At 53.8% G+C, this 57,671-nt stretch carries 47 protein-coding genes, 1 riboswitch and 1 other annotated feature (1 of these 49 running past the window's edge); of the genes, 39 read left to right on the top strand and 8 right to left on the bottom strand.

Annotation, left to right across the window (positions count from 1 at the left end; all coding sequences use genetic code 11):
- Positions 1-670, top strand: the 3' portion of a protein-coding gene (locus ACTHPM_RS25560; RefSeq protein WP_440398029.1) for a hypothetical protein. It extends 401 nt beyond the left edge of the window; 670 of the gene's 1,071 nt are visible here — the last part of the coding sequence; the start codon falls outside the window, past its left edge; the stop codon is at positions 668-670.
- 18 nt (positions 671-688) lie between these two features.
- Positions 689-1,660 (top strand): hypothetical protein, encoded by a 972-nt coding sequence (locus ACTHPM_RS25555; protein WP_440398030.1) that lies wholly within the window; start codon positions 689-691, stop codon positions 1,658-1,660.
- Positions 1,661-1,739: 79 nt separating this feature from the next.
- Here the strand turns inward: ACTHPM_RS25555 and acnA are convergent, their stop codons facing one another.
- A complete protein-coding gene (gene acnA, locus ACTHPM_RS25550) occupies positions 1,740-4,460 on the bottom strand; it encodes an aconitate hydratase AcnA (protein WP_440398031.1) in 2,721 nt (906 codons plus the stop codon).
- A gap of 462 nt (positions 4,461-4,922) precedes the next feature.
- On the opposite strand from acnA, the gene ACTHPM_RS25545 reads away from it, so the two are divergent.
- The 13 genes from ACTHPM_RS25545 to ACTHPM_RS25485 all read left to right on the top strand — a co-directional run bounded on the left by ACTHPM_RS25545 (position 4,923) and on the right by ACTHPM_RS25485 (position 19,769).
- Positions 4,923-5,942, top strand: coding sequence for an amidase domain-containing protein (locus tag ACTHPM_RS25545; protein WP_440398032.1), 1,020 nt, complete (start codon positions 4,923-4,925; stop codon positions 5,940-5,942).
- A 70-nt stretch (positions 5,943-6,012) separates the two neighbouring features.
- Complete coding sequence (locus ACTHPM_RS25540; RefSeq protein ID WP_440398033.1) at positions 6,013-7,107, top strand: D-alanine--D-alanine ligase; 1,095 nt, start codon at positions 6,013-6,015, stop codon at positions 7,105-7,107.
- A 92-nt stretch (positions 7,108-7,199) separates the two neighbouring features.
- Positions 7,200-7,520 (top strand): hypothetical protein, encoded by a 321-nt coding sequence (locus ACTHPM_RS25535; RefSeq protein ID WP_440398034.1) that lies wholly within the window; start codon positions 7,200-7,202, stop codon positions 7,518-7,520.
- A 37-nt stretch (positions 7,521-7,557) separates the two neighbouring features.
- The gene (gene uvsE, locus ACTHPM_RS25530) at positions 7,558-8,559 is read left to right on the top strand and encodes a UV DNA damage repair endonuclease UvsE (RefSeq protein WP_440398035.1); all 1,002 of its coding nucleotides are present in this window, start codon (positions 7,558-7,560) and stop codon (positions 8,557-8,559) included.
- A 123-nt stretch (positions 8,560-8,682) separates the two neighbouring features.
- Positions 8,683-9,555: an inositol monophosphatase family protein gene (locus ACTHPM_RS25525; protein WP_440398036.1), complete on the top strand. Its 873-nt coding sequence runs from the start codon at positions 8,683-8,685 to the stop codon at positions 9,553-9,555.
- An 88-nt stretch (positions 9,556-9,643) separates the two neighbouring features.
- Positions 9,644-9,907, top strand: a complete 264-nt coding sequence (locus ACTHPM_RS25520; RefSeq protein ID WP_440398037.1) for a hypothetical protein — start codon at positions 9,644-9,646, stop codon at positions 9,905-9,907.
- 180 nt (positions 9,908-10,087) lie between these two features.
- Positions 10,088-11,440, top strand: coding sequence for an ABC transporter substrate-binding protein (locus ACTHPM_RS25515; RefSeq protein ID WP_440398038.1), 1,353 nt, complete (start codon positions 10,088-10,090; stop codon positions 11,438-11,440).
- A gap of 306 nt (positions 11,441-11,746) precedes the next feature.
- On the top strand, positions 11,747-12,703 hold the full coding sequence (locus ACTHPM_RS25510; RefSeq protein ID WP_440398039.1) for a carbohydrate ABC transporter permease: 957 nt from the start codon (positions 11,747-11,749) through the stop codon (positions 12,701-12,703).
- Positions 12,700-13,566 (top strand): carbohydrate ABC transporter permease, encoded by an 867-nt coding sequence (locus ACTHPM_RS25505; protein ID WP_440398040.1) that lies wholly within the window; start codon positions 12,700-12,702, stop codon positions 13,564-13,566. Before ACTHPM_RS25510 ends, ACTHPM_RS25505 begins: the two co-directional genes overlap by 4 nt.
- A 135-nt stretch (positions 13,567-13,701) precedes the next feature.
- Positions 13,702-15,426 (top strand): cache domain-containing sensor histidine kinase, encoded by a 1,725-nt coding sequence (locus ACTHPM_RS25500; RefSeq protein WP_440398041.1) that lies wholly within the window; start codon positions 13,702-13,704, stop codon positions 15,424-15,426.
- Positions 15,427-15,474: 48 nt separating this feature from the next.
- Positions 15,475-16,821: an ABC transporter substrate-binding protein gene (locus ACTHPM_RS25495; protein WP_440398042.1), complete on the top strand. Its 1,347-nt coding sequence runs from the start codon at positions 15,475-15,477 to the stop codon at positions 16,819-16,821.
- 13 nt (positions 16,822-16,834) lie between these two features.
- The gene (locus ACTHPM_RS25490) at positions 16,835-18,427 is read left to right on the top strand and encodes a response regulator (protein ID WP_440398043.1); all 1,593 of its coding nucleotides are present in this window, start codon (positions 16,835-16,837) and stop codon (positions 18,425-18,427) included.
- Positions 18,428-18,509: 82 nt separating this feature from the next.
- Positions 18,510-19,769 (top strand): stalk domain-containing protein, encoded by a 1,260-nt coding sequence (locus ACTHPM_RS25485; protein ID WP_440398044.1) that lies wholly within the window; start codon positions 18,510-18,512, stop codon positions 19,767-19,769.
- A gap of 50 nt (positions 19,770-19,819) precedes the next feature.
- Here the strand turns inward: ACTHPM_RS25485 and trpS are convergent, their stop codons facing one another.
- Positions 19,820-20,836 carry a tryptophan--tRNA ligase gene (trpS, locus tag ACTHPM_RS25480; protein ID WP_440398045.1) on the bottom strand — a complete coding sequence of 339 codons (1,017 nt, stop codon included), beginning with the start codon at positions 20,834-20,836 and terminating at the stop codon, positions 19,820-19,822.
- A gap of 155 nt (positions 20,837-20,991) precedes the next feature.
- Positions 20,992-21,298, bottom strand: a binding site (T-box leader).
- Between the two features lie 144 nt (positions 21,299-21,442).
- Between trpS and ACTHPM_RS25475 the strand changes: the two genes are divergently transcribed.
- Positions 21,443-22,072, top strand: coding sequence for a VanZ family protein (locus tag ACTHPM_RS25475; RefSeq protein WP_440398046.1), 630 nt, complete (start codon positions 21,443-21,445; stop codon positions 22,070-22,072).
- Between the two features lie 106 nt (positions 22,073-22,178).
- Here ACTHPM_RS25475 and ACTHPM_RS25470 read toward each other — a convergent pair whose 3' ends face one another.
- Positions 22,179-23,195 (bottom strand): LacI family DNA-binding transcriptional regulator, encoded by a 1,017-nt coding sequence (locus ACTHPM_RS25470; RefSeq protein ID WP_440398047.1) that lies wholly within the window; start codon positions 23,193-23,195, stop codon positions 22,179-22,181.
- A 405-nt stretch (positions 23,196-23,600) separates the two neighbouring features.
- Here ACTHPM_RS25470 and ACTHPM_RS25465 point away from each other — a divergent pair, with 405 nt between their 5' ends.
- The 11 genes from ACTHPM_RS25465 (at position 23,601) to ACTHPM_RS25415 (ending at position 37,477) form a co-directional block, all read left to right on the top strand.
- On the top strand, positions 23,601-24,737 hold the full coding sequence (locus ACTHPM_RS25465) for an ABC transporter substrate-binding protein (protein WP_440398048.1): 1,137 nt from the start codon (positions 23,601-23,603) through the stop codon (positions 24,735-24,737).
- A 181-nt stretch (positions 24,738-24,918) separates the two neighbouring features.
- Positions 24,919-25,695, top strand: a complete 777-nt coding sequence (locus tag ACTHPM_RS25460) for a carbohydrate ABC transporter permease (RefSeq protein WP_440421726.1) — start codon at positions 24,919-24,921, stop codon at positions 25,693-25,695.
- Between the two features lie 15 nt (positions 25,696-25,710).
- Positions 25,711-26,535: a carbohydrate ABC transporter permease gene (locus ACTHPM_RS25455; RefSeq protein ID WP_440398050.1), complete on the top strand. Its 825-nt coding sequence runs from the start codon at positions 25,711-25,713 to the stop codon at positions 26,533-26,535.
- 33 nt (positions 26,536-26,568) lie between these two features.
- The gene (gene melA, locus ACTHPM_RS25450; RefSeq protein ID WP_440398051.1) at positions 26,569-27,870 is read left to right on the top strand and encodes an alpha-galactosidase; all 1,302 of its coding nucleotides are present in this window, start codon (positions 26,569-26,571) and stop codon (positions 27,868-27,870) included.
- Positions 27,871-27,875: 5 nt separating this feature from the next.
- Positions 27,876-28,820, top strand: coding sequence for a carbohydrate kinase family protein (locus ACTHPM_RS25445; protein ID WP_440421724.1), 945 nt, complete (start codon positions 27,876-27,878; stop codon positions 28,818-28,820).
- A gap of 126 nt (positions 28,821-28,946) precedes the next feature.
- Positions 28,947-30,485, top strand: a complete 1,539-nt coding sequence (locus ACTHPM_RS25440; RefSeq protein ID WP_440398053.1) for a choice-of-anchor Q domain-containing protein — start codon at positions 28,947-28,949, stop codon at positions 30,483-30,485.
- A 366-nt stretch (positions 30,486-30,851) separates the two neighbouring features.
- Complete coding sequence (locus ACTHPM_RS25435; protein WP_440398054.1) at positions 30,852-32,651, top strand: sensor histidine kinase; 1,800 nt, start codon at positions 30,852-30,854, stop codon at positions 32,649-32,651.
- Between the two features lie 17 nt (positions 32,652-32,668).
- Positions 32,669-34,000 carry a response regulator transcription factor gene (locus ACTHPM_RS25430; RefSeq protein ID WP_440398055.1) on the top strand — a complete coding sequence of 444 codons (1,332 nt, stop codon included), beginning with the start codon at positions 32,669-32,671 and terminating at the stop codon, positions 33,998-34,000.
- Between the two features lie 107 nt (positions 34,001-34,107).
- Positions 34,108-35,025 carry a carbohydrate ABC transporter permease gene (locus tag ACTHPM_RS25425; RefSeq protein WP_440398056.1) on the top strand — a complete coding sequence of 306 codons (918 nt, stop codon included), beginning with the start codon at positions 34,108-34,110 and terminating at the stop codon, positions 35,023-35,025.
- A 1-nt stretch (position 35,026) separates the two neighbouring features.
- Entirely contained in the window at positions 35,027-35,902 is an 876-nt protein-coding gene (locus ACTHPM_RS25420) for a carbohydrate ABC transporter permease (protein WP_440398057.1), read from the top strand.
- A gap of 117 nt (positions 35,903-36,019) precedes the next feature.
- Entirely contained in the window at positions 36,020-37,477 is a 1,458-nt protein-coding gene (locus ACTHPM_RS25415; RefSeq protein WP_440398058.1) for an ABC transporter substrate-binding protein, read from the top strand.
- 268 nt (positions 37,478-37,745) lie between these two features.
- On the opposite strand, the gene ACTHPM_RS25410 is transcribed toward ACTHPM_RS25415, so the two are convergent.
- Both ACTHPM_RS25410 and ACTHPM_RS25405 read right to left on the bottom strand, forming a co-directional pair.
- Positions 37,746-39,065, bottom strand: a complete 1,320-nt coding sequence (locus tag ACTHPM_RS25410; protein WP_440398059.1) for a glutamate-1-semialdehyde 2,1-aminomutase — start codon at positions 39,063-39,065, stop codon at positions 37,746-37,748.
- Positions 39,066-39,109: 44 nt separating this feature from the next.
- On the bottom strand, positions 39,110-40,171 hold the full coding sequence (locus ACTHPM_RS25405; RefSeq protein WP_440398060.1) for an LCP family protein: 1,062 nt from the start codon (positions 40,169-40,171) through the stop codon (positions 39,110-39,112).
- A 269-nt stretch (positions 40,172-40,440) separates the two neighbouring features.
- Between ACTHPM_RS25405 and bcp the strand changes: the two genes are divergently transcribed.
- The 3 genes from bcp to ACTHPM_RS25390 all read left to right on the top strand — a co-directional run bounded on the left by bcp (position 40,441) and on the right by ACTHPM_RS25390 (position 43,205).
- Positions 40,441-40,908, top strand: a complete 468-nt coding sequence (bcp, locus tag ACTHPM_RS25400; RefSeq protein ID WP_440398061.1) for a thioredoxin-dependent thiol peroxidase — start codon at positions 40,441-40,443, stop codon at positions 40,906-40,908.
- Positions 40,909-41,220: 312 nt separating this feature from the next.
- Positions 41,221-41,694 (top strand): MarR family winged helix-turn-helix transcriptional regulator, encoded by a 474-nt coding sequence (locus ACTHPM_RS25395; RefSeq protein ID WP_440398062.1) that lies wholly within the window; start codon positions 41,221-41,223, stop codon positions 41,692-41,694.
- The gene (locus ACTHPM_RS25390; RefSeq protein ID WP_440398063.1) at positions 41,691-43,205 is read left to right on the top strand and encodes a DHA2 family efflux MFS transporter permease subunit; all 1,515 of its coding nucleotides are present in this window, start codon (positions 41,691-41,693) and stop codon (positions 43,203-43,205) included. Before ACTHPM_RS25395 ends, ACTHPM_RS25390 begins: the two co-directional genes overlap by 4 nt.
- Before the next feature lie 105 nt (positions 43,206-43,310).
- On the opposite strand, the gene ACTHPM_RS25385 is transcribed toward ACTHPM_RS25390, so the two are convergent.
- On the bottom strand, positions 43,311-43,958 hold the full coding sequence (locus ACTHPM_RS25385) for a DedA family protein (protein WP_440398064.1): 648 nt from the start codon (positions 43,956-43,958) through the stop codon (positions 43,311-43,313).
- 134 nt (positions 43,959-44,092) lie between these two features.
- Between ACTHPM_RS25385 and ACTHPM_RS25380 the strand changes: the two genes are divergently transcribed.
- The 5 genes from ACTHPM_RS25380 to guaA all read left to right on the top strand — a co-directional run bounded on the left by ACTHPM_RS25380 (position 44,093) and on the right by guaA (position 51,613).
- Positions 44,093-45,379, top strand: a complete 1,287-nt coding sequence (locus tag ACTHPM_RS25380) for a polysaccharide deacetylase (protein ID WP_440398065.1) — start codon at positions 44,093-44,095, stop codon at positions 45,377-45,379.
- A 115-nt stretch (positions 45,380-45,494) separates the two neighbouring features.
- Positions 45,495-46,484 (top strand): AAA family ATPase, encoded by a 990-nt coding sequence (locus ACTHPM_RS25375; RefSeq protein WP_440398066.1) that lies wholly within the window; start codon positions 45,495-45,497, stop codon positions 46,482-46,484.
- Positions 46,481-47,794, top strand: coding sequence for a DUF58 domain-containing protein (locus ACTHPM_RS25370; protein ID WP_440398067.1), 1,314 nt, complete (start codon positions 46,481-46,483; stop codon positions 47,792-47,794). Before ACTHPM_RS25375 ends, ACTHPM_RS25370 begins: the two co-directional genes overlap by 4 nt.
- Positions 47,795-49,996: a transglutaminase-like domain-containing protein gene (locus ACTHPM_RS25365; protein WP_440398068.1), complete on the top strand. Its 2,202-nt coding sequence runs from the start codon at positions 47,795-47,797 to the stop codon at positions 49,994-49,996. It abuts the gene before it with no gap.
- Between the two features lie 78 nt (positions 49,997-50,074).
- Positions 50,075-51,613 carry a glutamine-hydrolyzing GMP synthase gene (gene guaA, locus ACTHPM_RS25360; RefSeq protein WP_440398069.1) on the top strand — a complete coding sequence of 513 codons (1,539 nt, stop codon included), beginning with the start codon at positions 50,075-50,077 and terminating at the stop codon, positions 51,611-51,613.
- 170 nt (positions 51,614-51,783) lie between these two features.
- Here the strand turns inward: guaA and ACTHPM_RS25355 are convergent, their stop codons facing one another.
- Complete coding sequence (locus ACTHPM_RS25355) at positions 51,784-52,047, bottom strand: hypothetical protein (protein ID WP_440398070.1); 264 nt, start codon at positions 52,045-52,047, stop codon at positions 51,784-51,786.
- Between the two features lie 135 nt (positions 52,048-52,182).
- On the opposite strand from ACTHPM_RS25355, the gene ACTHPM_RS25350 reads away from it, so the two are divergent.
- The 4 genes from ACTHPM_RS25350 to ACTHPM_RS25335 all read left to right on the top strand — a co-directional run bounded on the left by ACTHPM_RS25350 (position 52,183) and on the right by ACTHPM_RS25335 (position 57,163).
- Positions 52,183-53,286: an alanine racemase gene (locus ACTHPM_RS25350; protein WP_440398071.1), complete on the top strand. Its 1,104-nt coding sequence runs from the start codon at positions 52,183-52,185 to the stop codon at positions 53,284-53,286.
- A gap of 19 nt (positions 53,287-53,305) precedes the next feature.
- Positions 53,306-54,913: an N-acyl-D-amino-acid deacylase family protein gene (locus ACTHPM_RS25345; protein ID WP_440398072.1), complete on the top strand. Its 1,608-nt coding sequence runs from the start codon at positions 53,306-53,308 to the stop codon at positions 54,911-54,913.
- A gap of 46 nt (positions 54,914-54,959) precedes the next feature.
- The gene (locus tag ACTHPM_RS25340) at positions 54,960-55,421 is read left to right on the top strand and encodes a RidA family protein (protein WP_160499152.1); all 462 of its coding nucleotides are present in this window, start codon (positions 54,960-54,962) and stop codon (positions 55,419-55,421) included.
- A 111-nt stretch (positions 55,422-55,532) separates the two neighbouring features.
- Positions 55,533-55,632, top strand: a riboswitch (purine riboswitch).
- Positions 55,633-55,792: 160 nt separating this feature from the next.
- Positions 55,793-57,163, top strand: a complete 1,371-nt coding sequence (locus ACTHPM_RS25335; protein WP_440398073.1) for an NCS2 family permease — start codon at positions 55,793-55,795, stop codon at positions 57,161-57,163.
- 285 nt (positions 57,164-57,448) lie between these two features.
- Here ACTHPM_RS25335 and ACTHPM_RS25330 read toward each other — a convergent pair.
- On the bottom strand, positions 57,449-57,671 hold a 223-nt coding region (locus ACTHPM_RS25330), incomplete at its 5' end, for a hypothetical protein (protein WP_440421722.1).

Raw genomic sequence — 57,671 nt, 5'->3', positions numbered from 1 at the left:
GGGGATCGGGGTGGTCTATTGGATTCCGGAGTTCGGCGTGATTTACGGTTATGATGACGAGGACCGGGTTTTTTATGTGCAGGACGGCATTTCGAATGAAAACCGGCTGGTGCTGTACGATAACTTAGGCCTGAATTTTACACCCTTCTGGCATGCGCAAGCTTTTGGGGACAGCATAGAGATCCATCCCGAACAAAGGGTGCTTGAGGCACTCCGGATGGCGATTGACGATTGGAACACGGCATATCCGGTCCAGCCGGATGAAAGTATCGCTTCAGGCCGGATGGCTTATTCGTATTTGATTCGGGCTCTGATGCAGGGAGAGTACGACGAAGCTGGGGCGGTTTATATTCTGGAGTCGTATCAGCAATCCAGGCATGAGATCATGCTGTTTTTGAAGGAGGCCGAGCAATGGTTTCCCGAGCTGAAAAAAGCCTCCGACCTGTATGAACAAACAGTATCCCTGTTCAAGCTGTCGGAATGGATATCTACTAGGAATGCGAAGCACAAATCCATTAACTCCTACGCGATGACTTCCTTAATAGGAGCGCTTGAGGAGGCCTGCCGCTTGGAGGATGAAGCGGTGAACGTATTCAGGGGCATTTCGGGCCGGTATCCCGATTTGAAGCGATTCACGGTTCCGCGCTGGGGTCTGCATATAGCAAGATAGCAAGATGGGAGGATGGGAATGGGAGCGAAAATACTTGATGGATTACGCATGATGGTCGCATCCAGGTCATACATTGATGCCATGCATGCCGTGCTCGCTCACGCCGGGTGGACGTCATATCCGAAGCCCGTGTTATCAGGGGTGACGGTAACGGGCTTCCGATTTGTGGTGGAACGCAGGCTAAGCTCCGAATCGGCAACGGCATACAACTGGATCGCGGAGAATTTTCTTGCCGCGGATTTTGTTGGCGTGACATCTAATCAGGCTGCGGGCTTTACGTTCGAGCCCACCTTCCCGCTGTATCAGCGTCAGGCTGTATCGGATTTGAAGGCAGCCATCGATCGGGGCAGGGGAGCGGTATTCTGGAGGGACCGCTTTGTCGTCGCCGCAGGCTATGACGATGAAGCGGGGGTATTATGGTATTCGGATGGAGATGGCTCCGAACTCTGCCAACTTCCTTACCAAGAGTTCGGTAGGAATGTGTCGCCGTATTGGCATTATCAAATCCTTGACGATCCGGTGGAACTGGATCCGATCGAGGTCTATAAAGAGTCGTTGGTACAAGCGGTATACAAATGGGAAACGCATGACATCATGCTGCCGAAAGAAGATTACGCATGCGGCCGGGAAGCGTATGGCGCGATCCGGGAGGCACTCGAAACGAAGCGCTATGACCCGGCTCAAGCAGCTGAGGTTTTCCGGTGTTATGCCGCATCCAAACGGGACGTTAGCCTGTATATGGATACGCTGACGTCCCTATGGCCAGAGCTAATCGATGCGGCGGAAGCCTACCGGGTAGTGGCGGCTTCTTTCCAGGAGGCTTTAACCCTCATGGAGGGGCTGGAACGCATTACGGAAGAAGAATCCGAAAGCAGCCTGGTCCAGCGGATGGAAGAATGCCAGCAGTCGGAGCAGAAAGCCATTGATGAAATCAAAAGTTTCATGCGCGAACGGATCGGCAACAGGTTTGACCATGTTGGCCAACGATAGAATCAGCACAAAAAAAGGCGCCCCCTTGAGCCATATCGACTCGGGGACGCCTTTTTTCTATTGCAATCCGAAACTCGGACTATTGCTTCTGATTCGCGATCATTTGGCGAAGCACGGTTTGCAGAATGCCGCCGTTATGGTAGTAATCCACGTCCACCATGCTGTCCAAACGCGCCGTAACCGGGAATTCGAACTTCGTGCCGTCTTCGCGGATGGCCATGACGCTCAAGCTTTCGCCTGGCTTCACATCATTGCTGAGTCCGACAATATCGAAGGTTTCTCTGCCGGTCAGACCGAGGCTCTTCCAGCCATGGCCTTCCTGGAATTGCAGCGGGAGCACGCCCATGCCAACCAGGTTGCTGCGGTGGATCCGTTCGAAGCTCTCAGCGATGACCGCTTTGACGCCCAGGAGGAAGGTACCTTTTGCCGCCCAGTCACGGGAGCTGCCTGTACCGTATTCCTTGCCTGCGATAACCACGAGGTTGCGGTCGCCGTTCTGATACTTCATGGAAGCATCGTAAATGGACATGACTTCGTCCGTCGGCAGGTATGTCGTTACGCCGCCTTCCGTTCCAGGTGCCACCTGGTTGCGGATCCGGATGTTGGCGAAGGTGCCGCGCATCATGACTTCATGGTTACCGCGGCGGGAGCCGTAGGAGTTGAAGTCTTTGCGCTCTACGCCATGCTCTTTCAGGTAAAGACCTGCAGGGCTTGTAGGCGAGATGTTGCCGGCTGGGGAAATGTGGTCCGTTGTGACGGAATCACCCAGAAGGGCAAGCACGTTGGCGTCTTTAATGTCCTTGATATCGTTCAGCTCGGTGCCCAGGTTCTCGAAGAACGGAGGGTTCTGGATGTAAGTGGAGTTTTCGTCCCACTCGTACAGTTCGCCTTCCGGTACCGGAATCGCGTTCCAGCGCTCGTTCGCGGTAAATACGTTCGCGTATTTCTGACGGAACATTTCCGCATTGACGGACAGGCTGATCGCTTCTTTGATTTCTTCGGAAGATGGCCAGATATCCTTCAGATATACAGGCTCGCCCTGTTGGTCGTGGCCGATCGGATCATTGAGCAGATCGATGTTAACCGTTCCTGCCAGCGCGTATGCAACCACGAGCGGAGGCGATGCCAGGTAGTTGGCTTTGACCTGCGCATGGACGCGGCCTTCGAAGTTACGGTTACCGGACAGGACAGCACCAACGGTCATGTCGTTATCGGCAATCGCTTGGCTGACTTCGTCCGGAAGCGGACCGGAGTTACCAATGCATGTCGCACAGCCGTAACCCGCTACGTAGAAGCCGAGAGCTTCGAGGGATTTCAGCAGGTCAGCCTTTTTCAGGTACTCGGTTACGACGAGGGAACCCGGAGTCAAGCTGGTTTTAACATAGCCGGGAACGGTCAGGCCGCGTTCAACCGCCTTTTTGGCGAGAAGGCCTGCGCCCAGCATAACGCTTGGGTTGGACGTGTTGGTACAGCTTGTGATCGCCGCGATCACGACTGCGCCTGTTCCCATTTCGCTGGTGGAGCCGTCTTTATGCTGTACAGTCACTTTTTCTTCGATTTTGGCATCGCTCAGGCCATATCCGCCTTTTTCGATCGGCGTACGAACGATGTCATTAAAGGCTTGCTTCATGTTCGTCAGCTCGATGCGGTCCTGCGGACGCTTCGGTCCGGCAAGGCTCGGTACGACGGAAGCCAGATCGAGTTCGATGACGTCCGTGAACTCAGGATCTTCCGTATTAGCGGTGCGGAACATGTTTTGCGCTTTGTAGTAAGCTTCAACAAGCTCAATTTGCTCGTCGGAGCGGCCTGTGTTGCGCAGGTAAGCCAGCGTCTCGCTGTCAACCGGGAAGAAGCCGATCGTGGCGCCGTATTCCGGTGCCATATTCGCTACAGTTGCACGGTCTGCCAAGCTGATGTTGGAGAGGCCTGGTCCGAAGAACTCCACGAATTTGCCGACAACGCCTTTTTTGCGCAGCAATTCCGTAACCGTAAGCGCAAGGTCAGTTGCCGTAGCGCCTTCCGTCAGGCTGCCTGTCAGCTTGAAGCCGATAACGTCAGGCGTGACGAAGTACAGCGGTTGTCCGAGCATGCCGGCTTCTGCTTCGATGCCGCCGACGCCCCAGCCCACGACGCCAAGACCGTTGATCATGGTCGTATGGGAGTCCGTGCCTACGAGGGAGTCCGGATAAACGACCGTTTCGCCGTCGATGGTTTTGGTTGCTGCAACAGACGCGAGATATTCAAGGTTAACCTGGTGAACGATACCCGTAGCTGGCGGAACCGCACGGAAGTTGTTGAATGCGGTTTGTGCCCAGCGAAGGAAGCGGTAACGCTCCTCGTTACGCTCGAATTCCACTTCCATGTTATAGTTCAGTGCTTCGCCATTGCCGAACGCATCGACCATAACGGAGTGGTCAATAACGAGATCGACCGGTACGAGCGGGTTGATGCTCTTCGGATCCCCGCCGGCTTTCTTCACGGTATCGCGCATGGCTGCAAGGTCAACGACGACCGGTACGCCGGTAAAGTCCTGGAGAACGATACGTGCAGGGATGAAAGGGATCTCCTTATTGTGGTCAAGCCCTTCATTCCATTTGGCCAGTTGGTTTACATGTTCCTCGGTAATGGCGCGTCCGTCGAATTGGCGGATGGCAGCTTCCAAAAGCACTTTAATGGAGAACGGGAGCTTGGAAATGCTGCCGATTCCCTGTTCTTCGAGCGCCTGCAGGCTGTTGTAGCGGTATGTTTTGCCGCCGACTTCCAGGCTGCGGACGGTGTTGAACTGATCCTTTGCTGTCATACATGTACCTCCTTAAAAATGTGTTCGTGTCCTACGTCAATGAACATATCGGGTGGGATGGCTTGGGTGATGAGCGATAAGGGCAATCACTTTGCCGTTCCTAGTTTCACTAGATGAAACATAATTTCAAAATAGTGAGGTTTGCTTTTAGTATACCGTTTACAAGCTTGGGAGTAAAGAACTTTTTGCGTCTATTTATATGAAACGAAAGGATCAATTTCCGCACGGGGCCGAAAGCTTCTATAGCCTCCAAAACCTTGCTTTGCCAATGGTTCCGAAATGCTGCACCGCTGGGCGGCATTCGCCGTATGTGACTTTCATGGAACCCTGAAGCGAACTGCAGTTCATAGCGGCTCGGTTCGTCTCATATACGTAAGTAAGAAGCCGTTTTATGAAGGCTCATGGACCGTACGGCACAAGCGGCGGCTGCAAAGTAACGGTAAGGAGAGGGGAATAGAGCGGATGGATAAGGAATGGAAACAGACACTCTACACCTATGTGAATCAATATAACCAGCATCAAATCGACTATAGGTCGAGCCATGTGCAGCAGGTCGTCACCGATCCGGCTTATCTGATGGCCAGAGCCGAGCGTTCTTCCCGGCTTTCACGGTGGTATGCCGAGCGGGGAGCCCGGCCGCTGCGCAGCGAAACAAGGGCCAAGCTGCTGCGGACGATTCAGGATGCGCCGGACCAGGCTGTCATCGACGTGCAGCTGTACGTGCAGCTGTTTTATGAAAAAGGCGGCGTGAACCATATGGAGGAGATGATCCAACGGGAGCGACTTACGCTCATCCGCGACGGGGATGATTGGGTCATTGTGTCCGTAGAGCATCTGACGCCTGAAAAGCATCCGGTTCCCCAAGGCGCGGGCGTACCGGGTGGAGTGCAGGATTACGCCTACACGGCGCATGGAAGCAGTCCGCAGCCGTATCTGAATTCCTACGTTCTTCAAGGGGGAGGCGTCGGGCGCAAGTCGGTCCGGTACCGCCGCGAGGAAGCGGCAGCTTATGCCGACAAATGGTGGAATTCCAATAATCCGGAGTTTGCCGAATTCGACGTCGACTGCACCAATTACATCTCGCAATGTCTCTTTGCAGGGGATGCGCCAATCAACTATACTGGTAAAAGAGAAGCGGGCTGGTGGTACAAAGGATATGTCAGCGGCAAGGAATGGTGGAGCTACAGCTGGGCTGTCTCCAACGCATTGTCCAGATATCTTGCGGGCAGTACGTCGGGGATTCGAGGTGAAATCGTCGAGCGTCCCGAGCAGCTGATGCTGGGCGACGTCATTTTTTATGACTGGGACGGCGACGGCTCCTTCCAGCATTCGACAATCGTAACGGCTTTCGATGCGGGCGGGCAGCCTCTCGTGAATGCCCATACGGTCAGCAGCAAACACCGGTACTGGGACTATAAGGATTCCTATGCATGGACCGATAATACCGCATACCGTTTTTTGCATATCCCGGACTACTTCTAGAGCGTTATAATGGTTATGAGTACGACAGCAGGAGCAGCCTGCAATACAGTGGAAAAGAGAGAGGTTAGGCATGGGGAACAACAAAACTACCGTAGGCCTGGTATACGGCGGCAAATCAGGCGAGCACGAGGTGTCGCTGCAGACGGCTTTTGCGGTCATGAACGCCTTTGATTACGATAAATACGAGCTGATTCCGTTCTACATTACGAAGCAAGGCGAGTGGAAGAAGGGAAGCACGCTTTCCGCGCCGCTCGACAAGCTGGAGAAGCTGAAGCTGGAGCATGACAGCGAAGGAACCGAAGGAGCGCTCAGCGCCATTTTCAGCCGGTTGTACGGCGGAGAAGCGGCTGTTGATCTGATGTTTCCGCTGCTGCACGGGACTTACGGCGAAGACGGAACCATTCAGGGCCTGTTCGAAATGGCCAACGTCCCGTATGTAGGGGCAGGCGTACTGGCATCCGCAGCCGGCATGGATAAGGTTGTGATGAAAAAGCTGTTCGCGCAGGCGGGTCTTCCCCAGTGCGGGTTCTGCTACTTCACCAAGCCTCAATGGGAACAAAGCAGCTTTAATCTGATCATGGGCGTAGAGGACGATCTGGGGTACCCATGTTTCGTGAAACCTGCCAATCTTGGATCAAGTGTAGGCATTTCCAAAGCAAGAAACCGCGAGGAGCTGGAGCGTGCGGTAGAGCTGGCATTCCGCTATGACGTAAAGGTCATCGTCGAGGAATTCGTGGACGCGCGTGAAGTCGAAGTGGCCGTCCTGGGCAATCAGGAGCCGATGGCCTCCGTGCCCGGCGAGATCGTATCCTCTGCGGACTATTACGATTATGCGGCCAAGTATACCGACGGACAATCCGAGATGGTCATTCCGGCCGCCGTGGATCCGGAAGTGGCGGACCGTCTTCGCGAAGCCGCACTGATCGCCTTCCAGGCGATCGAGGGCAGCGGCATTACGCGGGCCGATTTCTTCCTCCGGAAGTCCGACGGAGCGATTCTGATTAACGAAGTGAATACGATGCCCGGCTTTACGCCATTCAGCATGTATCCGCTGCTGTGGCGAGAGACCGGACTTGGCTATCAGGCGCTGCTGGACCGGATGATCGAGCTCGCCCTTGAGCGCTACGAAAGCAAACAATCGCTCATCTACACGAATGAAGCGTAATCCAGAATAAGCAGTTTTTCGAGGTGTCCGGCCGGCGCAGCAAGAGGCCGGGCACTTTTTCCATATCCGAAGAGAGGGCAGGTGCTACGAAGATGGGATTTCAAACCGAATTCAACTCCGTGTGCAAATTCAAAAGCGAGCAGGAGCTTTACGAACTGATGGAGTACGGGCGCGGCAAAATGGTCAAGCAGGGCTTCCGCGTATTTCCGACGGGACAAAAGGTCATCGCCTATACGCCGGATAACGTCGCGGTGGCCATCGTCAAAATCGTGGGCTGCATCGCCGAAATCAACTTTGGCGGCCAGGAAGTCACTGAGGTCGAAATGGAGCTGATCCGGAAGTTAAGCGATGAAGAATCCCGGGTTCAGACGGATTTGGCTTATGAAATGTTTTTTGGGGAACAACATCCTTAAGGCTTTCTAACTTGAAACCATAAGGAGTAGAGGATTCATGATCGTCAGGTTCGGCTATGTCGCCATGTCAATGCTTATCAAGGACTCGTCCCCGTCCAAAACGATGACGATGGCTAGCTTCAGCAAGCTCAGCGACCGGGAAGCGGCAGTTCGCAAGCTTGAGCGGATTGCGGAAGGGAACCTTCACAACACGCTCAGACTGCTGAAGCACAACAATGGGAATGACATTCAGGTATACCGGTTCTCTTCGAAGCTGATTCCGCTCGCGACGCATGATGATTTGAGCGATTGGGATCCGTTCGTGGCATTGAAGGAACCGTTTGCCGAAGTCGGACGGTATGTGAAGGACCATGATATGCGGGTGTCCTTTCATCCGGATCATTTTACCGTGCTGAGTACGCCACGGGACAATGTGCTTCGCAGCTCCATCCGCGACCTTCGGCATCATGTCAAGATGCTGCAGGCCATGGGGCTGAACCGTACCGCGAAGAACAATATCCACATCGGGGGCGCTTATAAGGATAAGCCTTCAGCAGCCGGAAGATTCATCGAACATTTTGCCGGGCTCGACGAGGAGATCCAGAACCGCCTGACCCTTGAAAACGACGACAAAACCTTTACCGCCGTTGAGACGCTGGATGTATGCAAATCGACGGGACTGCCGATGGTGCTGGATATTCATCATCAGTGGGTGAACAACGATGGCGAGAAGCCCTGGGAGCTCTGGCCTGATATTATGCAGACTTGGGCCGGGCCGCTGGCTCAGGCTGATGCGGATCCGGACAAGCCTCTGCCACCCAAAATCCATATTTCCAGCCCGAAAAGCGAAAGCGATCCGCGCAGCCATGCCGACCTGGTGAATACCGGCCCCCTGCTGGAATTCCTCCGGGAAATCGCCGGCAGCACGCCGGCCATCGACGTCATGATCGAGGCTAAATATAAGGATCAGGCTTTATTTCACCTCATGAAGGATTTGGCCTCTCATGCATCGGACGGCGTGAAGGTGCTCAGCGGAGCGAGCATCGAAATTTCGGGATGAAATTGGGCGAAACTTTAAATCTATCATGACGTATACTTTAGAAGCATAGATTTGGGAAATGACGGGGCTCATCCGGAGCCCTGATGAACGTTAGACGATAACACAGAAAGTAGAGTGAGCGCTTTGAACCAAGAGGATAAGACTCCTTATGTCGTGACGAGCAAAAGCTATACCGCTGTGGCAATCAATGCCGCGTCCAAGGCGGGCGAATGGATTAAAAGCAGATTGGGTACCGTAAAACAATTAAATACGAAATCCGCCGTAAGCGATCTTGTGACGGAAGTGGACAAGGGTGCGGAGCAGATGATCCGCAAGCTGATCTTTACCCACTTCCCGGATCATGCGCTTCTCGGCGAGGAAGGCGTGGAGCCCGGTCCTGAAGCTTCCGCCAAAGCACTGGAAAAGGTTGCCGAGGAAGAATATCTATGGATCGTGGATCCCGTTGACGGAACGACGAACTACGTGCACGGATTCCCGTTCTTTTCCGTATCGATTGCCCTCGCGCACAAAGGCGAAGTCATTGTCGGCGTCATCTATGACCCTTCCCGCGATGAGATGTTCGTCGCTGAGAAAGGGAAAGGGGCTTATGTCCATGGCAGACGAATGAACGTCGCACCCGAAGCGGCGCTGGATCAAAGCTTGCTGGCTACCGGGTTCCCGGTAGGCCGGGACAGCACGTTGCCGACGAATATGGCCGGCCTCGCGCATTTGGCCCCGAAGGTCCGCAACATCCGCTCCGGCGGTTCGGCCGCTCTGCATCTTGCTTATGTGGCTGCAGGCCGTTTGACGGGCTTCTGGGAGATCGGTCTGAATGCCTGGGATACGGCTGCGGGTGCGCTGATGGTAACGGAATCCGGCGGTCAAGTCACCGATACGATGGGCAACCCGTACCACTTGGGGGTACGCAATATATCGGCCACGAACGGGGCCGTGCATGGCGAATTGGTGCAGGCTTTGAAGGAAGCCGCGGCCACCGGGCTTGAAGACGGCGAATAGGGCCGTTTCAGTTGCGGATTCGGAGGGTATAACATATCGCATGCGCCTTCCCGGCGAGGGCGTCATTATCGCAAAGGAGTGTCTGGCTATGAGTGGAAATGATGATTTGGAGCGTCAGCTCAGTGAGATGCTAACCGAAGGCGAGATGGAGGATTTGCAAAACCGCAAAGATCAGGAGCGGGAGCTCATCTCACCCCGATATGAAATCAGGATTCAGACGACACTTGATCCGATTGTGGAGGAAACGTGGAATTACCGCAGCATGGCTCGGGAGCTGGATGACCGGTATGACCGTTATCTCGATAGAGCGAAGTCAGGGAAACCGGCAACCAAGCAAGCAGACAACAGCTAACAGCATATGAACTTATACCCGAAGGCCTTTATGAAGCATATCGCTTACATAAGGGCCTTTTTTTCGTGCCGTAATAATTTCAACCTTAAATCGAAAGTTTGCCTCCTCAAAATTTGCCGTGCTCTCCTTTAGACTAAACCTTGTAAACGTCAAACCTATTTTCGAGAGGGGTAAAGAGCAATGAAAAGAGGTAAGAAATGGCCGATGATGCTGCTTTCGCTGATGCTGACGGCATCGCTCGCCGCATGTGGAGGCAAGAGCGGCACGGAGGACGCCCAAACAACTCCGGAGAAGACGACAGATAATAAGACCGCGCAAACGGATGACACCAAAAAGGATTCCGGCGAAAAGGTCGAGCTGACCTTCTGGTCGCTCGGAACAACGAACTATGAGGAGCTGGGCAAGGAGTACACGAAGGAACACCCGAACGTGACGATCAAGTTCCAGAACACCTCCGACCAGACGGCCCACCACAACAACCTGACCACGGCGCTGTCCGCGGGCTCCGGTGCGCCTGACATTTTCATGCTTGAAATCGGATTCATGGAGCGGTTCATTACCGCGGAAGATAAATTTTATAACCTGAATGATTTAGGTGCTAAAGATATTGCCGGAAACTATCTGGATTGGAAATGGAAACAGGGGTCTTCCAAGGACGGCAGCTTCCAGATCGGTCTTCCGACGGATATCGGTCCGACAGTCGTATACTACCGCACAGACCTGGCTGAACAGGCCGGACTTCCAACCGAGCCGGACGCGTTCGGCAAGGCAATCGATTCTTGGGATAAATTCGCAACCGTGGCGAAGCAGTTCAAGGATAAAACAGGCAAACCGTTCGCCGACCTGACGGATCTGGTCTATAACGGCATCCGCGACCAATCTGAAGGCGAAATTTACTTCAGCAAAGAAGACGGCTCTTTCATCGGCGACAAAAACCCGCAGGTGAAAAAGGCTTACGACTTTACGGTCAAAGGCATTCAAGAAGGCTGGATCGGCAACACGCTGCTGTGGTCTCCGGAGTGGGGTCAAGCGACGAACGACGGTGGATTCGATGTGATGCTCGGACCAGCTTGGATGGCGGGCAACATCAAGAGCAACGGCCCGGATTCCACGGGCAAATGGAGAATTACGCAGCTTCCTGAGGGCGCCGGCAACTGGGGCGGTTCGTTCCTGACGCTGCCGAAGCAGGGCAAGCATTCGAAAGAAGCCTACGAGTTCATCTCCTGGCTGGACAACAAGGAAAACCAGCTGGAATCGTTCAAAACGAAGGGGCTTATGCCTTCCATTCCGGCACTGTATACGGATGAAGCATTCACAGGCTTCAAAGACGACTTCTTCGGCGGCCAAGCGACTGCTGTTGAATACGGTAAAGCCGCTCAGCGCGTAAAACCTGTCTACTACGGTCCGCTGCATGACCAAACGGATACCTTCTTCAAGGATGCGCTCAAGAACGTGCTTGAGAAAAAAGCCGACCCTGCCAAAGAGTGGGACGCAGCCGTTGAAAAGGCGAAGACGCTGGCAGCGCGGAGCTAGGACTACTCTCTCAAACAAACATGCATGCGTAGCGGAGGAGACGGAATCATTCTGAAGAAGCATCAGCGGTCGCCTAAAAGCTTTCCGCAGGAAAGCTAGCATCGGAAGCATAGCCTTTGTATCCGAATTTTAACCTTTTAAGGTTAGATCAGAAAATTTGGATACAACAGCGATCGGAAGAATGATCCGTATACGAGCGACCACAGTGCATAATTACCACCATCATCACCCCGGATCCGCACGGCGGAGGCTAGCCCCCTCCCCGGCGGGTCCGGGTCATTCCAAAGTACTTCATGGAGGTGCCCCATGGCAGAACCCGTAACCGCTGTTCAACCTGCACCGGCCGGCAAGCGGCCATTCTGGACCGAGCAAAAGCGGAGCCGGTTAACGGCCTATACGTTTATATCGCCTTTTTTTATTTTGTTCGCCATTTTCGGCTTGTACCCGATCTTCTTTACGATTTATTTGTCCTTCTTCAAGTGGGATGCGCTCGGTCCGATGAAATACGTCGGCTTCAAAAACTATGATCTGGTCACGAGCGATCCGTTATTTTGGACGTCCTTCACCAATACGCTCATCATGGGCGTTATGGGTACGATCCCGCAGCTGATCATCGCCCTTTTGGTGGCCATTATGCTGAACTCTGCGATGACGCGCTTCAAGAAGACCTTCAGGGTTCTCTTTTTTATGCCGAACATCACGTCCATCGTTGCAGTTACCCTTGTTTTCAGCACACTGTTTGGCAATAACGGTATGATCAACTGGCTGCTGAACCAGATGGGACTCGAGAGCATGGCTTTCAACTCCGGCTGGTGGGGCGTGAAGATCGCCATCTCCACGATGGTCATGTGGCGCTGGATGGGATACAACGCCATCATTTTCCTGTCAGGCCTTCAGAGCATTCCGCTGGACCTGTACGAGGCGGCGCGCATCGACGGGGCCAATCGGCGCCAGCAGCTAGCCTACATCACGCTGCCGCTCCTGAAGCCATTCATCGTCTTTGTCACCTTGATCTCGACGATCGGATCCCTGCAGCTCTTCACGGAGCCGTACGTATATCTCGGACAGTCGGGCACGGGCTCGACGCGGCAGGAAGGCATCACCATGGTTACGTATCTGTACAGCGAAGCATTCCGTAACGGGTTCTTTGGAACCGCGGCGGCGACAGCGGTCATGCTGTTCATCATTACGATTATTTTCTCCATGATCAACATGTGGGTTACCGGCCGCATGGAAGGCGACACAGGAGGTGGCAAGAAATGAGTTCAAACACGTGGACCCCTTCGAAAGCACCCGGCGATGCCGGCATTGTCAGCAAAACCCTGTTCTACCTGCTGCTCATCATCGGTGCGCTGGTATCCATATTTCCGTTCTACTGGATGTTCGTCATTGCAACGAACGATCGTGGAGCCGTGTTCCATATTCCTCCGCTATTAACAATCGGGGGCGAGTTCTTCAACAACTTCCAGCGCGTGCTGGAGCGGACCGATTTCTTTCAGGCGCTGCTGAATTCCTTGTTCGTGTCGTCAATGGTCACGATCTCGGTCGTGTTCTTCTGTACGCTTGCGGGGTATGCTTTTGCCAAATTCGAATTTCCGTTTAAAAATGCACTGTTTTACTTCGTCATCGCAACCTTGTTCGTACCTTCGCAGCTGAGCGTCCTGCCGACGTACATCATTATGGCGAAGCTGCACTGGATCGACACCTACCGGGCACTGATCGTGCCGGCGATGGTCAATGCCTTCGGGATTTTCTGGATGAGGCAGTATGCGGCGACGGCGGTACACTCGGAACTGATTGAATCCGGGCGAATCGACGGGGGAGGCCATTTCCGGATTTTCTGGAGCATTGCCGTTCCCGTCATAACGCCAGCCATGGCGACGCTCGGCATCCTGAACTTCATGAACGTGTGGAATGATTTCTTCTGGCCTTTGGTCGTGCTGAAGAACAGCGAGCATTTCACCATTCAGATCGCGCTGCAGCAGCTGTTCTCGAACCGCGACGGTCTGGATTACGGCATGATCATGTCCGCGACCTTTACAGCGACACTGCCGCTGCTTATCGTCTTCCTGCTGTTCAGCCGCTGGGTCATCGCGGGCCTCACCTCCGGTGCGGTTAAGAGCTAAGGTCCCTAGATTGGGACGTGGACTAAGCCACAGCAAAAAACTTGCCGCGGCAATCTATTGTTTCATGCAAGGAATTATAAACATGATGAAGAATAATAGAGTGAAGCCACAGATCAGGGCGCAGGAGGAAATGCCATGAAGCTCCGCCGTAAAATCTTGCTTGCTATTATTCTTCTTGTGTTTATCCCGGTCATTGTGATGGGCATCGTTTCGTATTACAATTTTTCAAGCGCTATGGAGAAGAAGTCGAACAATTTCTATGGGATCTCGCTGCTGGAGACCGACCGGAAGCTGAAGTTCGCCCTCAATGAAATCAACTCGATCTCGAACGCGGCGATCACGCAGCCGTCGATTCAGCAGGCTTTGAAGAATCAGGATTCGATCATGACCTATGACCGCAAGCAGGAAATCAACAATTTGCTCATTAATCATCCGATGATTACGTCATTCAGCTTGTATTCCAAGACCCATCTCGTCTATCAATACAATGCGCCTTTATCGTATACAGATATGAAGAACCAGGTATGGTTCCGCGATATGGCAAAGGCCGAAGGCAGGCCGGTCTGGTCAGGTCCGGGGGAGAATGGCTCCGCCGAGACAGGTAAACCGGTCATGATCCATGCACGTATGATCAAAGACTATTATTCGCTCGAGGACATCGGCTATCTCGTCATTTATGTGAAACCCGACATTCTGGATCAGGTGTTCTGGGAATCCGCTACATTGAAGAGCGGGGACATTCTGCTCGTAAACAAGCAGGGGAGCATCGTGTTTAATAAATCCGGCGGGCATATCGGCGAGAAGGTTCATTTTCCGTTCTTGTCTGCGGGCTTCCGTCAGGACAAGGATTACTACGTGGATTCGTACCAGCATGAGAAATCGCTCATCACGTTCCTGCCATCCCATAATGAACAGTGGTACCTGGTCGCGGTCACCCCGCTCAAGCTGATCCGCTCGGAATCGGTGTCGATCCGCAACATCGCGGTGATTCTGGTGCTGTTCTCGCTTTTGTCCGCATTATGGTTCGACCAGTTCTTCATCCGCAGGCTCGTCCGCAGCATTATCAGCGCGGTCAACGGCATGAAACGGGTGAAGCAGGGCATCTTCGTGCCGATCCAGTCGCATGTGGAGCGCTTTGACGAAACGGATCTGCTGATTGACGGCTTTAACCGCATGAGCCAGCAAATCCAGGAGCTCCTGCAGCAGGTGGAGACCGAACAGACACGCAAAAAAGAAGCCGAAATGCAGGCTCTGGTCGCTCAGATCAACCCGCATTTTATATATAACTCGCTCGAATCCATCAATTCCATGGCCGTGCTGGCCGGAAACCGGGATATCAGCAAAATGGTCATCTCGCTCGGCAAGCTGCTGCGCATCAGCATCAGCGAAAATCAGGAGCTGATCACCATGAACATGGAGTTCGAGCATGTACGTCATTACATGAATATTCAAAAATACCGTTTCGAGGACCGGTTCGAATACGAGATTGACCTTCCCGAATCCTTGAAATCCTTCATGACGCAAAAGCTGATCGTCCAGCCGATCGTGGAAAACGCTTTGTACCACGCGATTGAGCCGATGGAGGATAAGGGCTGTATTCGCATCGTAGCCCGGGATGCCGGTAACGACATCATCATTGACGTGACCGACAACGGGCCGGGATTCGATCAGGACACCCTGCTTCATTTGGGAGATGAGCACGCCCAAGGGACGAAAAAGTACCGCGACAGCGGCGTCGGACTGAAAAATGTGCATGAACGCCTTCGCATCCGTTTTGGCGGACATTATGGCATTCTCGTTTGCTCCTCACCGGGCTTTGGGTCGACCATCCGCATCCGGCTGCCCAAAATTATGCCATAACCGATGAAGCCGGCTGCGAAGGAGGATGAAGCCTTGAGGAAATTACATATGAAAAAATGGCTGAACTGGAGCTGGGCCCTGCTGTATGCCATCATCCTTACCGTTACGGTGACGCTTGTCGCGCGCGGCAATCACCATGATATCGAAGAGGAGACGACCGAGAAAATCACGCTCACCTTCCGCCATTTCTGGATCACCGAGCATGACCGCCCGATGCTGAATATTTTCGAGGATATCGTCCGGCGGTACGAGAATGCTCATCCCAACGTGAAGGTGAACTTTGAAGGCATGGACCAGACGATTCACCGGGAGCAGAAGCTGAAGAGCGAAATGCTGACAGGCACGGCCCCCGACATGTTTGTGCTGTTCGGCGGAGCGGAGATCGAGCCTTATATCCGTTCGAACCGGCTGATGGACCTGACGGAGTTCGTGAGGACCAACCATCTGGAAAAGGAATTCAAGGATTTGCAATTGTGGTCCTTCGATAACCGGATCTATGGGCTGCCGATCGAAGGCAACGCCGAGCCGCTATACGTGAACAAGGAAATTTTCGACAAGCTGGGACTTGCGCTTCCGGAGTCGCTCAGCCAGCTGAATAACGCCGTGAAGGTGCTGAAGGCGAACGGATATATTCCGTTTGCGCTTGGCAATGAGGATCGCTGGCCGGCAGCGATATTCGCCCATTATTTGATGGACCGTTACAGCAATCCGCAGATGATCGATGATATCGTACAAGGCAAAAGCGGCGCGGCCTTTCAGAACAGCGGGTATCTCCAAGCATTCGAGCAGCTGGAGGCGTGGGGCAGGGAAGGCGCCTTCGGGCCGTCGCCTAACGAGCTTTCGACGGAAGAAGCGATTGACCTGTTTACGCACGAAAAAGCGGGGATGTATTTGAACGGCAACTGGGACATCACGCTGTTTCACAATGAGAAAGCCCCGCCGGCGTTCCAAAACGAGGTCAGCGTTATTCCGTTCCCTTCGCTCATTCCCGGCGGACCGAGATCGATGGCCGGAGGCTACACCTTCGGGATCGGCCTTTCCTCGAATCTGACCGAGGCGCAGCAGAAGGCAGCCTTGGAACTGATGAAGGCTTTTTATTCGAAGGAAGTACAGAACCGGATCGTCTACGAAGGCCTGCGCATTCCGTCGATGCGAGTCGATTTTGACGCAGAGAAGACGGGTCCGATTTTTACCCAGGTAACGGGGCTGATGGAACAAACCAAGACGACCTTCGTGCCGTATGACAATATTTTGTCGCCTGAAGTGAAACGGTCGTTTCTGGCGGTCGTGGAAGAAATGATCAACCGTCAAATCACGGCGGGGGATGCGCTGAACCGCATGGATGATGCTCTGCGGAAGTATTGGAGCCTGCGGCGCAGCTCTACCGTGAAATGAACAAGGGGTGTGAGTGATGGGAAGAGCCGCCAAATACAAAGTCATTCTGGTGGATGACGAGCCGATGATCCTGCGCAGCCTGCAGGCGGCGATCGACTGGGAGGAGCTCGGGCTGGAAGTGGTCGGAACGGCAAGAAACGGGGATGGCGCCCTGAAGCTGGCGGCCGAGCATTCGCCCGACATGATCGTCAGCGATATCCGCATGCCCGGCATGGACGGCCTGACCTTGATGAGGGAGGTGCTGTCGGAAAGCCCGAAGCGGATCTTTATCGTCATCAGTGGTTATGGCGAGTTCGAATACGCACGGGAGGCGCTCCGGCAGGGAGCCTTCGATTACCTGCTCAAGCCGATCGACCACGATGAACTGACTGGAATGCTGCAGCGCGCGGTCACGCAGCTCGATGCCCAGCATGCGAATGACAAGCTGCTGCATTCGGTGCAGGTGCTGTCCGTGATGGCCCGGGAGCGGTTGTTCTCGGAATGGATCGAGGGCAACGACAGGCCGCTCGCCTACATGCAGTGGATGGAGAACAGCGAGCTGGAACAGGCCTATTTTATGGCTGTCGTTCAGCTTGATCATTACCTTCGCCTGAATGAGCAGTGGCTGATGGATGAGAAGCGGCTGTGGCTGTTTGCCATAAGGAACATATTGGAGGAATGGTCCTCGCAGCATGGGGGCTTGACCGTGTTTCCCTTTCACAGCGGCGAATGGATCATTCTTTTTCCGGAAGGACTTCAGGAAGAGAAGGCTGCTCTTGGCAACGACTTGATCCTGCAGATCCGGAAATACTCCAAGCTGAGATGCTCCGTCGGTATCAGCCGGGGCAGCAAAGGCATCAAGCAGCTGAGCATGGCGTATCAGAGCGCAACCCGGGCCCTCTATCAACGCTTTTATTCCGAGCAGGAAGGGGTGTTCATCGACCACGATCAAGTGGAACAGGAGACGCGCCCTATGGATATCAAGTATCCCAAGCATTTGGAATCGGCGCTGATCGACAGCGTCCGCACGCTGGACGCCCCGCGGCTGTCCTCGTTGTTTGATGAACTGAGGTCCTACATCGAGCAGCATGCGTTCGCCAAGGAAACGGCAGAGCGCATGCTTGTGGAAATTGCGGTTGTGCTGTACCGTCAGCTGGAGTATGCGAACCTGCTCGCGGAATGGCCGCTGGACGGCTTGGTCCAGAACCTGTATGAGGCAGGAAATTTGAACGAGTCGATCGGCATGCTGAAACAGGCGTTCACGCAGCAGATGAAAGAGAGCATGCGCAGTCAGACGAAAGAGGACGGACACTCGCTGGTCGAGAAGGCAAAGCTGTATATTTTGAACCATTACCACAAGGATCTGAGCATTGAAGAGGTGGCGGAGGTCGTCGATCTCAGCATCAGCCATTTCTGCACGCTGTTCAAACAGATATCGGGATACACCTTCCTCGAGTATTTGACGGAATGCCGGATGGATAAGGCCAAATACATCCTGAAAAATACCAGCGTCAAGGTATATCAGATCGCGCCGCTGGTAGGCTACCAGGACCCGAAATATTTTACCCAGGTATTCAAGAAAGCGACGGGGAGAACGCCGTCCGAATTTCGTGAAGAAACGGGTTAACCCCATTAGCAGAAGATGGTAAAATGGTAGAAGCCTTCACCGCCGGGTGGGGGCTTTTTTATCTATGAGAGGGAGTGATCGAATGCGCAATTCTTTGAAAAAGTACATATCTGCTGTTTCCGCGGCCATGCTGATGTCTACGATGCTGCTCGGCGCGGCTTCGGCTGCGCCGGTTACGGAGGGCGCAGGGGAGAAGCAGCCGTACCGTATCGTGGCGCTTGGCGACTCGCTGACGGTAGGGTATGAGCCGGGCAAGAGCGAAACGGAGCGGCCGTACGGCTTCGTCGACCGGCTGCAGGAGCAGGCGCTGCTGCACGGACGTGCCGAGACGGTCAACGTTGGCATTGCCGGTCTCAAAAGCGGCGGGCTGCTGAATTTCGTGGAAGCGGTGAAGAAGGGGCAGGCCATCACGGCTGACGCGATCCAGCCGAAGCTTGTGGATCCGCGCGCGGCACAGATCGGAGCCGCGGCTGCGCAGACGAAGTCGGACCTTGCGGCGGCGGATGCGGTAACGATTACGATCGGCGGCAACGATCTGTCCGAGCTGATTGCGGGGGCCGGCAAGCTCTCGGATGCGGACCTGCAGGCTCGCACGCAGGAGCTGTTCAAGCTGTATACGGACAGCATGGGCGTGATTGTGGCCGACCTGCACGAGCTGAACCCGGACACGCTCATCGTGGTGGCGGATCAATACCAGCCGATGCCGGAGGTCGCCGACAAGGTGCTTTATCCGAAGCTTGGTCAAGCGGCGGAAGCATTCACGGGCGTCATCGACAAGATGGCAGCCGACTTTACCGCTCAAGGAATCAACGTGAAGGTCGCCCATGTGGCGAAGGAATTCGTCGGCGGGGAAGGCACGATGACCCATATCATCAAGGACCGGGACATTCATCCGAATCAGCTTGGCTATGAAGCGATGGCGGGCGTATTCGCGAAGGTGATCTGGGGCAGCTACACCAAGCTGGCCGCGCATGAAGCGGGAACCCCGATGGGAATCTTCGTGAAGGGGAAAGAGCTGAACACCCCGTATAAGCCGGTCATCCGCCAGAACCTGAATTTCGTCGCCATCAAGGATATCGTGGACGCGATCGGAGCTACCTCGAAATGGGACAACAAAACGTCGAGCGCCACGATTGCGTATGAGGGACATACGGTCGTCATTACCATCGGGGCCAAAACTGTGAAAGTGGACGGCAAGGCTGTTCCCGTCGATGCGCCGGCTTTCCTGAACAAGGTGGGCAAGGAATCGAAGACGTACGTTCCGCTGGCCGCGCTTGCATCGGGACTCGGCTTGGATGTGCAATATGTAAACAACCTTAGAACGGTCATGATTAATCCATAATAAGCGAGAAGGGCTCTCCCAATGTTGGGAGAGCCCTTTTATTTATATCATTAGGTTCGGGAAAAATAGTTGATCCCCATGGCCTCGCGTACCTCGCCCATCGTTTGGCGCGCGGCCTCGCGGGCTTTTGCGGTTCCGGTCATCAGGATGTCGTCAATGTCGCCGGAACGCTGTTCGTACTTGGCGCGGCGTTCGCGGATCGGCTTAAGCACCTCTTCGATCGCCTCGGTGATCTTAGACTTGCAGGCTGCGCAGCCGAGCGCGCCCCGGGTACACATTTCATGAATATTGCCGCTGTCTTCCGGGCGGAAAATCCGGTGATAACCGTAAATGGTGCAGACCTCCGGATGGCCGGGATCGGTCTTGTGGATGCGTGCGGGATCGGTTTTGGCCCTTCGGATCTGAAGGCTAACCTCCTCGGAGGAGGCATCAAGGGAGATGGCATTGCCAAGGCTTTTGCTCATTTTGCTGCCGCCACCCAGTCCCTCCAGACGTTCTCCGACAAGGATTCGCGGTTCCACCAACACGGGAGCGTACAGCTCGTTGAAGCGGCGCACGATCCGGCGCGTCTGTTCGATATGGGGAATCTGGTCCTCGCCAGCCGGGACGAGGGAAGCTTTGCAGAACGTGATGTCCGCCGCCTGGCTGACCGGATAGCCAAGAAAGCCGTAATATAGATCGTCATACCCGCGTTCCTGGGCTTCATGCTTCACGGTAGGATTATGACGCAGGGAGCTGACGGTAACGAACATGGAATAAAAGCAGGTCAGCTCGGCAATTTCCGGCACCATCGACTGCACGAAAATGGTGGCGCGCTCCGGGTCGATTCCGGCAGAAAGGTAGTCGAGCGCCACCTGGCGCACGCTTCGGGAGAGCAGCCCCGGGTCATGGAAATGGGTCGTCAAAGCCTGCACGTCCGCCAGCATGATATACGATTCATACTGATGCTGCAGCTGCACCCGGTTTTTCAGGCTGCCGACGTAATGGCCCAGATGCAGCTTGCCGGTCGTCCGGTCTCCGGTCAGCATAATGTCTTGCTTCGGTTGATTTACGGTTTCTGTGTTCATCATGATTCCTCCTGATTATTAAGCTTATTGCCATTCCTTCGCTTCGCCACCACCAGCCGTCATCCATGGCCATCACCTCCTGTTCTTGAGCACAAAAAAGGCCTCGTCCTTTGAAAAGCGTCAGTCCGTAAGCTTGCGCTCCGGTACAATCGCTTTCCAAGGACGAAGCCGTCAGCTTCGCGGTGCCACCTTGATTGGCTGCCTTTTCGTAGAGAAATGCAGCCCTGCTCATCAGGTACGGATTCGGCCGCCGATACTTCCTAACGCCTCTTCGATACCCTGCCCCTGTTAACGGTGGGAACATGCCGCCTGTCCTACTGGGTCAAACCGCAGATGCCTGCGGTTTACGTTCAGACCGGTCACTCCGAAGCCCACTTCCGCGTACGCCGCCACCGGCTTGCACCACCCGCCGGCTCTCTGAAGACGATCGTTTCGCATACTCTTCTTCATCATCGTGAATATGAAATCCATTGTAACGCATCCGAATGCAAAAGGAAATCATAAACCGATTCTTTAAACTTCTTTATTATTTGTTGAGAAATATCAAAGACCTTACCGTTATCCTTAATCATGTAAGCAAAATTGCATGTTAAGGGAGAAGCCGTTATGAATTCTTATCATCCTGTTCCGCCAGACCGGAGCCAATCCGGAAGGCACCAATCCGGTGCCCCGGCCGATCCGAACCATTCCATACGCATGGCGGTCAAGCTGGGCTTGATCCTGGTGTTTATCGTTTATTTATATGTGCTCGTGAAGATCATTTTGTTCAAGTTTGGAGGCTCGAGCCCCGGTTTCTACCTGCTGCAGCTGATCGAGAGCATCACGCATCCGGATCGGATCCTGCACCGTCTGAGGCTGATGAGCAATCTTGTGCCCATGCATGAGATTATCGGGAATATTCACAATCTCGCGAGTCCGTCCGGCTTCATCAACTTTTTCGGAAACATCGCCGCCTTCATGCCGCTCGGGTTCCTGCTGCCGCTGGTCTGCGGATTCCGGTCCATGCCGATGCTGAAGGTGCTGCTGATTTCTTTCGCAGTCAGCCTGGCGCTGGAAACCGCGCAGTTGCTGCTGTTTATCGGAACCTTTGACGTCGATGACATGATCATGAATACGGCAGGCGGCGTGCTGGGATATGGGGTGCTCCGGGTGCTGCAATCGATGGCGGGGCCTGTTACCCAAAAGAGGGACGGCGAGCAGCATAATGAACCCGGGCATGGCCCTATGCCTCATTAGAAACATGTTTCATTGAAACGACCGGGAGCCGAAAAAAAGGCCTCTCTTGCCGCCTGAGGTTTAATCTTCAGAGCGAAAAGAGAGGCCTTTGCCTGTTGTGCTGCAACTACACCTGCCAAGTGCTGGATTGGCGGAAGATCGGCTGATACGGCAGAACGATTTTGACCGGCAGCGGGAAGGGCTCTCCGGTAATCTGCAGGATCGTTCTTGCGGCCATGACGCCGATTTCGAACGTCGGAATATGAATCGTCGAGAGCGGGGGGACCGTGTAGCGTGACGGCTCGTTGTCATCAAATCCGACGACAGCGAAGTCCTGGGGCATGCGGTAGCCTTTCTCGGAAATAGCCCGCATAGCGGCCATCGCCATGATGTCGCTGGCCGCGAAGACCGCTGTCGGCATCCGTCCTTGATGCTTCTCCAAAAAATTCAGCATGAGATGATAGGCGCTGTCCGGCTCCCATTCGGCATTCAGTACATGCTCCGGCTGAACCGACAGGCCGGCCTGCTCGAGGGCCTGCTTGTACCCCCGGTACCTTTTCTCCCGGTCGAATTGGCCGGATAGGCCCGTGCCTCCGATAAACATAATCTCGCGGTGGCCCTGTTCGATTAAATGTTTGACGGCGATCGATGCCGCTTCGATGCGGTCGTAGGAGATGGTCGGAATGCTCGGATCGGATACGTCGATTCCTACGATATGCGGAACGTGCTTCTTGAGATAGCTGTATAATTGGGGCTCAATGCCTTCAATAACGATCAACCCGTCGACCGAATCCTTGCCGGAGATTTGCTGTAATGTTTCAACTTTTTGCAAATCCTCTTGCGTGTAGGTAAAGGCGATTTGGTATCCGTGACGGGCCAGTTCCTTCTCGATTCCCTCAAAAATGACCGAAAAATAAGGGTGATAGCGCCGCCCCTGCATGGTCGATACGACACATCCGATTTTTTTGACAGCGGCATGTTCCTGGGATGGCACCTTCGCCATGTACCCGAGCGCTTGCGCCGCGTCCCAGATTTTCCTCTTGGTCCCGCTGCTTGAGGAGCGGTTCGAATCGTCGGCCAGAACGCGGGATACGGTCGATATAGAGACGCCGACGCGTTCGGCAATATCTTTTAATGTGGGCATGTCATGACCTGCCTTTATGTCATTATGAGGATGCTTCAAAACTTCTTGCCGTGATTGCTTACTCTATATGTTAAGTAAAATAAAATCGCAGGTCAACTGAAAAATGATGATAATATATTGCAAAATACAATAATAAATTTGCAATATAATTGCAAAAATGAATTGACTATCGCTTTCATCGGAGGTATGATTTTTATCAGATTGAGGTGATAAAGGCAAAAAAGTAAAGGGAAAGGGGTTATGTCATTGCGATATTTCAAGTGTTTCTCTATTTTTGCTCTAATTTGCATGATTTTTTCACTCCTTGGTTGCGCAAAGAAAGACGAACCTGATGCTTCTACCACCTCTGCTAATTCAACAGGCAAAACCAAACTTGTGTTTTGGAGTCATCAGGAAGATGCCATTATGAATGCTTACAAAGCGCTGATCACCAAGTACCAATCCTTGCATCCCGACATCGAGATCGACTACCAGACCTTTCCTTATGACGTGTACAATCAGAAACTCAAGGCATCCTTCTCCGCCAAAAACCCGCCCGACATCGCGGAAATGTTCGGCACCTGGGTACCGGAATACTCGAGAAACGGGGCGCTGGTGGAAATACCGGGAGGCGGGCAGCTGCGGCAGGAGTATTACGAAGCCCCGCTCGGAGGGTACACCTGGAACGACAAGCTGTATGGATTGCCGCTCGAATTTAACATCGAGAATGGCGGGATGCTGATTCACCCGCAAATGTTGAAGGATCAGGGCATCGCAGGCCCCCCGGCCACCTGGGACGAACTGGTCGAAGACGCCAAAAAACTGACGGTGCGGGGCACGAACGGCATCAAGGTGAAGGGATTCGATTTCGTCTCCAGCGACAATATCACCTTCACGTTCCTTTCTTTGATTCTGCAGCAAAACGGCAAGTATTGGGGCGATAACGACCATGTGAACTTTCAAACTCCTGAAGCACAAAAGGCGATGACCGCCTTAACCTCTTTGATCGCCACCGATAAAGTGGCGGACCTCACCACGTTTGGCGGTGAACTTGACACCTCAGACTACTTCTTTCAAGGCAGCTCAGCCATGACCTACCGGGGTCCATGGACGATTGCTGCAGGGCTGAATACATACAAGGTCAAGGACTTCGAGTATGTGCCCGTTCCTTCCTTTACGGCGAATCCGCCTGCTTATGCGGCCGAATCAGGCTGGGGGCTTGTCGCGTCCCAGAAGGGCAAGCACCAGGAAGCAGCCGTCGATTTTATCAAATTCATGTCATCCAACGATAATCTGCTCGCGTGGAACCAGGGCACGTTTACGGTTCCGGCCAAAAAAGCGGTGGCGCAAAATCCCGACTACGTCAAAGCGAATCCTTATATGAAAACATCGCTTGCTATTTTGGAGCTGGGCCAGTGGATCGGGCCTATTGCCGACCGGGACTTTTTCTTTAAAACGATCAATGATCATTTCCAATTGATGGCGACCGGCCAGGAATCGGTGGAAAGTGGTCTGCAGCAGATCGAAAAAACCATTAACGACAGTCAGGATCAACATAAATGATCGGAGTGGTGTTCGTATGAGGCATGACACTGCAGCAAGCAGCAGTCAAGGCATCGCCCCTGGTCTCCCGGGCCGTAGAGGGGGGAAAGGAAGGGGCCGCAGCTTCATCTATTTGTCGCTGGCGCCGATATTGCTATTATTCATTGTATTCGCTTTCATTCCGATTGGGTGGAGCCTGGGGTTGTCGGTATTTAAATACAATCCGCTCAGCGCAAGCGCGCTTTTCGTCGGTGCGGACAATTATATCCGCATGCTGAGCGATTCCATTTTCATCAAATCGCTTTGGGTCACGGTCAAATTCGTGGTCATTGCCGTTGCGGTCAACATCCTCATTACCTTAATGATCGCCGTCGCGATCCAGCGGATCCGTGCGGGCTGGCTGCGGAACCTGATGCGCACTGTCTTTTTTCTGCCGACGATCGCGCCGCTGGCGGGAACCGCCATCGTATGGAGCACCATGTTCAACTACAACCACGGGCTGTTTAATATCGTGCTAAACCAGCTTCATATGGCTCCCGTGCAGTGGCTGAGCGATCCCCATTATGCGCTGTACTCCGTCATCCTGATGACGCTGTGGGCCGATATGGGTTATAACATCGTGCTCTTTATCGCGGGTCTGGATTCCATTCCGGACATGTATTATGAGGCAGCCATTCTGGATGGTGCGAGCCGGTGGCATTCGTTCTGGCATGTGACGCTACCTCTGCTTCGGCGCACCATGTTGTTTGTATCCGTCACGACGGTCGTCTCCTATTTCCAGGCTTTCGCCCAGTTCCAGATCATGACCAAGGGGGAGCCGTTCAATGAGACACGGGTGCTGGCCCTTCATATTTACGAGCAGGCATTCTCCAATTCCAACATGGGGTATGCGTCCGCCATGGCTACCGTATTTCTGATCATCATTCTGCTGGTAACCCTGCTGCAGCTGAAGTGGGGACGTACCGAGTGGGAGTACTGACAAGGGGGATTTTCGATGCACCGTAGAAATCGATGGATCGACGGCATCGTCATGGTCGTGCTGATCGCGGCCGGATGCCTGATGCTGCTGCCGTATCTGTGGATGGTATTGTCTTCATTAAAAAGCAATATGGAAATCGTGTCAGGCTCGCATGCGCTTCTGCCGCAGCATCCCAGCCTGGAGGGGTACCGGACTGTCCTTGAGGACGCTCCGTTCGGAAGGTGGTTTTTGAACAGCGCGATGACGTCGGTTGTCATTACGGCCGCGACGTTATTTACGAGCGCCCTGGCGGGGTATATTTTCGCCAAGCATCAATTCAAAGGCCAGAAGCTGCTGTTTATCCTCATCTTGGCCACCATGATGATTCCATTTCAGGTGGTCATGATTCCGACCTATCTGATCACGGCCAAGCTGGGTCTGGTTAATCATTTGCTGGCGATTATCCTGCCGAATCTGGTCAGCTCTTATGGGGTGTTTCTTGCGAAGCAGTTCATCGAGGACATTCCTCAGGATTTGCTCGACGCAGCAAGGATCGACGGGGCAGGCGAGCTTCGGCTGATGGTCCGGATCATTGCGCCATTAATTCTGCCGATGCTGTCGGCGCTTGGCATTTTTACGTTCATGAATGCCTGGAACAACTATTTATGGCCGCTCATCATTCTGAACGACGAGAGCAAAATGACGGTGCCGCTCGCTCTTGTTTATTTTAACGGAACCCATATGGTCAATTATAACGTCGTCATGTCGGCGGCGGTGCTCATCACCCTTCCGGTGATTGTGGTGTTCCTGATTTTCCAGAAGCAGTTCATTAAAGGACTCACGATGACAGGCATGAAATAAACAACAGAAGAGACCATGAGGAGGAGAACTGGCATGACTAAAATATCAATTATCGGCGCAGGCAGCGCCTTTACGCAGGACATCGCCACGGACATTTTGCTGATCGAAGGCATAGAGGGCGGTACGATCGCTTTGGTGGATATCGACGCGGAGCGGCTGGAGATTGCCCGTAAACTGGTCGAGAGAATCATCGAGCTGTCCGGCAAGCGCTGGAACGTCATCGCCTCGACCGATCGCAGGGAGGTCATCGGGGGTTCGCAGTTCGTGATCAACCAAATCGAAGTGGGCGGGCTGCAAACCGTCCGCTATGAATACGAAATTCCTCTGAAATATGGGGTTAATCAATGCATCGGTGATACGCTGGGGCCCGGTGGACTGTTTAAAACGCTGCGCACGCTTCCGAGCTGGATGGACATCATCCGCGATGTGGAGGATCTGTGCCCGGACACGACTATTCTGAACTATACGAATCCGATGTCGGCGGTGACCCTGCTGACTTCGCGTGTGACCTCCATTCCGGTCGTCGGCCTGTGCCATTCCATCCAGAATACGTCCCGGCAGTTAGCCAAATACGCCAGCGTCCCTTACGAAGATATGCAGTGGAGAGCCGGAGGAATCAACCATATGTCCTGGTTTGTGGAGCTGACTCACGACGGGAAAGATCTGTACCCTGTGCTCCGCGAGAAGATCCAGAATCTAGACCTGCTGAAAAAGGACCCTGTGCGTTTCGACGCCATGAAATACCTGGGGGCCTTCGTCTCGGAATCCAGCGGACACTTCTCGGAATACATTCCGTACTACCGCAAACGGCAGTCTTTAATCGACAAGCACTGCAGCACCGGATATAACGGCGCGACAGGCTATTATGCGGATAACTGGCCGATTTGGCGCCGGGAAAATGATGAAAAAATCGTCAAGCAGCTGGAGGGCGCCCTGCCGATTGAGCTTGCGTCAAGCAACGAATACGCGGCCATCATTATTGAAGCGATGCTGAAAAATGAACCGAAGGTGATTTACGGAAACGTGCCGAATGAAGGACTGATTCATAATCTTCCCGGGGATGGGGTCGTCGAAGTAGCCTGTATGGTCGACCGCAATGGCATAAATCCATGCCGTTTCGGCAGCCTGCCGGAGCATCTGGCCGCGCTGTGCCGGTCCAACATGGCGTTCTTTGACCTGGCTGTAGGCGCTGTGCTGAATAACGACAAAGAAATGGCCCGCCATGCGCTGATGGTCGATCCGCTGTCCGCCGCGGTCTGTTCGCTGGATGAGATCAGCGACATGTTCGAGGAGCTGTATGAAGCGGAGCGCGACTTCATACCGGTGCTGAAATGATGGGATTGGGCAAGGAAAAACCGGTTGTCGTCGTGGCCGGCGAGTTGAATGTGGACATCATTGTCTCAGGAACGGACGTGATTCCGGAATGGAACCGCGAGAAAATAGTCGACGGTTTTGACATCGTACTCGGCTCCTCCTCGGCGATTACCGCAAGCGCGCTGTCCAGCCTCGGCCTGGACGTGCGGTTCGTCAGCGTGGTGGGGGCGGATGACTTTGGCCGTTTCTGCTTGAGCGAGCTGCAGCGGCTGGGCGTGAACACTGATCATGTAGCGGTGCTGCCTGAGGTCCAAACGGGGGTTACCCTCTCGTTTACGACGCCTTCCGACCGCGGTTTGATCACGTATCCGGGGAGCATTCCGCTGCTGACGCCTGACTATATTCCCGATGCATTAATTCAGGCGGCAGATCATTTGCATTTCGGCTCCTATTATTTGCAGAACGGCATGAGGCCGCATTGGAAGGAGCTATTTGGAAAGGCACATGGCTTTGGGGTCAGCACATCCTTTGATACCGGATGGGACGTGCGGGGACAGTGGGATGCCGCCGGGATCCGCGCACTGCTGGCCGTTACGGATTTGTTTATCCCCAGCGAGGAGGAGGCGCTGCATATGTTTGAGCAGGACAGCGTAGAAGCCGTATTCGGCCAACTGGCTGCCGCTCCGGGTCTGATCGCTGTCAAACAAGGCTCGAAGGGAGCATCGCTCCGATCTCCTGACGGCTCTTGCGTGTCAGCGTCTCCTTATCCGGTCACTCCAGTGGACACGACGGGGGCGGGAGATTGCTTCAACGCGGGAATGATTCGTGGTTATCTCCAAGGCTTAACCGGCAGGGAGCTGCTCGAATTCGCCAATGCCTGCGGCGCGTTGTCTACGCAGGGTTTGGGAGGAACGGGCCATCTCCCAACGGAAGCGGCGGTAGCGGCCCTGCAAGGAAGGCCCCTCCAGTAAACACATCGGCTAAGAGAGGCTCGGATCGGTAAAGGGGGTGGTCGACACATTCTTTGGCAGGGCCCCATGGTATCCTATTATCCTATTCATTTCTGCCTAAATTTTAATTGAAGGAGTTGATCGTTCGTGAAATTCGGTAAAACACTGATTACAGGTATCAGTCTGGCTGTGTTGGGACTGGGAGTCGGGTATGCAGCGCCGCAAACCGCCGCGGCCGCAGGCACCGAGTATTATGTGGCGGCTAACGGGAGCGATTCGAACGCGGGTACGAGCGCCGCACCGTGGGCAACGCTGCAGCATGCAGCGGACACAGCCGGGCCGGGAAGCACGGTCTACGTACGGGGCGGGGTGTATAACCAAAAGCTGAAGATCACCAAGTCGGGTTCCGCGGACCAAGGCCCGATCACCTTCACCAATTATAGCGGCGAGAAGCCTGTGATTGACGGAACCGGACTCTCCGTGAACGGTACGGAAGGCATCGTTGACCTTACCGACGTCAACTATGTGACGATCCAGGGGTTCGAAATCCGTAATTATACGACGACGGCAAGTAATATTATGCCTGTCGGGATTTATGTTCACGGCTCCGGCGGCAACATTACACTGTCCAATAACAAAATCCATGATATCAAAAACACGTCGACGCCTACGGGCAGCGACCTGCTCGGCCGGGATGCCCACGGCATCGCCGTGTACGGAACCAAGGCGCCGGAATCGATTCACGACGTGACGATCGACGGCAACGAGCTGTACAATTTGGTACTGGGTTCCAGTGAGTCCCTGGTTCTTAACGGAAATGTGGATACCTTTGCCGTGACGAACAATATCATTCACGACAATGACAACATCGGCATCGACGTAATCGGATTCGAAGGGAAATCGCCGAACGCCGCGTACGACCAGGCACGAAACGGAAGCATTCGCGGCAACAAGGTATACAACATTACCACCAACAACAATCCTTCGTACGGCAAAAAGCTTCCTAACAACAGCAATTCGGCGGACGGCATATATGTCGACGGAGGCAAGGACAGCATCATTGAGCAAAACTACAGCTATAACAACGATATCGGGGTGGAAATCGCCTCCGAGCATGCCGGCAAGGCGACCAGCAACATTACGATCCGCAGCAACTTTATTTATAACAACCGCTTGACAGGTATCGCGATGGGCGGGTACGACACGCAGCGCGGCTCGACGGTAGGATGCTACATCGTCAACAATACGCTGTACAAAAATGATACCCTCGGCGACGGCAGCGGCCAGCTGTATGTGCAGTATGACACCCAGAACAACGTCATCCGTAACAACATTTTCGTGGCCAGTTCGACCGATGTGCTCATTTATAATGAATACACAAAAAATTCCGGCAACGTCGTGGATTACAATCTGTACTTCGCCCCCGGTGGAAGTGCGGATGCCAACTGGACATGGAAGAACAAAGAATATACCGGCTTTGCCGCATATAAAAGGGGAACGGGCAATGACGCCCATTCCATATTTGCTGATCCGCTCCTTGTGAACCCAGCTGCAGGCGATTTGCACTTGAAGGCAGGATCGCCTGCCATTGATTCGGGATTGACAGGTTCGGATATCGGATCGTTTGATATCGACGGCCAGCCCCGCGTTCAAGGAGCAAGCGTCAATATCGGCGCGGACGAATAACGCTTCTTCTTGGTCATGATCATCCTTTAGGCAGCATCCAATTCTTCCCACGGCCGTTAGGCTCTCATGGTGCAGGAACGAAGCGCTACCCGTCATCTCGGGATAACGCAAACGCAAGGCCGCCGTTTGGCGGCCTATTTTGCTGTACGTACCTTTTTTACGCCAGCGACCGCATTTCTAACATAAAAAATATACTGGCAAGCCGGGAAAAATGCCTTACACTGGAATTCCGGAGCGACATTTCCTGTAACCCCCGATATGATTAGCGCCCCGAACTTACAAATGCCCATGATTATCGTAGAGATGCACATACTTGCGCTATTTTAGAACTGCTATATTGAAAGAAGCCGGAGGTGTTTATGGCGAATGAAGCTTCAGAACCCGTTTGCGAAAATGAACGTCAAGCAGCAGCTGATCCTGCTTTTTCTCGTGCTCGTGATCCCGCTTTTCATCCTGAACGCATACGGCAACAACAAAGCGGGGCAAATTTTGAAGCGGCATGTGACCAATGCGTACATCGAGCTGAACAAGCAAAATTTCAAGCTGATCAGCAGGGATATTGAAACGATCAACAAGGTGACCTCCACCGTGTTTCAAAATTCCATGATTCAGCAGCTCAGCACGACCAAAGACGAGAATATTCTTGCCCGGGTGAAGAATTACGAAAAGATTGAAGTCATGCTGAATACATACTCGCAGGAGGCCGACGAGAGGGAGCCGCTGTATTATTCGCTTTTCGTGTACGATCCGGATAACGCTTTCTTTTTCGCGCCGTATTATCCGGAATCCAAAAAGTCGGGCTTGTATTTTTTCTCGGAAAAGAAGGAGAAGCCGGAATGGTTCGATGAGGCCGTATCCCATAAGGGGAACGGTTATTTGAAGCTGACGGATCATCTCTCGCCTCCCGTAAAAGGACAGAAGGATCAAAAAACGCTTCTGTACGTGCGTGCGATCAACAATATCTACAAGGGCGGGACGATCGGCGTCCTGGCCGTATCGAACGTGGACGCCCGAATCGGCGAGTCCTTAAAAACAGTTTCGCTTCCCGAAGGCGAGCTCTATTTTACAGATTGGCAAAACCATATTCTGACGACGACGGAAACGGGAATGGAAGGCGTGCTGGAGCTGCCGCCGGAGCTGGATCCCGGCAGATCGGCCATCGGCGTGAAGGACGTCATCACGAAAGATTTCATTTATGTAGCCGATTATAATTATGTGCTTCAGCAGAAGCTGATCTACAAGGTGCCTGTCAAAGCGCTGCTTCAGCAGCAGAACGAAATCAAGCGGGTCATCCTGCTCATTTCGATCGCTTATTTCATCGTCGGATTGATCATTATTTTATATTTCTGGCGATCGCTCATGACGCCGCTCCAGAAGCTTGTCTTCTTCGTCCGCAGGTACGAACCCGGCAACATCGTGCCTCAGACCCCCCAGAGGAAGCGAAGCGACGAGGTCAGCGTGCTGATCTCGACGATCTACGATATGGCACGGAGGCTGAATGACCTCATTCATTATAAATACAACATGGATTTGAAGCAGAAGGAAGCGCAGCTTTCGCTTCTGTACCAGCAGATTAATCCGCATCTTTTGTACAACACGCTGGAGAGCATCTACTGGAAAAGCACGATGGAGGGAAACACCGTTTCCGCCGACATGATCAAGGATTTATCCAAATTGATGAAAATCAGCCTGAGCCGCGGCCGGGAGTTGATTACACTGGAGGAGGAGCTGGAGCATGCCACGGCTTATATCAAGCTGCAGCAGAACCGCTATGACTATGCCTTCCGCGTAGAGATGGACATTCCCGAGCATCTGTATTCAGTCAACATACCGAAGATCACGCTCCAGCCCTTGATCGAGAACGGGATCATTCATGGCATTAAAAATATGGGCGAGGACGGAGAAATCCGGATTGCCGCCGAAGAGAGCCGGGGCGTGCTGTACATCCGCATTTCCGACAACGGATTCAAGGACGTCGACTATGATGCGATCCGCAAGGTGCTTAGCGATGACTCGCCGAACTCGCCTACGGGCTACGGTATCCGCAACATACATCAGCGCCTGCAGCTGCATTACGGACCTGAATACGGACTTTCCTATGAAGGGCGGGCCGAAGGGGGAACGACGGTAACGGTATCGCTGCGGATCACGAGGCAGGACGATTAAAGGGAGGAACGAGAGACATGTACAACATTTTAGTCGTGGATGACGAACCGCTGATTTGCAAAGGGCTGGCAGGGCTGCTGAACGCATCGGGACTTGGCATCGGCAAAATCATGACCGCCACGAGCGGCGAAGAAGCACTGGATTACATCCGGATGGAAAATATCGATCTGCTCATCACGGACATCCAGATGGGGAAAATGAACGGCATCGAGCTGATGCATCAGGCGAAGATCGTCAAGCCATGGGTGCAGACCATCATCATCTCCGCTCATGAAACCTTTCAATATGCGCAAATGGCGATTCGTCTGGGCGCGCGCGATTATTTGATCAAGCCGCTCAATAGTGAGCAATTTCTGGACTCGGTCCGCAGCGTGCTGCTCAAAATGGATAAGCCGCTGCCCCGCACGGAAGAGGTGCTTTCAGCCGGACATGAGGACTTCCACATGGAGGAGCCCCAGCCGGAATCCAGCGTGCCGCTGAACCGGCTGCTCACCGAAACGGTGGAACATCCGGATGAGCCGTATCCCATGCAAACGTATTATGAAAGCATCGGAATCCCCGGACCTTATTTCGCCGTAATCAAGGTCAAGCTGGCGCTGATCACAGCAAACGGCGCGCGCACGTTCCCAGAGAAAGATATCCCGCTTATGCAATATGCCTCGCTCAACATCATCAAGGAGCTCCTGGATCAAGAGCTGAACGCGCAGGTATTCTATGCGCCGGACCGCAGCATCCATATACTTGTGCAGTGGAGTGAGGAAGAATATGCGGAGCAGCATGTGAACCGGATCAACCAGCTGGAGATGATCGGCCGGAGCATGCACCACCATATCTGCAAATACCTGAGAATCGAATGCACCGTCGGCATCAGTCAAATTTTGAAGGGGCTCACGTTTGTGAATGTGCTCAGCCGTCAGGCCGACAAGGCGATGATGTGGAGCGGCGAGCATGGCGATTACCATGTCTTTTACTACGGGGATTTCAGCTGGCATAACTACGCCCGTGACCCGAACGCCGAGGAGCTCTCGACCCAAAGCAACCGGATCGTGGAGCAGGCGAAGACCTATATCGAAGATAACTACAGCCAAAAGGGACTCACCATTCATGAGGTTGCCAAACGGAATCATGTCAGTCCGAATTATTTGAGCTACCTGTTCAAGAAGATTACCGGCTTCAATCTCTGGGAATACGTGGTTAAGCTGCGGATGGAGGAGAGCCGGTCGCTGCTGCTGCACACCGATCTGCGCCGCTACGAGATCGCCGAGCGGGTCGGCTACGAGTCGCCGGAGCATTTCAGCAAGATTTTCAAAAAGTATTACGGGGTCAGCCCGAGCGACCTCAAAAAATAGAAGAAGTAAGATCAACCATCATTCGCATAGAACTAGACATGTTCCAAGGCCTCCTCCTTTCCTACAATGAAACTAAGCTTGATATCAACAAGGAATGAGGGAGAAAAATGGGGGAGCCAGGAGCAGTGCTGCAGCCGGTTATAGAGAACAAATCACCCAAAAGAAAAGGACGCTTTACCAAGCACTTTTGGGGATATATGTTTCTGCTGCCGGCTGTTGTGATTTTCATTTTGTTTTTGTGGGTGCCGATTGCCAAGGGAGCTTTGTACAGTTTCTACAGCATCGACTTTGTAAAAGGGAACACGTTCGTCGGACTGGACAACTATGTACGGGTGTTACATGACCCCGATGTGTGGACGGCGGTTAAAAATACGCTCTATTACATGCTGCTGACGTTAATTATGGGATTCTGGGTGCCGATCGTCGCTTCGATCGCGATTTCGGAGCTGCGCAGATTCCAGGGGATAGCGCGCATCGCCGCGTATCTGCCTTTCGTCGTTCCTGGCGTGGTGCTGTACGGCATGTGGAGATGGATGTATGATCCGGTCGGTCCGATCAACGGGCTGCTGAGCTCGCTCGGCGTCGACCCGGTGTCGTTTATTTCGGACAGCAAGTGGTCGATGATCGCGATCGTATTTATGGAGACATGGCAGCAGTTCGGTTCGGCGATGCTGATCTATCTGGCGGGCGTGCTCAGCATCCCGCGGGATTGGTACGAGGCGGCCGAGATCGACGGGGCAGGGGTGTGGAACCGCATCCGGTATATCACGCTTCCGTCCTTGCGCAGCCTGATCGTTTTGATGCTTATTTTACAGGTGATCGGCACTTCGCAGTCTTACCAGTCGCAGCTTGCCCTGCTGGACGGCGGACCGAATAACGCGACATTGACCTATTCGCTTCTGATCGTGAGATACGCCTTTACGCGTCTGGATTACGGTACGGCCACGGCGCTTGGCATGCTGATGTTCATCGTGCTCAGCCTTGTAGGGCTGCTTCAATACAAGCTGAACAAGGAGGAGTACTGATATGAGCAAACAGCATGAACGCGGCATCCTGTCGGATTCCGATCTGAAAAAGCCTCTGAACCGGGTTGTGTATGGCTTCATGATGCTGTGCATTCTCGTTATGATCGTCACCATGCTGTATCCGATCCTGATGACGATGTTTAACGGTCTGAAGACGAATCAGGAGGTCAATACGTTTCCTCCGCATTTCTTCCCGGAGACGTGGAACTGGAGCAACTTCAAGGAAGGCTGGGAGTATATCGACCTGCCGATGTTTCTGAAGAACACGATATTCGTCTTCGTCGGCAACCTGTTCATGACGATTTTTGTGCTCGGCCTAGCTTCCTTCAGCATTTCGCGCCTGAAGGTGCCGTATTACCGGGCGATCTACTTTTTTATTCTGATGACTTTGTTTATTCCGGCCTCGAGCTACATGATTCCGAACTTCGTGAACCTGAAGGACCTGGGGCTGCTGAACACCTTCTGGGCGTTTTGGCTTCCGGCGGGGGCAAGCGCGTATTACTTTCTGCTGATGAAAAACTTCTTTGACGGTATCCATCCGGAAATTTTCGAGGCGGCGCGCATTGACGGAGCCTCCGAGATCAAGAGCTATGTCCGGATCGCGGTCCCGCTCTCGGTACCAATCTTCGCGACGCTGGCGATCTTTATTTTCTCGGGGGCGTGGAATGACTGGTTCTGGCCTTCCCTGGTGCTCCACAGCGAGGAGAAATACACCTTGGCGACCGCCATCTACAAATATGTCATCAATGCCCGCAGCATGGATAACAGCATTAAATTCACGATCCTGTTCATGGTTATGGTGCCGCCGATTCTCGTCTTTCTCGTATTCCAGCGGTTTATCATGCGCAGCGTGAACCTGTCCGCGGTCAAAGGGTAGCGGACATCAACATCGTAGGCCTGCACACGAAGGCCATAAGATTACACATCGTTAGATTGCGGTTCCTCTCTTATGATGAAAGAGCAACAACACTTAATAGCGAAAAGGGGAGTTTCAATGCGTAAGTTTTCAATGATGCTCGTCAGTCTCGTGCTTTCCGCTTCGATGCTGGCAGCGTGCAGCGGCAACAAAACGGCGGAGGAACCGAAACCGGCCGATAATCAAGGATCGCCAAGCACGACCGATACGGGTAACAAATCCGAAGAGCCTGCCAAAGGGGATGATATTACTACAAAAAAAGTCACGATCAAGATCCACTACCCGCTGCCGGACCAGAAGGAAGCCAGAGCCCAGGAAGACGATAAAATTAAACGCTTCAACGAAAAATACCCGAACGTAACGATCGTGAAGGACGACTGGCAGTATAACGTCAATGAAATCGGCATTAAGATGGCTTCAAACGAAGCGCCGACCTTCTACAATACGTTTGCGACGGAAGCCCAGATGCTCGTCGAGCATGGCTGGGTAGCGGATATCAGCGATCTGTACAACAGCTGGGAATACAAGGACGAGATGAACCCGCTCCTGCAAAACCAGTTCATCGTTGACGGCAAAGTGTACGGCATTACGCAAAACGGCTATGTGACGTCCACGGTCATCAACAAAGGGCTGCTGGATGCCAAGCAGGTTCCAATGCCGGATATGGATTGGACCTGGGACGATATGTATAACGCTGCCAAAGGCGCGACCGATGTCAAAAAAGGCATTTCCGGTATTGCTCCGATGGGTAAAGGAAATGAATCCGGATGGAACTGGACGAACTTCCTGTTCGAAGCCGGCGGCGAAATCCAAAAGAACGACAACGGCAAATATACGGCAACGTTTAACTCGGATGCAGGCGTTAAAGCGCTCGACTTTTATAAGAAGCTGAGATGGGAAGCCAATGCCATTCCGCAAGACTGGGCGCTTGGATGGGGAGATGCGATCAGCGCGTTCCAGCAGGGCCGTACGGCCATGGTCATCGCCGGCGCATTCGACATTGTGGACTCTGCCTTGAACCAGGGCGGACTCAAGCCGGAGAACGTTATCGTTTATCCGATGCCGGCCGCGGAAAAAGGCGGCAAGCACATCGGCATCCTCGGCGGCAACTACCTGGTGATTAACCCGAATGCTTCGAAGGACGAACAGGAAATCGCGTTCCGCTATATCACGTTTGATTACTTCACCGACAAGGGCATCGAAGCACTGGATGCCAACATCCAGGAGCGTAAGAGCAAAAATAAATACTACGTTCCGACTCCGCTGAACTACTTCAGCGACAACTCCGAGTACGCGTCCAAAGTGAACGCGATCTACGACAAATACGACAACGTATACCGTTATGATGAAAAAATGCTGAGCCTGATTGACGGCAAGCCTGAGGCGCAGTACGGAACGCAGGATTACTACGGCGCGATGTCCAATGTCGTGCAGGAATCCTTCTCGAAGAAAGGCACGGATTCGAAGGCGCAGCTGGACGCGACCGCGAAGACGGTGCAGACGAAGTTTTTTGACAATATCCAAGCTGCGAAATAATCGATTAGCGCGTTCGGGAGGACGCTCCGAGAATGAACGTTGCTTCAATCGCTGTTGTCACCCGGATTACGCAATGCTCATTTAAGCAAAGCTGCATCCTGCACGAAGCAGCGGAGAGGTCAATGCAATTCCGAACAAGCGATGGCAGGAATGCTTCGTTCGCGGAGCGGCGACCAACAAAAAAGGAACTGCCTCAGACCGATCGGTCTTTGAGACAGTTCCTTTTATGTTATGGCAAAATGATGACTGGTTGGCTTCGCTTTTTGAGTTACTTACGTTCCTGGCCCATCTCGCGGAACGACTCCTCCGCAGCGGCAAGCGTCGCGTCGACATCCTCATCCGTATGCGCCGTCGTCAGGAACCATGCCTCATACTTGGATGGCGCCAGGTTAATGCCACGATTCAGCATATGGCGGAAGAACGCCGCGAACGCCTCGCCGTCCGTGTCCTGCGCCTGGTCGTAGTTCGTGACCGGGTGGTCGCAGAAGTGCGTGGACAGGGAGCCGCGGATGCGGTTGATCGTCAGCGGCACACCGTGGCGGTCCGCCGATGCCTGCAGGCCGTCCGCAAGCTTGATGGCGAGGCGGTTCATCTCGTCGTATACGCCTTCGCCCTGAAGCACTTCGAGGCAGGCGATGCCGGCGGCAATGGACGCAGGGTTGCCGGCCATCGTGCCCGCCTGGTAAGCCGGGCCGAGCGGAGCGACCTGCTCCATGACTTCCTTGCTGCCCCCGTACGCGCCGATTGGCAGTCCGCCGCCGATGATTTTGCCAAGCGCCGTCAAGTCGGGCTTGATGGCGTCGTGGTTATCGAGCCCGGCGAAGGTCTGGGTCGAACCGTAATGGAAGCGGAAGGCTGTGATCACTTCGTCGTAAATAACGAGGGAGCCGTTGTCATGCGTCATTTGGCAGAGGCCCTCGAGGAAGCCCTTCTCCGGCATGACCATGCCGAAGTTGCCGACGATCGGCTCGACCATGACCGCCGCCACGTCCTTGCCCCACTTGTCCAGGGCTTCGCGAAGTCCGCCGAGATCGTTGAACGGCACCGTGATGACTTCCTGGGCGATGCTGGACGGAACGCCCGCGCTGTCGGGCGTGCCCAGCGTGGAAGGACCCGAGCCTGCCGCCACGAGCACCAGATCGGAGTGGCCATGGTAGCAGCCGGCGAATTTGATGATCTTGCTGCGTCCGGTAAAGGCCCGTGCGACACGGATCGTCGTCATGACGGCCTCGGTGCCGGAGTTGACGAAACGGACCTTGTCCATCGAAGGAATGGCTTCCTTCAGCATCCGGGCCAGCTTGATTTCAAGCTCGGTCGGCGTACCGTACAACGTGCCGTTCTCGGCCGCTTGCGTAATAGCTGCCGTAATATGCGGATGGGCATGTCCGGTGATGATCGGACCATAGGCCGCGAGGTAGTCGATGAATTGGTTGCCGTCTTCATCCCAGAAGTAGGCGCCTTTGGCTCTCTTCATAAAGACGGGCGCCCCGCCGCCTACCGCCTTGAACGAACGGGAGGGGCTGTTGACGCCACCGACGATGTGCTGGAGTGCTTCCTGGTAGAGCTGTTCTGAACGTGAACGATTCATGGATGATTCAACTTCCTTTCTGGATTGAAAAGCAGGCGGGCAGCCTAGTTGCTGCTGCCCGTGCTGTTGTTTTGATTGTCTGGTGTGGTGCCCTTCGTGCTCGTGCCGTCCGTCTCGGATTCGGTCTTGCCGTCGCTCGAAACGGGTACCGGTTCCGGTTTGTTGAAGATATCCTTGATGTAATCCTTGAGCGCCGTTTCACTCGATACGGTGAGAACGGCCGCGCCGCCGATGGTTCTTTCCTTCAGGAGCTTCATCGGAGGAATCTGCTCGCTGCCGGCCATCTGGCTCTTATAGCCGACGCTTGCCAGCTTCCACATGTCATTGACGGACAGGTTCGTGTCGATATACGGGCTGACGCCGTTCAAAATATCCGGCAGCTTCATAATCGAGGTGGTCGACTGCATTTTCTCGGCGACGGCCTTCAGGAAAGCGCGCTGCCGCTCGGTACGGGTAAAGTCCGAGGTCGCGTCATGGCGGAACCGCACGTACTGAAGCGCGGTGCTGCCGTCCAGATGCTGCATGCCCTGCTTCAGGTCGATGTCATACTCGTGCTTATCCGCGGCGCTCGGATAATACATATCTTTTTCCACGTAGAAATCAACGCCGCCGACCGCGTCCACGAGCTTGATGAAGCCTTGGAAGTCGGTGTACACATAGTACTGAACGTCAATGCCAAGCAGATCGCCGACGGCCTTCATGGCCGTATTCGGCCCATGCGTGATAGCCGTATTGATGCGGTCCTTGCCGTGCTCTGGAATATCCGTGTACGTATCGCGCAAAATAGAGAACACATTAATGCGTTTTTTGACGGGATCGAGGGAAGCTACCATCATGCTGTCCGACCTGGGGATTTCACCTTCTTTGAGGCCGCGCGCGTCTACGCCCATGAGGAGGATGTTGACAGGCTCGGTGCCTTCCCATTTGGGAGGATCGGGAACCTTGACTTCTACGGGGGCAACGTTCTTAAAAGGAGAGGCTTCTCCGGTTTTTTGCAGGCCCTGCAGACCATTATAAATCGAAGTAAAATAATAGACCGCGTAGCCGATCACAGCTGCCAAAACGACGGCGATCGTCCACAATATCTTTTTTTTCCTTGAGGTCATTCCTTCTCTTCCTTTCAATTATCCTGATAAAGGAGGTAGTTGTCTGTTTTTCGACATTTGTAGGTTAAGGATTCATTTATTATAATTTTTTTTGTGGATACAATCAATTTTACGGTCGTAAAAGAGCTGATGGCGAGTATCATTAGACTGTTTTTTGACGGTTTTCCTCTATAGAGTGCGCTTAAAGTCGGTTTTCCTTACAATGAACTGCCTGCACATAGAGACAGAGACTGTATACATGCCTATGCCCGAAAGGAGACGAAACAACGATGACCAAACCAGCAGAATTAGCCCCGGGACAAGAGGTGCCTGATTTTACGCTGCCAGCGTCAAACGGGGAAGACATTAAGCTCAGCAGCTATCGCGGACGTAAAGTCCTGCTTTATTTCTACCCCAAGGACATGACACCGGCCTGTACCGACGAGGCATGCAGCTTTCGCGACTTTCATCCTGAACTGCAGGAGAAGGGGGTAGCGGTGCTGGGCGTAAGTCCCGATCCGGTCAAATCCCACGGGAAATTCGCTGACAAGCATGCGCTTCCGTTCCTGCTGCTGTCCGACGAGGATCATGCAGTGAGCGAGCTGTACGGCGTTTGGCAGCTGAAAAAAATGTACGGACGCGAATATATGGGCATTGTCCGCTCTACCTTCCTTATCGATGAAGAGGGAAAGCTCATGAAAGAATGGAGAAAGGTAAAAGTAAAGGGACATACCGAGGATGTGTTGTCCGCATTGTAAGCTCCCAAATAGAGAGACCGGCGTTTAGGATTCCCGGCTTGCCTTGCTCGAACAGGCAGCCGGGATATTTGCGTTGACAAGAGAAGACGGTAAATATGTTATTTGATATATATCGAGAGCTGACCGCAAAAATGACTGCCCCCGTGCATTCGGGAGTGAATGTACACCTATATCATTTAACGAAAGATTTTCAAGTTTGATGAAATATACATGTAAAAGCATATGTAAATTTATTCTTATATTTATATTGACATGCTAACATGTTGGTATTAAACTAATTCGTATGCGAAATATTAAGGCGTGGAATCGATTATGAAACAGGGTGAAGGGTTTTTGGATTCGCAGGATCAAATTCATGAGTTGCTGTATTCTTTTCGCCAAGTGCATCTGAGCTTCTACCATTTGTTCTCGAAGGATGCCGGGGCGCTTGGAACCACCTGGATTCAATATCTAGTGCTGCGCACACTCCGTGACCATCCGGACATCGGACTCACGGAGCTGGCAGATTTCATTCTTATAGGAAACAGCACGACCAGCGGTGTCGTGGACCGGCTCGTCAAAGCGGGTATGGTGGAGCGCAAGCGCTCCGAGACCGATCGGAGGTCCATCACGCTGAGAAACACGAAGGAAGGGGATGAATTGCGGAAACGCGCGGAAGTCATATGTAATGACTACTTAAATCCTCTCGTACATATCCAAGAAGAGGACCGGCGGCACATGCTGGATACGCATCAACAGATTATCGACATACTTTCACACCAAGGGAGAGAGAGAAGTACATTATGAATAGCAGCCAAGCTCAGTCTATAGAGCACATTAAGAAAGGGCCGATCATCGCCGCTTTGCTCATCGGCGCTTTTGTGGCGTTCCTGAACCAGACGCTGATGAATGTTGCCCTGCCGAACATTATGGCCGATCTCGGCATTACTCAAGCCGCAACAGGACAATGGCTGACCACGGGCTATATGCTCGTCAACGGCGTTCTGATCCCGGTCACCGCATTCCTGATCGCCCGGTTTACAACCCGTCAATTGTTTATATCCGCTATGTCCCTGTTCTCAATAGGAACGCTCATATGCGCACTGGCACCTTCTTTTGCCATCCTGATGGTCGGCCGCTTGATCCAAGCCAGTGGAGCAGGCATTCTGATGCCGCTCATGACGGTCGTATTCCTGAACATCTTCCCGATCGAGAAACGCGGATCGGCCATGGGCATGATGGGGATTGCCATGATTCTGGCTCCAGCAATTGGACCGACATTGTCGGGCTACATCGTTGAGCATTACACCTGGCGCGTCCTGTTCTACATCATTCTTCCGTTCGCCGTCATCGCGACATTGATCGGTATTTTCTTCCTGAAGAACGTTACGAAGGTAACCAAACCGAAATTCGATGCGATCTCCGTCATTTTGTCCACCATCGGCTTCGGCGGACTTCTGTATGGATTCAGTGATGCCGGTACCGACGGCTGGGGAAGCCCGCAGGTCATTTGGACGCTCGTGATCGGCGCGCTGGCACTGGTGGCATTCGTCTGGAGACAGATGGTGTCCAAGGTGCCGATGCTCGAATTCCGGATTTTCAAATATAACATGTTTACACTGACGACGATCATTAACGTGATCGTGACGATGGCCATGTTCGCAGGCATGATTCTGATGCCGCTGTTCCTGCAGAACATTCGCGGGTTTACGCCGATGGAATCAGGGCTCATGATGCTTCCCGGCGCAATTTTGATGGGGATCATGTCGCCGATCACGGGAGCGATTTTCGATAAAATCGGAGCCCGCTGGCTTTCGGTCATCGGCCTGGTTATCACGGTTGCTATGACATACGAATTCAGTCACCTGACTGTGACGACGTCATACGCCCACATGATGACCATTTACACGGTCCGCATGTTCGGGATGTCGCTCATGATGATGCCGATCCAGACGGCCGGCTTGAACCAGCTGCCGCGGAGCATGAATGCGCATGGTACGGCAATGTCCAACACGCTTCGTACCATCTCCGGTTCCATCGGTACCGCCATTCTCGTGACGGTCATGACTTCGCAGACGAAGCATTACATCACCGAGGGCGTGAAGGCCGGTGCTGCCAAAGCGACGGATAAGGCTCAAATGGCTGCCCTGTCCGCGCAGTCCATGGTTCACGGCATTAACGACGCGTTCGTCATTGCGACTTGGCTGAGCGTAGCCGCGCTGATCCTGGCTTTCTTCATCAAGAAGACGAAACCGCAGGAAGAGAACCTGAAGGCAGAAATGCAGAAGGTGGGCGGAGCCGCCGAGATGAAAGGCTAACGTTATACAAGGCTCATGCCATGAATAGTTCATGCACTTATGCAAGCAATCATATTTATACAAGAAAGACGCATCTGCCTCGGCAGCATGCGTCTTTTTTAGTCTCTATTTCAGCGTCTTGGATACCGGTTTGGCTTTCAGTTTGCGGATCAGCTTGAGTAGGGACGTTCGGTAACGGTATACGAGGAAGGCCAGGAAAAGGAGAATGATTCCGCCGACGATCCAGATCGAGTACTTTTCCACGACGTGAAAGGCCATATTCCACTGCGGTCCGAACAGCTTGCCGATGCTCAGGAACAGAACGACCCAGAATAGCGCGCCTCCGTATGCATATAGGGCAAATTTCCGGAAAGGAAGCTTGATCATCCCTGCAAAATACCCGGTGAAATGGCGTACGCCAGGAATGAAGTAACCGAGGAATACGAGGCTCTGGCCATACTTGTTAAACCACTTTTGCGCGCGTTCCAGCTTATGTTCCGATAGGAGCACCCATTTGCCGTAGCGCTGGATAAAGGGCAGGCCTGCCTTCAAGCCGATGAAATACGTGATCGTTATGCCGATGGTCGTACCCAAAAAAGCGAGCAAGATCAGCCAGCCGAAATGCAGTTTTCCCGCGTAGGAAAGATACCCTGCATAAGCCATCGTCGTTTCGCCAGGAAAAGGAAGCGCAATGAACTCCAGGATCAGGCCTAAGAACAACACGATGTATCCGTAATCGCCAAACAATAGCTGTATCCACTTTAGTAATTCCAACGGACTCACTCCAAACCAGATCCAAGTTGTGCTTGCTTCTTGCAATAAAATACAGACTCAAAGTCTATTTGCGAGCCTTCCACCATATAATCTACCAGAAAGCAGAATTCATAGAAATAGTGGAGGTATTCGTCATGGTTAAATGGTTGTTGCACGGCAAAAAAAGAGTGGTTAGCTGCGTGCTTGTCCTGCTGTTGGTGTTGCTTTTTTCTGTATCGGAAAAGGACTCGTCCTGGTCACTGCCGGCGGCAGACGCGGAGGCTTCGATTCCGTCCGCGGGCATGCAGCAGGTTAAACCGCTCAAAGCGGCAGCCTCTCCCACACCCACAACCAAGCCGGCTTCGGCTTCAAACGGCAAGGTGGTCTACCTTACGTTTGACGACGGACCAAGTGCTTTAACCGGCAGCGTTCTTGATATTTTGAAAAAAAATAACATCCATGCGACCTTCTTCGTGCTGGGAGAGCAGGTCAAGCGTTATCCTGAGCTGCTGCAGCGCATTTTCGAAGAGGGACATGCCATTGGGAATCATACGTATGATCATAATTATACAAGACTTTATAGCGGATTTCCTGTCTTCTGGAACCAGATCAAGGAGACCGAAGAAGAAATATATCAGGTTACCGGCATCCGTCCGCAGCTTGTCAGAGCTCCGGGGGGGACAGCGGGACATTTCGATGATACTTATTTTCGCCTATTGAAGCAAGGCGGATACATCGTGACTGACTGGAATGTGGACAGCGGCGACTCCAAGCGGCGGGGCGTGCCCGCAGCGGAGATTGTGAGGGAGTCTGAAACGCCCGTGAACTCCGATCAGGTCGTCCTGCTGATGCATGACGGAAGCGGCCATGGCGAGAGCGTGAAGGCACTTCCCCAAATCATTTCCTGGTACAAGAGCAAAGGCTATAAGTTCGGCGTGCTGACTCCGGATGCGGAGCCTGTGCAGTTCAAGGTTAACAGCAAGGCGAAGCAGCTGAAGCGGAGCGCGCCGAGCGGGGCATGGGTCGAGTCTCATGTGGCCGGCAATGCTGCGTTGTTCGCAAGCGGGAAGCCTCTCCGGCTCGAAGTAGGTCCGCAGGAAACGACGCTGCAGCCGGGAGAGTACCGCTACGAGAATGGCCGCTACATGGTACCGGTACGCGCAGTGGCCGAGAGGCTCGGGGGAACGGCTATATGGAATGCGAACACGCATACCGTGAATATTGCGCTTACGGCAGACACGGAAACCACGCTGCAAATCGATACCCGGTCTGGAACGCTGTCTGCTATCGCTTCAGGTAAGAAACAGCAGGGAGTGGCAACAACCGTGAAGATTGTGAACGATGCGGTATGGGTTCCGGTCCGTGATCTGTTCGGCAAGGCCGGCTACCTGGATATTTCCGCTTCAGAGAACGGCGAGGAGCGTCGGATTCGGGTGTTCTGATTCTGAATGGCAATCTATTAAAATGAAGGCGCGCATGTCTACTTCCTTTCATTTATGGCGAGACTGATTTCATAGATTCCCTTCGGGAATCCGACTCCCCAATGAATCGGAGGTTATGAAATTGTCTACTTCTTCCATACCACACCAGGACTTCGCGCCTGAACTGCTTGAGCGGGTGGTAGCCCGCGTCGGAACCGTCATCGTCGGAAAGGAAACCCAAATCCGCCTTGCCCTCATGTCCATGCTGTGCGGCGGCCATATTTTACTGGAGGATCGGCCCGGCGTGGGCAAAACGATGCTTGTCCGGGCCCTTGCCGCCTGTCTCGGCGCAAGCTTCGGCCGCATCCAGTTCACGTATGATTTGATGCCTCAAGACGTCACGGGAACCTCCGTATACCGTCAGCATAGCGGAACCTTTGAATTCCGGCCGGGTCCGCTGATGTCGAACCTCGTGCTCGCCGACGAGCTGAACCGCGCCTCGCCGCGGACGCAGTCGGCGCTGCTCGAAGCGATGGAGGAACGCCGGATTACCGTGGACGGCACGACTTACCCGCTCCCGCGTCCGTTCCTGCTTCTGGCGACGCAGAATCCGCTGCAGTTCGAGGGAACCTACCGGCTGCCGGAGGCGCAGCTGGACCGCTTCTTCATGCGGATTCAGCTCGGATATCCGGAGCCGGATCAGGAAATGGAGCTTCTATCCCGCATGCAGGGAGCACATCCGCTGGAGAGGGTTAAGCCGGTCATGCTGGCAGAAGAAATGGTCCAAATGCAGCGCGAGGTGAAGCAGGTTTTCGTGGATGATTCCATTAAGCTGATGCTTGTGCAATCAGCGGATCAATCGAGAAGGCATGCCAAGCTGCAGCTCGGAATCAGCCCCCGGGGAACGCTCGCGTGGATGCTTGCCTCCCAGGCAGCTGCTTATATGGCGGGCCGGACCTACGTCATTCCGGATGACGTGAAGCACACGGCTGTTCCCGTTTTGGCTCATCGGCTGATGCTAAGCCATGAAGCGGTGCTGTCGGGCCTGCAGAGCGAGGAGATCGTGCGAGAGCTGCTGACGCAGCTGGTCCTGCCGCTTGCGGTCCGCAAAGGAGCACGCTCATGAAGCGGCGCTGGACCGAATGGGCGGGAGGTGCTGCCGGGCTTGGCAGCCTCGGGAGTTTGTATGCATGGCATGGTGGAGCTTCGGCTTTGTTCCTCCTTTGTCTGGCGGGATTGCTGGTAATATCAGGTCTGCTGATCCAGTGGCTGGGACTCCGCAGCGCGACGATCACGCGGCGATTGGATGAATCGGTCATTTCGGCAGGGGACACCGCCCGGCTTCGGGTGCGGGTGGAATTCCGCTCATTCCTGCCTGTGCCGTGGCTTGCCGTGGAGGATTACTATACGGGAGGGAGCAGCCGTCAAGTCCTGTTCCCCGGATTTCGGCGCAGCATGGAATATGTCTGCGAGCTCCGCGGACTGCCGCGCGGAGTATATTCCTTTGATGCCTGCCTGCTCGAATGGGGCGGGCTGTTCGGCTGGTTCAGCGGCAGCCGGGTACAGAGATCGGAAGGCAGCTTCCTGGTTCTCCCGAAGCCGCTGCCGATCGGAGACGGGCTTCAGCTGCCCTATGTCCGCTCTCAGGCGGTCATGCAGCCTTGGTTCACGGCAGAGCACGGCAATGGCGCCAAAAGCCCCGAGGTCAGAGCGTACTTGCCTGCAGATCCGCTGAACCGCATTGACTGGAAGAGCTCCGCGCGGCGCGGAACGCTCCATACGTATTTGCCTGAGGATGAACGCGATCCGAATTGCCTCGTCATCCTGGATCGTTCTTTCGAAGGTTACGCCGCGGATAGCGGCACAGAAGAAGAGCGGCGCGCGAAGGCGGGCCACTCTTTCGAAAGGGCCGTTTCGGCAGCCTCTGGCATAGTCGGAGGGCTGATGCGAAGCGGTGTAAAGAGCATGCTTGTATACGGAGCTCCTGCAGCCAGCGGGGACAGCGTGAACCTGGGAGATGGCATGGGAGCTCACGGGGACGGCCGCCGCGAGGCCTATACCCGGCTGCTGGCATCATTGTCTCCGCTCAAGCTGGGCGAAGGCCCGAAGCTGTCATCCCTGATGGAGGACAGCATGCGGCGAAGCGTGCCGGGGACTCGCATGATCGTGATTACCGGCACGCCTGGCGATCAGGCGGGGGAAGCGGCCGCCCGGTTAGCGGCTCATGGAATGCAGGTCGACTTTTATTTCACGTCCATGGGTGATGACCCAAGCGACATGAGTGGCCGACAGGTCGGGCAATCCGGAAAGGGATCTGCTTTTGCGGCTGCGCTTCGGTTGTCTCGCCTAGGTGTGGGAGTTTATGCAGTTCAGCAGGATGCCGTGACTAGAATCGGTCTGGTTGAACCATCATCCCTGGGCGAGGGGGCGGTCTGAGTGGAGAATGTGAAGGATCCGCTTCTGCACCGGATACTGATATCCCTGCCGCTGATGGGGCTGTTCGTGGAATGGCTGCTGCCATTGAAGCCGCTGGATGTAATGGCGGTCAGCAGCGAGTGGTTTGGTGTCATGTATGTGTTCACCGGGCTGTTGCTTATACTCGGGACGGGGTGCCTGAAGTGGACGTTATCGATGCCGTTTTACGGGTTATGCACGATTGGAGCATGGGTATACGTGGTCCGGCTTGGCGGCGAATCCGGATGGCTGTCCGCTCTTTCCCTTCTCGGGCAGGATGCAGAGCTGCTCGTGACGACCGGACAGTTCTCCATGATGAGTCAGACGTCGCGGATGCTGGTGCTGATGATCGGTTGGGCACTGCTCGTATACTCTGTTCAATCCTTGGCCCTTCTGCGCAGCAGCGTCCTGCTGTTCGCAGGCGCAACGCTTCTCTATTTGTTCTGCCTCGAAATGCTGCTGAGCCTGCCGGTATTTGATGACGTCATCCGCACCAGTGCTCTGATTCTGCTGCTGCAAGGAATGGTGCATCTGTCGCGGCTAAGGGAAGAGGGCAGGTCTCCTGCGGAAGGCAAAGCGATGTATCCCGCTTGGGGGCTCTCTCTTGCCGCCGTGGTTCTCCTTCTGGTTGCATGCAGCTGGTCAGCAGGCAGTCTGGCGCAGCCGAAGGCCATGTCCCGGATATCCCTGCAGCAGGCCGCCGAACAGCTGGCGGACTGGGTAAGGACGGGTTACGGCGGCGAGGCAGCCGCGGTGACGGGATACAATTTGTCGGGCGAGGAAGAAGAGATGGGCCTTCCCCTGCATCAGGGCAGCCGCATTTATTTTTCGGCACAGACCCCCGCAGCGACGTATTGGAGGGGAGAAACCTTCAGTATCTATAATGGGAGGAAATGGTCCGAGCCCGAAGGGGAGCTGAAGACGGGCTACGCTCCTGGCGTAACCGCTGGACAAGCCGGTCAACCGGTTGAAGGATTACAACCGATCACACAGCGGATCACATTTGAGCAGCCGATCACGCAGAGCTTCCCGTTGTTTGGCGGGGGAATGATATCGGAAGTCAAAGACATGCAGCTGTCTTCATCAGGTGCCGCTTTGCCGGCGGCGCTGGAACAAAACCCTGAAGCAGGTACAGTCAAGGTCGTTTTGAACGGGGGAGTCCCGCAGGTTGAGGGCTACACGATCAAGGTGAACATGCCGGACAACAGCCCTCAGAAGCTGAGCCGTGTTACCGGACCGGATCCGCAAACGGTAAGAGAGCGTTATTTGCAGCTGCCGGAGGAGCTGCCGGATCGGGTTCGGAGATTGGCTGATGACGTCACGGAGGGGGCGGTGGGCCGCTATGCCCAGGTGGAAGCGGTGAAGAACTACCTGATGGAGCATGAAGCCTATACGCTCGATACGCAGGTTCCGCCGCCGGGGAAGGATTTTGTCGACGACTTTTTGTTCGAGACCCATGCCGGCTACTGCAATCATTTTTCGACCGCGATGACGGTGCTTCTCCGCAGCAAGGGTATTCCGGCAAGGTATGTCAAAGGGTTTGCTCCGGGGAAAGCGGATGTTAACGAGCCGGGGCGATATTTGATCAGCGAAGGGGATGCTCATTCCTGGGTCGAGGTCTACTTCCCGGAGTCGGGCTGGATCCCCTTTGATCCTACCCCTGGACTTTCGCTCTCAGGCAGCACCTCCCGGCCCGTAGCGGCACTGCACCGGTTGTCGGCAGCAGGCGGGGATTATTTTCCTCGGATTGCGACCATGGCGAAGCAAAGCTTCTTCGGAACGCTGACCTGGATGTGGGACAATAAGCTGCTTATTGCTGCCGGATTGACAGTGGCGACCGCATTGACGCTCCTGATTCTTCAACTGACTCCGTGGCTGCGGCTTGCGCCACTCTGGCTCCGGCTTCATATGAAGCGCAGGCAATTCCCCGGGAGGGAGGAGCTTCTGCGCAGCGCATATCCGGTATGGCGGGCTCTCACGCGGCGTTTTGGCGCGGCACCGGCCGGCTTTACCGTCAGGGAATATATGGACAGCCTCCCGGTTGAAAAGGAAGAAATACGCACGCTGCTATGCAATTTTGCCGCCGATTGGGAAATGATAGCTTATGATGAAGGTCCGATGGACCGCAGCCGTTGTATCGCTTACATGCGCAGCTGCCTGCGGATCTCCAAAAAAGTGGCATAAGCTCGCCTTCCCGGTTTCCTTGACGGTATGAATTATCGTTGCGTATAATTAATTTCAACAATTGAGGGAGGCACGTTAATGAACAAGCCAAATGAAATCATCGTTGTCCTGGATTTCGGGGGACAATACAATCAACTTATTGCACGACGCATTCGCGATTTGGGAGTATACAGCGAACTGCTGCCTTATAATACATCTGTCGAGAAAATACGTGAGCTTTCCCCGAAAGGGATCGTTTTCTCGGGCGGCCCGATGAGCGTATATTCCGAAGACGCACCCCATGTGGATCCGGCGATTTATGAACTGGGCGTGCCGATTTTCGGTATCTGTTACGGCATGCAGCTGATGGCCCATCAGCTGAACGGCAAAGTCGAACGCGCGGCTAAGCGCGAGTACGGCAAAGCGGACTTGGAGTTCGCTCCGGACACCACACTGACTCAAGGTCTTGAAGCTAAACAAACCGTTTGGATGAGCCACGGGGATCACGTGGTCGAGCTTCCGGAAGGATTCAAGCTGGACGCAGGTACCGAGTCGGCGCCGATCGCGGCGATGAGCAACCTGGACAAGCAGCTGTACGCGGTTCAGTTCCATCCGGAAGTGCGCCACTCCGTTAACGGCAACGAAATGATCCGCAACTTCCTCTACGAAGTGTGCCATTGCGACGGCAACTGGACGATGGAAACCTTCATCGATGACGCGATTCGCGATATCCGCGACCAGGTCGGCGACCGCAAGGTGCTGTGCGCGCTGAGCGGCGGCGTGGATTCCTCGGTCGTAGCGATGCTGATTCATAAAGCTATCGGCGATCAGCTGACTTGCATGTTCATCGATCATGGTTTGCTGCGCAAAGGCGAAGCCGAAAGCGTCATGGAAACCTTCGTAGGCAAATTCGACATGAAAGTCGTGAAGATCGACGCACAAGAGCGTTTCCTCAGCAAGCTTGCCGGCGTGGACGATCCTGAGAAAAAACGCAAAATCATCGGCAACGAGTTCATTTACGTATTCGATGAAGAATCCGCTAAATTTGACGATTTTGATTTCCTGGCGCAAGGTACACTCTATACGGACATCGTAGAAAGCGGAACGGCAACGGCCCAAACGATCAAATCGCACCACAATGTCGGCGGACTTCCTGAAGACATGAAGTTCAAGCTCATTGAGCCTTTGAAAACCCTGTTCAAGGACGAAGTGCGCAAGGTCGGCGAAGAATGCGGCCTTCCGGATGAAATCGTGCATCGCCAGCCATTCCCGGGTCCGGGTCTTGCCATCCGCGTGCTGGGCGAAGTTACGGAAGAGAAGCTCACCATCGTGCGCGACTCGGATTACATTCTGCGCGAAGAGATCGCCAAGGCGGGACTCGACCGCGAAATCTGGCAGTACTTTACTGCTTTGCCTAACATGAAGTCCGTTGGCGTTATGGGCGATGCCCGCACGTATTCCTACACCGTAGGCATCCGCGCGGTGACCTCCATCGACGGCATGACCGCCGACTGGGCGCGCATTCCATGGGATGTGCTGGAGAAAATCTCAGTGCGTATCGTCAACGAAGTGGATAACGTCAACCGCATCGTGTATGACGTGACCTCCAAGCCGCCTGCAACGATCGAGTGGGAATAGGCTCGGCGAATATAACCGGAAATTACAAAATCCGTTTTCCTCATCCGAGGGAAACGGATTTTATGTTTTTCACGGTCATTAATTCGCCTAAGCGCAAAAAGACTGCTCCCGCCGGATAAATCCATCGGTGCAGCCTTTTAGAATACAGTAGGCGACATTAGAGTCACAGATTACCTCTTGATGTTGGAATTGTCCGCGGTCAAATCTTCGCCGGGATATTCCCGCCCCTCGTCTTCATGGAGCTCCAGATTTTCGTTGCCAAAGCGATGGGGACCGTGCTGCCCTTCACGCCATGGGGAGCTTTTGCCGATGGACTCGGCTGCCAGGCTGGAACCGTAGGGGCCTTCCGGAAATTCCTCGGGGATCAGATCGTTATGCTGCGACTGCACGGTAGACACATCGTTGTTTTCAATGCCGGAATCCGGTGTATGCATGCTTGAAGCACCTGCCTTTCCTGTATGGTAATGTATCCATTTCGTTGATTTTTATTATTTAACCCCTGATCTCCTTTCATATATCGTATATAATGGGGCTGAGCACCATCACGTCGAGAGGGGGAAAGTTAAAGCGTGTTAACTACAGATTCGCTGGAAACACCTTGCATTGTCGTTGATGAACAGATCGTGCAGCGCAATATGGAGCACATGGCAGACGTCGCTGCCCGGAATCAAGTGAAGCTTCGTCCGCATATCAAAACGCATAAAATTCCAGAGTTTGCATTGCGGCAGCTTGCCGAAGGAGCCGTGGGCATTACAACGGCAAAGGTAAGCGAGGCCGAAATTATGGCGCAGCACGGCGTTGAGGATATTTTTATCGCCTACCCGGTGGTTTCGCCTTCCAAAATCAAACGGATTATCACCTTGGCAGAATCCGTCAATATCATTGTCGGGGTGGAAAGCATCGAGGGAGCCAAGAATCTCTCCAAGGAAGCATCCGATGCGGGTGTAACGCTGGCAGTCCGACTTGAAATCGACACGGGGCTTGCTCGCACAGGGGTATCGCCGGACAAGGCCGTGGAACTGGCCCTCCAGATCGCCGCGCTCCCCGGGCTTGACCTTAGCGGCATCTTCACCTTTAAGGGGGCTGTCTTCGAAGGGGCGGGTACGCTGGATCTGGAAGCCGCCGGTCTGGAGGAAGGCCGCATCATGGTCGACACGGCGGAGAAGATCCGTGCGGCCGGCATCGCCATCCGCGACGTCAGCGTCGGTTCCACGCCTACGGCTCCTTATGCAGCGGCAGTGAAGGGCGTGACTGAAATTCGTCCGGGAACCTATATCTTTTACGACCGGATGCTTGCCGTTATGGGAGCCTGCAGCAGGGACGATTGGGCTGCGAAAGTGCTTGTTACGGTTGTAAGCGTTCCCGCCGAAAACCGCCTCGTCGTGGACGGGGGAAGCAAAACCTTTGCGACGGACGTCCAGCCAGGCCAGCATCCGCTCCATTTGAAGGGCTTCGGTGAGGTGATCGGCCATCCGGACGCCGTATTCGAGAAAATGAACGAAGAGCATGGCATGATCCGCACCGACGGCCCGCATGGGCTTCGTGTGGGAGACCTCATTGAAATCGTTCCGAATCATATTTGCCCGACGATTAATTTGCATAATGAGATTTATGTTTCGAAAGAAGGCGTCATTCGGGCCGTACCTGTTCTGGCAAGAGGGAAATTGGCCTAGGGAAGCGGGGGAAAGGCAAATGCTCGATATCATTATTGAAAACGGCAGACTCGTGGACGGCACGGGAAACCCGTGGTATTTTGGACAGCTGGGCATCAAGGACGGTATGATCACCCATGTGGGCAGAACCGATGTCGAAGCTTCGGAGCGGATCGATGCCAAAGGGCAGGTAGTCGCTCCCGGATTCATTGATGGGCACTGCCACTCGGATCTGCTGATCTTGGACCAGCCTGAAAGCGAATTCAAGATGCAGCAGGGCGTCACGACGGAAGTCGTGGGGAACTGCGGCCTGGCCCCGGCACCCTATTTCAAAGACCGGGCCGCAGAGCTAAGAAGCTACATTGAGCCTGTCATCGGACGGACCGATTGGCCTTGGCCATGGGAGAACATCGAGGAATATTTGCAGCACTTGGCCAAGTCGCCCGCATCCGAAAATGTATCCACGTATGTGGCGCACGGCGCCCTGCGCATTTCGGTCATGGGTTTTGCGAACCGTCCGGCTACGCAGCATGAGATGAACCGGATGAAGGAGCTGCTTGCGGCCGGTCTGAAGGCCGGCGCGATCGGCCTTTCAATCGGGCTTCTGTATGCGCCGGGCAGCTACACGCCCAAAGAGGAGCTGGCGGAGCTGTGCAGGATCGTAGCTGCCTACGGTGGTCTCTTCTCCACGCATATCCGCGGCGAGGGCAATAATCTGCTCGCTTCCATCCGGGAGGTCATCTGGATTGCGGAGCAGAGCGGCGTGTCCCTGCATGTCAGCCACCTGAAGGCGGCGGGCCGCATCAACTGGGGACAAACGCAGAATGCCATCGCCTTGATTGATGAGGCAAGAAGCCGGGGGATGGACGTAACCTGCGACGTTTATCCTTACTCCGCCGGGTCGACGACGCTGACGACCGTACTGCCGCCATGGGTGCTGGAGGGTGGAATCGAGGCGACGCTGCAGCGGATTGCCGATCCTTTGATCCGGAGGACCATCAAGGAAGAGCTGCGGGAAGAGCAGACGACCTGGGACAATCTGGTGTGCTCGACCGGCTGGCAGAGCGTCTTCGTCTCGTCGGTGCCGTCAGCCGCAGGCAAACTGCTGGAGGGCAAGCATATTCAGGAGATCAGCGAGCTGTGGGGAATGGATCCGGAGGACGCTGCCCTAGAGCTCTTGGCGAGAGAGAACGGGCAGGTATCGATCGTCTATTTTCATATGTCGGAGCAGGATGTCAGGGAAGTGATCCGTTATGATTATTCCTTGATCGCATCGGACAGTCTGGGCTGTGTCACCGGCAAGCCGCACCCGCGTTCCTACGGGACCTTCCCTAGGCTGTTCGCGGAGTATGTCCGCAATCACAAAATACTGACGCTGGAGCAGGCTGTGCGCAAGGTAACCTCCTATCCGGCTCAACGCTTCAAGCTTGGCAAGCGGGGGCTGCTCGTTCCCGGCTATGCGGCGGATATCGTTATTTTTGATCCGGAAACCATCGCCGACACGGCTACATATCAGGATCCGATTCAGTACCCGGCAGGCATATCGGCCGTGCTCGTCAATGGACGGACAACGATGGAGCATCAGCAGCATACGCATGAACGTCCGGGGATGTTTATCCCGGTACAGCACTGCTGCCGCCATGAATGAAATGAACTGTCTTTTGGAAACAAACACGATAAGGAGATGAATACGCATGGCTAAAATCGAAAAAATACTCGAAGAAAAAGGGATCGTTCTCGAAAAGGTGCCCGTTCCCGTGGCGGAATACGTTCCGGCCAAAACCGTAGGCAATCTGGTATACACCTCCGGCAACGACTGCCGCATCAACGGCGTGCTGAAGTATACGGGTAAGGTTGGGAGCGACTTGACGGTTGAGCAAGGATACGACGCAGCCCGCCAAGTCATGATTAACCTGATCTCGGTACTCAAAGAGCATCTGGGAGATCTGGACCGTGTGAAGCAGGTCGTTAAAATGCTGGCATTCGTCAACTCCGCGGACGGGTTCGTCGAGCAGCCGTACGTTATAAACGGGGCATCCGAACTGCTGGTGGAGGTTTTTGGCGAAAAAGGTAAGCACGCGCGTTCCGCCATTTCGGCTAATGAGCTGCCGTTTAATACGCCCGTAGAGATCGAATTGATCGTTGAAATCGAATAGGAATCGATAATTCCCAGAAATTCCGAACGTTAAGTATATCCATTTGTTTGAATATTCGTTTTTTCTATTGACAATTTTCGTCCGTCTCCCTAGAATAAATGTTGTGAGAAACGACAATAAATAAATCTTTTTCGTATAATCCCGGGAATTGGCCCGGGAGTTTCTACGAGATCACCGTAATGATCTGGCTACGAAAAGAAGAGACGACGGATAACCTGCCTGCCCTCGGAGCACCTTAACATTAAGGCCATCCTTTTCGGGCGCATGCACGGACAAGCTCTCTTTCTTTTATGCATAATGCCTGTGGATCGAATGCGGTCTGCAGGCTTTTTGTCGTCCTGACTCAATTATCTAAGGGGGATTCATGAACAATGGAGCGTTTCTTTAAGTTAAAGGAACACGGAACGAATGTAAGAACAGAGATCATTGCCGGACTGACGACCTTTATGGCAATGGCGTACATCCTTTTCGTCAACGGGTTGTTTCTGGGGGAAGGCGGCGCAGGCATTCCGAACGAAGGGGTATTCTTCGCGACGGCTGTGGGTGCGGGTCTGGTTACGATCGTCATGGGATTGTTCGTCAACATTCCAATCGCCTTGGCGCCGGGCATGGGGCTTAACGCTTACTTTATGACGGTGGTTTTGAGTTCGAATGGTGCAATAAGCTGGCAGGCGGCACTCGGCGCGGTCTTCATCTCGGGTATCATTTTCATCATCCTGACAGTAACCAAGGTTCGCCAAATGCTGCTCGTGGCCGTTCCTCAAAACTTAAAAAGCGCCATTACGGTTGGTATCGGTTTGTTTATCGCCGTGGTCGGCTTCAAACTGAGCAACCTGATCTCCATTTCGGTCAATGCGGGCACCGATGCGAGCAAGCCGATTGGCGGTGGAAGCTTCAATCTGATGCTCAGTGATTTCTTTACACATAAGGATGCTCTTCTTGCTTTGATTGGCCTCTTGTTTATCGCGGTACTCATGGTGCTTCGTGTCAAAGGCGCACTTCTGATCGGTATCGTGGTGACAACCCTGATCGGCATTCCGATGGGTATCACGGATTTGAGCGGACTGACACATGCGAACTGGCTTCCTTCCTTCTCCAACCTGGCTGTGGGTCAGCTGGATTTGAAGGGTGCATTCCATATTGGGTTGTTTGATATCGTATTTATCTTCACTTTCGTTGAGTTGTTTGACACGTTCGGCACATTGGTGGGCACGGCAACCCGGGCAGGCTTGATGAAGAACAAGGAAAAAGGCGAGAAAATCATCGGTAAAGCCATGCTGGTTGACGCTGCTGGCGTCAGCGCGGGTGCGGTTCTCGGTACAAGCACCGTGACTTCCTTCGTGGAAAGCGCAGCAGGCGTTGAAGCAGGCGGACGTACGGGTCTTACCGCGGTAACGACCGGCATCTTGTTCATTCTCTCCTTATTTATCGCTCCGCTGGCGCTGGTTGTTCCATCGGCAGCTACGGCTCCGGCACTTATTATTGTCGGCGTGCTGATGATGAGCCAGGTCCGCAACATTGAGTGGGACGACTTCTTTGAAGCATTCCCTGCGTTCCTGACGATCGTTCTGATGCCTTTCACAGGCGGTATCGCCAACGGTATTTCGGCGGGTATTATATCCTACGTGATTCTGGGCATCTTCGCGAAGCTTGTCATGAAACGCGACGTAAAAATCCATTGGCTCATGTGGGTACTTGCATTAATTGTCATTATCCGGTTTGTGTTCTTAGGTTCTGAATAACTTATATCTTATATATAGAAGAAACAGGGGCGTTTTCCTCTTGAGTGTGAGAGGGGGGCGGCTCTGTTTTTATGTATATATAAGATTGAAGCAGTTTAAAAAAGCGGAGAGTGCCGAGTGACCAAAGGGGAGCAGGATTCTACTGCGGAGCTCCAAGCATCGGGTAAAGCTGCGTCATAAAGTCCTGATCAACTGATTTGTGGTTCATGTTAACCAAGAATCGAATGGAGCGACCGCGTAATTTTTTTAATATAATGGTTGCGTTATTTAATGTGGCATGGTATATTATATTTCCGGCCAAGAAAACACGATAAAGTGAATTCGGAGCAAGCGAAAAGCTTCAAAAAAGATTTTAAAAAAAGCTTGCATAAAATAACCGGACATGATATAATATAAAAGTTGTCGCCGATGAAACACTTTGGTGGTGACAGAAAAGAATTTGATCTTTGAAAACTGAACAACGAGTGAGAAAAGGCTTTGCTTGCAAAGCCGATCGCGAAGCAAATTG

The organism is Paenibacillus sp. SAFN-054 (assembly GCF_051966755.1).
Classification (GTDB): Bacteria; Bacillota; Bacilli; order Paenibacillales; family Paenibacillaceae; genus Paenibacillus_AQ.
Note: the sequence above shows the minus strand (reverse complement) of the source record. Positions and strands in the feature narration are given on the sequence as shown.

Excerpts from the sequence above, each read along its gene's own strand:
- ACTHPM_RS25555 (WP_440398030.1), top strand. The coding sequence starts at position 689 with ATGGGAGCGAAAATACTTGATGGATTACGCATGATGGTCGCATCCAGG.
- acnA (WP_440398031.1), bottom strand. The coding sequence starts at position 4,460 with ATGACAGCAAAGGATCAGTTCAACACCGTCCGCAGCCTGGAAGTCGGC.
- ACTHPM_RS25545 (WP_440398032.1), top strand. The coding sequence starts at position 4,923 with ATGGATAAGGAATGGAAACAGACACTCTACACCTATGTGAATCAATAT.
- ACTHPM_RS25540 (WP_440398033.1), top strand. The coding sequence starts at position 6,013 with ATGGGGAACAACAAAACTACCGTAGGCCTGGTATACGGCGGCAAATCA.
- ACTHPM_RS25535 (WP_440398034.1), top strand. The coding sequence starts at position 7,200 with ATGGGATTTCAAACCGAATTCAACTCCGTGTGCAAATTCAAAAGCGAG.
- uvsE (WP_440398035.1), top strand. The coding sequence starts at position 7,558 with ATGATCGTCAGGTTCGGCTATGTCGCCATGTCAATGCTTATCAAGGAC.
- ACTHPM_RS25520 (WP_440398037.1), top strand. The coding sequence starts at position 9,644 with ATGAGTGGAAATGATGATTTGGAGCGTCAGCTCAGTGAGATGCTAACC.
- ACTHPM_RS25515 (WP_440398038.1), top strand. The coding sequence starts at position 10,088 with ATGAAAAGAGGTAAGAAATGGCCGATGATGCTGCTTTCGCTGATGCTG.
- ACTHPM_RS25510 (WP_440398039.1), top strand. The coding sequence starts at position 11,747 with ATGGCAGAACCCGTAACCGCTGTTCAACCTGCACCGGCCGGCAAGCGG.
- ACTHPM_RS25505 (WP_440398040.1), top strand. The coding sequence starts at position 12,700 with ATGAGTTCAAACACGTGGACCCCTTCGAAAGCACCCGGCGATGCCGGC.
- ACTHPM_RS25500 (WP_440398041.1), top strand. The coding sequence starts at position 13,702 with ATGAAGCTCCGCCGTAAAATCTTGCTTGCTATTATTCTTCTTGTGTTT.
- ACTHPM_RS25495 (WP_440398042.1), top strand. The coding sequence starts at position 15,475 with ATGAAAAAATGGCTGAACTGGAGCTGGGCCCTGCTGTATGCCATCATC.
- ACTHPM_RS25485 (WP_440398044.1), top strand. The coding sequence starts at position 18,510 with ATGCGCAATTCTTTGAAAAAGTACATATCTGCTGTTTCCGCGGCCATG.
- trpS (WP_440398045.1), bottom strand. The coding sequence starts at position 20,836 with ATGAACACAGAAACCGTAAATCAACCGAAGCAAGACATTATGCTGACC.
- ACTHPM_RS25475 (WP_440398046.1), top strand. The coding sequence starts at position 21,443 with ATGAATTCTTATCATCCTGTTCCGCCAGACCGGAGCCAATCCGGAAGG.
- ACTHPM_RS25470 (WP_440398047.1), bottom strand. The coding sequence starts at position 23,195 with ATGCCCACATTAAAAGATATTGCCGAACGCGTCGGCGTCTCTATATCG.
- ACTHPM_RS25465 (WP_440398048.1), top strand. The coding sequence starts at position 23,601 with ATGAATGCTTACAAAGCGCTGATCACCAAGTACCAATCCTTGCATCCC.
- ACTHPM_RS25455 (WP_440398050.1), top strand. The coding sequence starts at position 25,711 with ATGCACCGTAGAAATCGATGGATCGACGGCATCGTCATGGTCGTGCTG.
- melA (WP_440398051.1), top strand. The coding sequence starts at position 26,569 with ATGACTAAAATATCAATTATCGGCGCAGGCAGCGCCTTTACGCAGGAC.
- ACTHPM_RS25435 (WP_440398054.1), top strand. The coding sequence starts at position 30,852 with ATGAAGCTTCAGAACCCGTTTGCGAAAATGAACGTCAAGCAGCAGCTG.
- ACTHPM_RS25430 (WP_440398055.1), top strand. The coding sequence starts at position 32,669 with ATGTACAACATTTTAGTCGTGGATGACGAACCGCTGATTTGCAAAGGG.
- ACTHPM_RS25425 (WP_440398056.1), top strand. The coding sequence starts at position 34,108 with ATGGGGGAGCCAGGAGCAGTGCTGCAGCCGGTTATAGAGAACAAATCA.
- ACTHPM_RS25420 (WP_440398057.1), top strand. The coding sequence starts at position 35,027 with ATGAGCAAACAGCATGAACGCGGCATCCTGTCGGATTCCGATCTGAAA.
- ACTHPM_RS25415 (WP_440398058.1), top strand. The coding sequence starts at position 36,020 with ATGCGTAAGTTTTCAATGATGCTCGTCAGTCTCGTGCTTTCCGCTTCG.
- ACTHPM_RS25410 (WP_440398059.1), bottom strand. The coding sequence starts at position 39,065 with ATGAATCGTTCACGTTCAGAACAGCTCTACCAGGAAGCACTCCAGCAC.
- ACTHPM_RS25405 (WP_440398060.1), bottom strand. The coding sequence starts at position 40,171 with ATGACCTCAAGGAAAAAAAAGATATTGTGGACGATCGCCGTCGTTTTG.
- bcp (WP_440398061.1), top strand. The coding sequence starts at position 40,441 with ATGACCAAACCAGCAGAATTAGCCCCGGGACAAGAGGTGCCTGATTTT.
- ACTHPM_RS25395 (WP_440398062.1), top strand. The coding sequence starts at position 41,221 with ATGAAACAGGGTGAAGGGTTTTTGGATTCGCAGGATCAAATTCATGAG.
- ACTHPM_RS25390 (WP_440398063.1), top strand. The coding sequence starts at position 41,691 with ATGAATAGCAGCCAAGCTCAGTCTATAGAGCACATTAAGAAAGGGCCG.
- ACTHPM_RS25380 (WP_440398065.1), top strand. The coding sequence starts at position 44,093 with ATGGTTAAATGGTTGTTGCACGGCAAAAAAAGAGTGGTTAGCTGCGTG.
- ACTHPM_RS25375 (WP_440398066.1), top strand. The coding sequence starts at position 45,495 with ATGAAATTGTCTACTTCTTCCATACCACACCAGGACTTCGCGCCTGAA.
- ACTHPM_RS25370 (WP_440398067.1), top strand. The coding sequence starts at position 46,481 with ATGAAGCGGCGCTGGACCGAATGGGCGGGAGGTGCTGCCGGGCTTGGC.
- guaA (WP_440398069.1), top strand. The coding sequence starts at position 50,075 with ATGAACAAGCCAAATGAAATCATCGTTGTCCTGGATTTCGGGGGACAA.
- ACTHPM_RS25355 (WP_440398070.1), bottom strand. The coding sequence starts at position 52,047 with ATGCATACACCGGATTCCGGCATTGAAAACAACGATGTGTCTACCGTG.
- ACTHPM_RS25345 (WP_440398072.1), top strand. The coding sequence starts at position 53,306 with ATGCTCGATATCATTATTGAAAACGGCAGACTCGTGGACGGCACGGGA.
- ACTHPM_RS25340 (WP_160499152.1), top strand. The coding sequence starts at position 54,960 with ATGGCTAAAATCGAAAAAATACTCGAAGAAAAAGGGATCGTTCTCGAA.
- ACTHPM_RS25335 (WP_440398073.1), top strand. The coding sequence starts at position 55,793 with ATGGAGCGTTTCTTTAAGTTAAAGGAACACGGAACGAATGTAAGAACA.